Genomic DNA, 43,259 nt, shown 5'->3' with positions numbered 1-43,259 from the left:
GACACTGCCCGACAGCCGCACCACATCCTCGGCACTGAAGGTACGTGCCACATCCTTCCACCGCGGGTCCGCCGCCCACCGCTGGGCGAGCTGCTCGGCTGCTGTCCGGGTTGTCTGCGTCTGCGCCATGACCATCTCCCGAGAGGCGTGGACCGTTGCGGCCCTATGAGGGTTGAGTGAACTGTGCGAAGATGTGGCATCGAGTGCCACAATGAGTGCGTGGCGATCCGTGCCAGTGGTGCGGCCCGCCGAAGCCGAAGGGTGAGACGATGCGTGCGTCCGCCATGAAACGGCCGGGATCTCCGACGTCAGGGCGTGAATCGTGCCCCGGTTTTCTTTGCGGTCGCCGGTCTCCGGCGGGCCGTACAAGGAATGTGCCACTGGCACCCAGTGCCATCAAGGGGGAAACGCTGCTAAGTTCTGCGTATCTTTCCGTGCTCATTTGCCAAGGTTGCGAAGGCGCGGGAGGAGGGAAGCGGCGTCTCGGAGTGCCGAGTTCCCGGGTGGTGGAGTCCACGCGGGCGCGAGTGAGGGGAGGACCGGTCGGCGATGAGCAAGACATACGCGGGAGCGCGCCTGCGCCGACTGCGCGAGGAGCGCCGTCTCAACCAGGCGGAACTCGCCCGCAGGCTGGGGATTTCGCCCAGCTACCTGAACCAGATGGAGCACGACTCCAGGCCGCTGACGGTTCCGGTGCTGCTGCGTCTGACCGAAGTGTTCGGCATCGACCCCGACTTCTTCTCCGGGCGGGACACCAGCCGGCTCGTGGCCGACTTGCGGGACGCGCTGGCGGGTGAGATCGCCGCCGCCCGCGTCTCACCTGCCGATCTGCCGGAGCTGGCCGCGCGGATGCCCCAGGTGGCCGCCGTCCTGGTCGACCTGGGCAGGCGCAACCAGAGCCTCGCCGAGCGGTTGTCCGAACCCTCCGAGCCGCAGGGGGAGGCCGCCACGGCGGTGTATCCGCGTACCGCGCACGAGGAGATCCGGGAGTTCTTCTACCGCCGTCAGAACTACCTGCACGAGACCGACCTCGCCGCCGAAGACCTCGCCGTCCGTATCGGCGCCAGGCCGGGGGAGGTGCTGGCCGCGCTGACCAGGCGTCTGGAGAAGCACGGTGTGCGTCTGGCGGCGGATTCCGCCCGGCAACACCGCTACGATCCCGAGACCCGGGTCCTGCACCTTGCCCCCACGCTGCGGCCGGGGCAGCGGGCCTTCCGGATGGCCACGCAGCTCGCGCTGATCGAGCACGAGGACGAGCTGTCGGCTCTCGCGGCAGAGGACTTCGATCCCGGCTCGCAGGCGTGGACGCTGGCCCGCATCGGCATCGCCCACTACTTCGCCGCCGCCCTGATCCTGCCCTATCGGGCCTTCCACGCGGCGGCCGAGGAGGTGCGCTACGACATCGAGTTGCTGACCGATCGCTTCGGCCTCGGGTACGAGACGGTGTGCCACCGCCTCAGCACGCTCCAGCGGCCCAGGCTGCGGGGTGTGCCCTTCTCCTTCGTCCGCGTCGACCGGGCGGGCAACCTCTCCAAGCAGCAGTCCGCCACTGACTTCCACTTCTCCCGTGGGGGCGGGACGTGTCCGCTGTGGGGTGTGTACGACGCGTTCGCCTCGCCCGGGCGTATCCGTGTCCAGGTCGGCTCCATGCCCGACGGACAGCGTCATCTGTGGACCGCGCGCACCGTCACCCGGCACCGGGGCGGCTGGGGCGAGCCGGGCAAGACCTTCGTCATCGCGCTGGGTTGCGAGATCCGCCACGCCTCCCGGCTCGTCTACTCCGACGGGCTCGACCTTTCCAACGCGTCCGCCGCCACGCCGATCGGCATGGGCTGCCGGGTGTGCGAGCGCACCGCCTGCCCGCAGCGTGCCGTGCCGCCCCTCGACCGGGCCCTGGCGATCGACGAGAACAGCAGTACGTTCGTGCCGTATCCGGTGGCGGCCCCGTCCGGCGATGCGCGGGAGGTGCCCTTCGCCGGGGAGTGAACAGGGTCCGTCTGCCCGTCCCGGGGTGGACGTACTTGGACGTCCAACTATATTGTCGAGGGCAAGGTCCGCGGTGTCAGGGAAGCCGGTGCGAGTCCGGCACGGTCCCGCCACTGTGACCGGGGAGCGCGCTCTCCATGCGTCGAAGGCCACTGGCGAACGGCCCGTTCGTCCGCCGGGAAGGCCGGGGAGCGTGCGCTGATCCGGGAGTCAGGATACCGGCCGCGGTGTTCGTATCCGTGTTGTCCACGAGGATGGAGAGACACGCATGGCACCGGTGCGCATCCACGATCCCGGCACGTCGGTCGGCCGGGCACCTGACCCCGCGCCGTAGGGGTATTCCGCCACGCGCTTCCCCGCGCGCCGCCCGCACGCCGGCCACCGCCCGTGTGCGCTACGGCCGCGCCATCCCCGGATCCCACCTGACGAGAGCAGGCTCTCTTGATCCGTGAACTGGCACATTTCGTAGGCGGTAAGCACACCCCGGGCGCCTCGGGTGCTTACGGCGACGTGTACGACCCCAACACCGGCGAGGTGCAGGCCCGGGTGCCGCTGGCGGGCGCCGAGGAGGCCCGGGCCGCGATCGCCGACGCGGCGGCGGCCCAGCCCGGATGGGCCGCCTGGAATCCGCAGCGGCGCGCCCGTGTGCTGCTGCGCTTCCTCCAACTCGTGGAGGAGGAACGCGAGTCGCTCGCACGGCTGCTCTCCTCCGAGCACGGCAAGACCGTAGCGGACGCGCACGGCGACCTTCAGCGCGGACTGGAGGTCGTCGAATTCGCAGCGGGCATCCCGCACCTGCTCAAGGGGGAGTTCACCGACAACGCAGGCAGTGGCATCGACGTGCACTCGCTGCGCGAGCCGCTCGGCGTCGTAGCGGGGATCACTCCGTTCAACTTCCCCGCGATGATCCCGCTGTGGCAGGCGGCACCGGCTCTGGCCTGCGGTAACGCATTCCTCCTGAAGCCCTCGGAGCGGGATCCCTCGGTGCCGTTGCGGCTCGCCGAGCTGTTCGTGGAGGCGGGGCTGCCCCCGGGCGTACTGAACGTCGTCCACGGCGGCAAGGAGACCGTCGACATCCTGCTGGAGGACCCCCGTGTCGAGGCGGTCGGCTTCGTCGGCTCCACCCCCGTGGCGGAACGGATCTATGCCACGGCCGCCGCGCACGGCAAGCGCGCACAGTGCTTCGGCGGGGCCAAGAACCACCTGATCGTGATGCCCGACGCCGATCTCGACCAGGCGGTCGACGCGCTGATCGGCGCGGGGTACGGCTCGGCCGGCGAGCGCTGCATGGCCGTCTCGGTGGCCGTGCCCGTCGGCGAGGCGACAGCCGACGCGCTGGTGGAGCGGCTCAAGGAGCGGATCGGCACGCTGCGGATCGGGCGTTCCGACGACACGGACGCGGACTTCGGTCCGCTGGTGGGGCAGGACGCCGTCGAGCGGGTCCGCTCCTACGTGGATCTCGGAGTCGAGGAGGGGGCCGAACTCGTCGTGGACGGCAGGGACTTCCGTCTCCCGGACCACCAGGACGGCTTCTTCGCCGGTGCCTCCCTCTTCGACCGGGTCACCCCGGGCATGCGCATCCACCAGGAGGAGATCTTCGGCCCCGTGCTGTCCGTCGTGCGCGCGGCCGACTACGAGGAGGCGCTGCGCCTGGCCACCGAGCACCCGTACGGCAACGGCGTGGCGATCTTCACCAGGGACGGGGACACCGCCCGCGACTTCACCCGCCGCGTGAACACCGGCATGGTCGGCGTCAACGTGCCGATCCCGGTGCCCGTCGCCTACCACACCTTCGGCGGCTGGAAGCGCTCCGGCTTCGGGGATCTCAACCAGCACGGACCCGACTCCATCCGCTTCTGCACCCGGACCAAGACCGTCACCTCGCGCTGGCCCTCCGGGGTCAAGGAAGGCGCGAGCTTCACCCTCCCCACGATGCGGTGAGCGCGATGACCGGTACCGCCCTTCTCACCGAGGACCAGGCGGCCCTCGTCGAAGCCACCCTGGACTTCACACAGGACCACCTCGCGCCGCACGCGGTCGAGTGGGACCGCGACAAGCACTTCCCCGTCGATGTGCTGCGCAAGGCCGCAGGACTGGGACTCGGCGGCATCTACGTCCGGGAGGAGGCCGGCGGCTCGGCGCTGAGCAGGGCCGACGGCGTGCTCGTCTTCGAGACCCTGGCCTCCGGCTGCCCGTCGGTGGCCGGGTACCTGTCCATCCACAACATGGTCGCCTGGATGATCGACCACTACGGAAGCGATCCCCAACGGGGGCGGTGGCTGCCCCGGCTGTGTGCCATGGAGGACCTGGGCAGCTACTGCCTGACCGAGCCCGAAGCCGGCTCCGACGCAGCGGCGCTGCGTACCCGAGCCGTGCGTGAGGGGGACGAGTACGTCCTGACCGGGGTCAAGCAGTTCATCTCCGGCGCCGACGCCTCGCAGCTCTACCTCGTCATGGCACGCACCGGCGGGGACGGGGCACGCGGGGTCTCCGCCTTCCTGGTCGACAGGAACGACCCGGGACTCTCCTTCGGGCCGAACGAGTCGAAGATGGGCTGGAACGCCCAGCCCACCCGACAGGTCGTCCTCGAACAGGTCCGGGTCCCGGCCGACCGGCTGCTCGGACGCGAGGGTGACGGCTTCCGCATCGCCATGAACGGCCTCAACGGCGGGCGCCTGGGCATCGCCGCCTGCTCCTTGGGCGGCGCCCGCAGCGCGCTGAGTGCCGCGCTGTCCTATCTCGCCGACCGGGAGGCGTTCGGCGCGCGTCTGCTCGACGCCGACTCCCTGCGCTTCCAGCTCGCCGACATGGAGACCGAACTGGCCGCGGCCCGCGCGCTCGTCCAGCAGGCGGCACGCGCTCTCGACCTCGGCGATCACCAGGCACCACAGATGTGCGCGATGGCCAAGCGGTTCGCCACCGACACCGGCTACTCCGTGGCCGACCGGGCGCTGCAACTGCACGGCGGATACGGCTACCTGACCGCATACGGCATCGAGAAGATCGTCCGCGACCTGCGGGTCCACCGGATCCTGGAAGGAACCAACGAGATCATGCGACTCATCGTGGCCCGCGGCATGACGGAGGCCCTCCGGTGACCGGCCCCGACGCCGACGGCGAGACGGTCCTGCTCGCTGCCGAGGGACACGCCGGCCGCATCACCCTCAACCGCCCGCGGGCGCTCAACTCCCTCACCCACGCCATGGTGCGGCGCATCGACGCCGCCCTGGACGAGTGGGAGCGGGACCCTGCCGTACGGACGGTGGTGCTCGACGGGGCGGGGGAGCGGGGACTGTGCGCGGGCGGCGACATCCGTGCCATCTACGAGGACGCCCGCGCCCGAGGTGGCAGGTCGGCTGCCTTCTGGCGGGACGAATACCGGCTCAACGCCCGGATTGCCCGCTTTCCCAAGCCCTATGCGGCGTTGATGGACGGCATCGTGATGGGGGGTGGCGTGGGCGTCTCCGCGCACGGCTCGGTCCGGATCGTCACCGAACGCTCCCGGATCGCGATGCCGGAGACGGGCATCGGCTTCGTCCCCGATGTCGGCGGCACCTATCTGCTGGCCCGCGCGCCCGGGGAGCTGGGGACGCATCTGGCGCTGACCGGAGCCCGGATGGGCGCCGCCGACGCGCTGTTGTGCGGGCTGGCCGACCACTTCGTACCCTCACCGCACCTGCCGGACCTGCTGCGCGACCTCGCGGAGGTGTCTGCGGGGGAGGCGGTGGCGCGGTACGCCGGGCAGCCGCCGCCCGGCGGGCTGGAGGCGGCCCAGGAATGGATCGACCGCTGCTACGCGGCGGAGTCGGTCGAGGAGATCGTCGAGCGGTTGCGCGCCGACGGCTCGCCCGGGGCGAAGGAGGCAGCCGGGGCGCTGGCCGCCAAGTCACCGACGGCACTCAAGGTCACCCTTGCCGCGCTGCGCCGGGCGCGGCGGCTCGACTCGCTGGAGCGGGTTCTGGAGCAGGAGCACCGGGTCTCGTGTGCCTGCCTGGCCGCCCCCGATCTGGTCGAGGGTATCCGGGCCCAGGTCGTGGACAAGGACCGCAGCCCGCGCTGGAGACCGGCCTCCCTCGCAGAGGTCGCCGACGTCGATGTGGAGCGGTTCTTCACGTCGGGCGGCGACGACGGGCTCCGCTTCGGCGGGCGGGGAAACGACGCGGCACAGGAGGTGGCGTGATGAGCCGGGCACGGCGCACGGTCGGTTTCGTCGGACTCGGACGGATGGGCGCGCCCATGGCGGCGAACCTCGCCAAGGCCGGTCACCGGGTACGCGGTTTCGACCTGGTCCCCGACTTGACGGCGGCGGCTGCCGGCTTCGGGGTCGAGACCACGAGCTCGGCGGCCGAGGCGGCCGAGGGCGCCGACGTGGTGCTCACCATGTTGCCCGAGGGGCGGCATGTGCTGGGCCTCTACCGGGATCAGGGGCTGCTGTCCGCCGCGCGACCCGGCACGCTGTTCATCGACTGTTCGACCATCGATGTGGCGGACGCCCGCGCCGTTCACGAGGCCGTGGCCGGGGCCGGGATGCGCGGGGTGGACGCACCGGTCTCCGGCGGCGTCGTCGGCGCTGAGGGGGGCACGCTCACCTTCATGGCGGGCGGCGGCGAGCCCGAGTTCGCGGAGGCGGAGCCGCTGCTGGCGGCGATGGGCAAGAAGGCGGTGCACTGCGGGGGCCCGGGAGCCGGGCAGGCGGCGAAGATCTGCAACAACATGATCCTCGGCGTCTCCATGATCGCGGTGAGCGAGGCGTTCGTCCTCGGCGAGAGCCTCGGCCTGTCCCACCAGGCCCTGTACGACGTGGCCTCCACCGCATCCGGGCAGTGCTGGGCGCTGTCCGTCAACTGTCCGGTGCCGGGACCGGTGCCGACCAGCCCGGCCAACCGCGACTACCGCCCCGGCTTCGCGGGAGCCCTCATGGCCAAGGACCTGGGACTGGCCCTCGGCGCCGTCGAGGCGCACGGGGTCGACGCCGAACTGGGGCGGCGCGCCGCCGCACTGTACGCCGCCTTCGCCGAAGAGGGCGGCGCGGACGAGGACTTCTCCGCCATCGTGCGGACCATCAGAGCACGGTCGGCCGCGGGGCCGGAGGCGGAGGGGGAGCACGCATGAGGGACTACGAGACCATCCGGGTAGAGCGCGAGGGACGCGTCGCCGTCCTCACGCTGGACCGGCCCGAGGTGCTGAACGCGCTCGACCTCACGGTGATGGAGGAGGTCGTGGCGGCGGCCGAGGAACTGGACCGCGACCCGGAGACGGGCGCTCTCGTCCTGACCGGCTCGCAGAAGGCCTTCGCGGCCGGAGCCGACATCAAGGAGATGCAGCCGCGCGGCTACATGGACATGTACCTGGCCGACTGGTTCACCGCCTGGGACCGGCTCGGCCGGGTCCGCACCCCCACGGTGGCGGCCGTGTCCGGTTACGCGCTCGGCGGCGGCTGTGAGCTCGCCATGCTCTGCGACATCCTGTTGGCCGCCGACACCGCCGTCTTCGGGCAGCCCGAGATCAAGCTGGGAGTCATCCCCGGTATCGGCGGCTCCCAGCGGCTGACCCGGGCGGTCGGCAAGGCCAAGGCCATGGAGATGTGCCTCACCGGCCGCACGATGGACGCCGTCGAGGCGGAGCGCGCGGGGCTGGTCTCCCGCGTCGTTCCGGCGGCCGACCTGCTCACCGAGGCCCGTACGGTGGCGGGGACGGTCGCGGGCATGTCCCTGCCGGTGGCCATGATGGCCAAGGAGGCGGTGGACCGGGCCTTCGAGACGACGCTCGCCGAGGGCGTGCACTTCGAACGGAGACTGTTCCACGCGACGTTCGCCACGCGGGACCAGAAGGAGGGGATGTCGGCCTTCACCGAGAAGCGGGCTCCCGTCTTCCGGCACCAGTAGGCAGCTCCGCCGTTCGGCACCTGGTCAGGACTGTCGGCCGGCTCCGCCAGGAGCACGGGCGGTGGGGGTTCAGCTCCCGCCGCCCCGCCTCTCGACGGGGTAGGGAATGGTCGTGCGACGGTCCGGGTCGACGGCCAGGCGCCCGCCGGCAGGGGGCCGGGCCCGCTGTGCGCAGTCGCGGCGCTCGCAGATGCGGCAGCCCAGGCCGATCGGAGTGGCGGCCCCGGGATCGTCCAGAGCGGTGCCCTCGGCGTAGACGAGCCGAGGGGCGTGGCGCAGCTCGCATCCGAGTGCGACGGCGAACTCGGCACGCGGCGCGCGATGCCCGAAGCCGCCCCGCGTGACGGTGCGGGCCACCCAGAAGTAGCGCTTGCCGTCGGGCATCTCCGCGACCTGGGTGAGGATGCGGCCGGGGGCGGAGAACGCCTCGTAGACCGTCCACAGCGGGCAGGTGCCGCCCAGCCGCGAGAAGTGGAAGTCGGTGGCGGACTGGCGCTTGGAGATGTTCCCGGCGCGGTCCACCCGCAGGAAGGAGAACGGCACCCCGCGCCGCCCGGTGCGCTGAAGGGTGCTGAGGCGGTGGCAGACCGTCTCGAAGCCGACGCCGAAGCGGGCCTGGAGCAGTTCGATGTCGTAACGCAGCTTCTCGGCCGCCGTGTGGAAGGTGGTGTAGGGCATCAGCAGCGCGCCCGCGAAGTAGTTGGCCAGTCCGATCCTGGCCAGCCCCGCGGACTGGGGCGAGGCGAAAGCGGTGCCGGCGACCACCGCATCGAGCAGGTCGTGATGGTGCAGCAGAGCCAGCTGGGTGGCGAGCTGGAACGCCTGCTGGCCCTCCGTCAGGTAGGGGGAGAGGAACAGCAGACCGCTCTCGCGGTCGAAGCGGCGCGCGTCCGTGGCGCGCTCGGGGCTCGCCTGGACGATCGTGATGCCGTAGCGCTCGGCGAACAGCTCGCGCAGGACGCTCGCCGCCGACCGCGCAAAGTCCGGACCCAGCCGCGAGGCCGTGCGCTCCGCCTCCTCGTCCAGCGGGCCGAAGTGGTTGTGATGGGCGTAGAAGAAGTCGCGGACCTCGTCGTGCGCCTCCTGGGGCGGCAGCGCGGCGGAGGAGTCGTCCGAGGCGAGTGCCGCCACCTGCTCCGCCGAGTCCCGGTAGCGGCGGTGCAGCGCCACCAGGGCTCTGGCCGTCTCCGGATGGTCGCGGGCCACCTCCGCCGCCTCCTCCGGGCCCACCGTCACCCCGCTCGCCTCGTCCGCGAGGGCCGTACGCAGATCGGTCGCGAGGCGTTCTTCCGCGGCCTCGGAGAAGAACTCCGGTTGCACACCGAGCACCTCGGCCAGCCGCAGCAGGACGGACGCGGTGAGCGGGCGCTGGCTGTGTTCGAGCTGGTTGAGGTAGCTGGTGGAGATGCCGAGCGCGCGGGCCAGCTCGACCTGGTTCATGCCGTGCCGGACGCGCAGTCTGCGCAGCTTGGCGTGTGCGTAGATCTTCCGTACCGGTGGGCGCGCCATGCCGCTGCGTCCTTCCCCGTTCCGTCTTCACGGCGTGTCCGTCGCTGCGAATCTAGCATCCGCCGAATTTGCAACTTTCGCAGTTTCACGGCCCCCGCATGGACGGATTCCGCAGATTGGAGCGGTCGCGAAGTTCGGCGAGCAGGGGAATGCTCGGTCTCGGAGCGCCGTAAGAGGCGCCGTAGCGCACGACGAGCGAGGAGCCCCGTGATCGACCACCAGGTACGTGTCCATCCCAGCGCCGACCGGCTGCCGCGCGAGGAACAGCTCGCCTGGAAGCTGGCCGCCGTCGCCACCGGCACCCAGGAGCCGCGAGCGCTGGACCCCCGGGCCGCCGCCATGGCGGTCAACAGGGTGATCGACAATGCGTCGGTCGCGGTCGCCGCACTGCGCCGCCGCCCCGTCGCCGTCGCCCGCGCCCAGGCACTGCCCCACACGGCGGGCCCCGGAGCGTCGGTCTTCGGTGCGGCGCCCGGTGTGCGGGTCTCGCCGGAGTGGGCCGCCTGGGCGAACGGCACGGCGGTGCGGGAGCTGGACTTCCATGACACCTTCCTGGCCGCCGACTACTCCCACCCCGCAGACAACATCCCACCGCTGCTGGCGGTGGCCCAGCACACCGGACGCACCGGCGCCGAGCTGCTGCGCGGGATCGTCGCTGCGTACGAGATCCACGTCGCGCTGGTGCGGGGCATCTGCCTGCACGCGCACCGTATCGACCACGTGGCCCACCTGAGTGCTGCCACCGCCTGCGGGCTCGGGGCGCTGCTGCGACTGGACACCGCGACCGTCCACCAGGCCGTCCAGCAGGCCGTGCACACCACGACCGCGACCCGGCAGTCCCGCAAGGGCGAGATCTCCTCCTGGAAGGCCTTCGCCCCCGCGTTCGCGGGCAAGGCCGCGATCGAGGCCGTGGACCGCGCCATGCGGGGCGAGGGCGCGCCGTCGCCGGTATACGAGGGTGAGGACGGTTTTCTCGCCTGGATGCTGGACGGCCCCGACGCCGTCTACACGGTGGGGCTGCCCGAACCGGGCGAGCCACGGCGGGCGATCCTGGAGACCTACACCAAGGAGCACTCCGCCGAGTACCAGGCCCAGGCGATCATCGACCTGGCCCGGCGGTTGCGGACGCGCGTCGGTTCCCCGGCGGCGGTCCGCGCCATCGTGCTGCACACCAGCCACCACACGCACCACGTGATCGGCTCGGGCGCGAACGATCCGCAGAAGTACGCCCCCACCGCCAGCCGCGAAACCCTCGACCACTCGGTGCCCTACATCTTCGCCGTCGCGCTGGAGGACGGCCAGTGGCACCACAAACGTTCCTACGCGCCCGAGCGGGCGCGGCGCCCGGAGACCGTCGAGCTGTGGCAGAAGATCTCCACCGTCGAGGACCCGGAGTGGACCCGCCGTTACCACGATCCCGACCCGGAGAAGCGGGCCTTCGGCGGACGTGCCGTGATCACACTGAAGGACGGCACCGTCATCGAGGACGAACTCGCCGTCGCCGACGCGCACCCCGCCGGCGCCCGCCCCTTCGGGCGGGCCGAGTACGAACGCAAGTTCCGCGTCCTCACGGAGGGAGTCGTGACCCCCGGCGCACAGGGGGCCTTCCTCGACGCGGCCGGAAAGCTGAGCGAGCTGGACACCGACAGTCTCGGCCACCTCTTCCCCGCCGCGGACACGGACGCCGTCGCCGCATACGACGCCACGCTCCCGAAGGGGCTGTTCTGATGCTGCACACCCGCACCACCCCTGCCCAGCGCCGTCGCGCCCTGCGCGAACGGCTCGCCACCAGCCGGCTGCTGACCATGCCGGGTGCGCTCAACCCGTACTCCGCCAGACTCATCGAGGAGCACGGCTTCGAGGCCGCCTACCTCTCCGGCGCCGTCCTCTCCGCCGAGCTGTGCCTGCCCGACATCGGGCTGACCACCGCCACCGAGATCGCCGCCCGCGCCCAGCAGGTCACCCGGGTCACCGACCTGCCGGTGCTGATCGACGGCGACACCGGATTCGGCGCCCCGGTGAACGCCGCCCGCACGGTGCAGCTCTTCGAGGACGCCGGTCTGGCCGGGATGCACCTGGAGGACCAGGTCTCCGTCAAGCGCTGCGGGCACCTGGACGGGAAGACGCTCGTCAGCCGCGAGGAGATGGTGCAGCGCGTGTGCTCCGCCGCCGAGGCCCGCCGCGACGCCGACTTCCTGCTGATGGCCCGCACCGATGCCCGCACCGTGGAGGGCCTGGACGCCGCGATCGACCGCGCCAAGGCGTACGTCGACGCCGGTGCCGATGCCGTCTTCCCCGAAGCCCTGGCGGACCAGGCCGAGTTCGAGGCGTTCCGCAGGGCCGTCGATGTGCCGCTGCTGGCCAACATGACCGAGTTCGGCAAGAGCCCGCTGCTGGACGCGCGCACGCTGGAGAACCTCGGCTACGACATCGCCCTCTTCCCCGTCACCCTCTTCCGTCTGGCCAACGGGGCGATCGAGGACGGACTGCGGGCCCTCGCCACCGAAGGAACCCAGGAGTCGCTGCTGGAGCGGATGCAGACCCGCTCCCGGCTCTACCAGGTCCTCGGCTACGCCGACTACGCCGCCTTCGACACCTCCGTGCACGACTTCACCCTGCCGCCCGGCGCCTGACCGGCCGCCCCACAGGAAGACCGACAGCCATGACCAGCACCGCAACCGACGTCCGCAGAGGACTGGCGGGCGTCGTCGCCGACACCACCGAGATCTCCACCGTCATCGAGGAGACCAACTCCCTCACCTACCGCGGCTATCCCGTGCAGGACCTCGCCGACCGCTGTTCGTTCGAGGAAGTCGCCTACCTGCTCTGGCACGGCGAGCTGCCCACGGCCGCGCAGCTCGCCGAGTTCCGGGCCCAGGAGAGGGCGTTGCGCCCCCTGGACCGCACCACGGCCGAACTGCTCGCCCGCGTTCCGGAGACCTGCCATCCGATGGACGTGCTGCGTACCGCCGTCAGCTTCTTCGGCGCCGAGGACCCGCTCGAAGGTGTGGACACCCCGGAGGCCGACCGCGCCAAGTCCCTGGCGCTGCTGGCGAAACTGCCGGTCGTCGTCGCCGCGGACCAGCGCAGGCGGCGTGGGCTCGGCCCCGTCCGGCCCGATCCGTCCCTCGGCTACGCCGAGAACTTCTTCCACATGTGCTTCGGTACCGTGCCACCGCCGCAGGTGGTCCGCTGCTTCGAGATCTCGCTGATCCTCTACGCCGAGCACAGCTTCAACGCCTCGACGTTCACCGCACGCGTCGTCACCTCCACGCTTTCCGACCTCTACAGCGCGGTCACCGCTGCCATCGGCGCGCTGAAGGGCCCGCTGCACGGCGGTGCCAACGAGGCCGTGATGCACATGCTCCAGGAGGTCGGTGATCCGCAGCGGGCCGTGGCATGGCTGGACGAGGCGCTGGCGTCCAAGCGGAAGATCATGGGCTTCGGGCACCGTGTCTACAAGCACGGCGACTCCCGTGTCCCGATGATGCAGGAGGCCACCGACCGGCTCGTCTCCCGGTCCGGTGACCCGGAGGCCGCCCGGCTGGCCGCGCTGCACGCCGCGCTGCGGGAGGCCGTGCTCACCCGCAAGGGCATCCACCCCAATCTGGACTATCCCGCGGGGCTGGCGTACCACCTCATGGGCTTCGACATCCCCACCTTCACCCCGATCTTCGTGATGAGCCGCATCACCGGCTGGACGGCCCACATCACCGAACAGCTCGCACACAACGCCCTCATCCGCCCCCTCGCCTCCTACACGGGAGTGGGCCAAAGGCCGGTCCCAGCGGCTACCTGACAACCGCGCGACGCCAAGGCCGAAGCCGGACGGCACACAGCCTGACGGTGCCGCCGCCCCCCGGCACCTCAACTCGCTCCGTATCGCAGGGGCTTGATCGTGTTCTTGCTCCTCCGGTGGTCGGGTACCGGAGGCCGGGGGAGGGGGCGGGGCGTCGTTCCCCTGGTCATACAGCTCTCAACTACTTAGAGTGCCGCCCCATGATGTCCCCACAGGTTCCGAACGGGGGACTGCTCAGCCGCTCCCGTACGGTCGCACCGGCCGGCTGGAGCCGCTGGCTGGTCCCGCCCGCCGCGCTCTCCGTCCACCTTTCCATCGGCCAGGCGTATGCCTGGAGCGTCTTCAAGCCACCGCTGGAGAAGGCCCTGGGCCTCTCCGGGACGGCGAGCGCGCTCCCCTTCCAGCTCGCCATCGTGATGCTCGGCCTCTCGGCCGCGTTCGGCGGCACGCTCGTCGAACGCAAGGGGCCGCGCTGGGCGATGGCCGTGTCGCTGCTCTGCTTCGCCAGCGGATTCCTCCTCTCCGCACTCGGTGCGGCGACGGAGCAGTTCTGGCTGATCGTCCTCGGCTACGGCTTCGTCGGCGGCATCGGCCTCGGCATCGGCTACATCTCGCCCGTCTCGACGCTGATCAAGTGGTTCCCCGACCGCCCGGGCCTGGCGACCGGTATCGCCATCATGGGCTTCGGCGGCGGCGCGCTCATCGCCTCACCCTGGTCCTCGCAGATGCTGGAGAGCTTCGGGGAGGACAGCGGGGGGATCGCCACGGCCTTCCTCGTGCACGGGCTCTCCTACGCGGTCTTCATGGCGCTCGGCGTCCTCCTCGTGCGGGTCCCCGCGGACGGCTGGCGTCCGCCGAACTGGACGCCGCCGACCGAGCAGCGCGCGATGATCTCCACCGGACAGGTGTCGGCCCGCAACGCGCTGCGCACACCGCAGTTCTGGTGTCTGTGGGTCGTCCTGTGCATGAACGTGACGGCGGGGATCGGCATTCTGGAGAAGGCCGCCCCGATGATCACGGACTTCTTCTCGGACACCAGCACACCGGTCTCCGTCTCCGCAGCCGCCGGGTTCGTCGCGCTGCTCTCGCTCACCAACATGGCCGGGCGCCTGGTGTGGTCGGCCACTTCCGACGCCATCGGGCGGAAGAACATGTACCGCGTCTACCTCGGTGCCGGTGCGCTGCTCTACCTCCTCATCGCCACCACCGGAGGCTCCTCGAAGCCGGTCTTCGTCCTCTCCGCGCTGGCGATCCTCTCCTTCTACGGCGGCGGGTTCGCCACCGCGCCCGCCTATCTGAAGGACCTCTTCGGCACCTACCAGGTCGGCGCCATCCACGGCCGCCTCCTCACCGCCTGGTCCACCGCCGGCGTGCTCGGCCCGCTCATCGTCAACCGGGTCGCCGACAGTCAGGAGGCGGCCGGGCGCAGCGGGCCCGGGCTCTACAGCCTCTCCCTCTACATCATGATGGGACTCCTCGTCGTCGGCTTCGTCGCCAACGAGTGCATCCGGCCCGTGCACCGGCGCTTCCACGAGCCGGCCCCGGAAGGCGACGCCGCGCAGACGCCCGCAGGACCCACGAACCGGACGGAGGCCCCCGATGGCACCCAGCAGCGCCTCTCCTGAGCCGGCGGCGCCCCGCCGCACCTGGCTTGCCGTCCTCGTCTGGCTGTGGGTGGGCCTTCCGTTCGCCTACGGCCTCTACGAACTGGTCCGGAAGGCAGCCCAGTTGTTCACGAACTGACAGACCCCGGGCGGCGGTGGGGGCCGCCGCCCGGGGCCGAGGTGCACTTGTTGCAGCTCACGGTTCCGGCAGGCGGCTGAGGTCGAGCTCGGTACCGGCGATCTCCGTGCGGAGGGCGTTGAGCTGCTGGTAGTGGTCGACGGCGGCCGAGCGCTGGGCCGTGACCAGTTCGAGTACGAGCGCGTGCAGGATGGTCAGCGGCGCGAGGAGTTCGTTGGCCGCCCCCTCGGTCGAGTCGGGCAGCGGCAGCACCGTTCCGGCCCTGGTCTCCCTGCCCTCGTCGGTGGCTTCGGTCAGCAGGACGCTGTGCGCGCCGACGCGGTGGGCGTGGTCGAGGACGATGCCGATCTCCCGGAAGAGGCGCAGCGGGGCGATGACGACCACGGCGTGTGCGGACTGCAGCCGCAGCAGGTCGTCCGCGAGCCGGAACCCGGTCGCCGTCCAGGCGTCGGACGCCTTGCCCGCACGGCGGAGGCTCAGCGCGAACTGGTCGGCGAGTGCGGCGCCGGGACCGATCCCGTAGGCCCATACGTGGGTGGCCTCGCTCAGCACTTCCACGGCGCGCGACCATGCGGTGCCCTCGATGAGCGCCGGTACCTCACCCAGCAGCCCGCATCCGGCGTCGATCACGGGTTGCAGTGCGGCGGTGTGCGCCGGACGCAGCCGTTGCACCCGGTCGTCGAGGACCTGGGCGGGATCGCGGCGCCGGGCCAGGTGGTGGACGAGGCTGCGTTTGAGATCTGCGAGGCCCGCGAAGCCGAGCTTGCGTGCGGTACGGATCACCGTGGCGTCGCTGGTCCCGGTGGCGTTGCCGAGCTTGGCCGCCGAGGAGACAGCCGCCTCTTCGGGGTGCCGTTGCAGGTATTCGGCCACGGCGCGTTCGCCGCTCGCCAGGGTCCCGGCTCGGCGAATGCGCTGGGCCAGCGTGTCGGATGAAGTGTTCACGTTGTCCATTGTCCATCCATGAAGTGAATGCTACGTTCCTCGGGTCAACGCTCCCGACCCCGCGGAGACAGCGATGAAACCACCCCCGCAGCCGCGCGTCGCCGTCATCGGCGTGGGCACCATGGGAAGCCAGGTCCTCCATCAACTCGCCTCCCGTGGCGTGCCCGTGACCGGATTCGAGCAGTTCGACATCGGACACGGACGGGGCGCGGCGGGTGGCGAGACGCGCATCTTCCGCATCGCGTACAAGGAGGGCGGAGGCTACGTCCCACTGCTGCGTGAGGCACGGCAGGCGTGGGAACAGCTCGGCTCCCAGGCGGGCACCCCGCTGCTCACACCGTGCGGGGCGCTGACCATCGGATCGGCGCAGGACCGCGATGTGCGCACCGTTCTCGGTGTCGCCCACGAGTGGGGGCTCGACGTCGAGCAGCTCGACCGCCGGCAGACGGAGCAGCGATTCCCCCACCACCGGCTCTTCGACGACGACGTCGTGCTGCTCGACCGGGAGGGCGGGCTGCTCGACCCGCACCGTGCGGTGGTCGCCACCGCTCAGCTCGCCGGGAAGGCGGGGGCCGCGATACACACCCGCACCACCGTCCTCGACGTCGTCGAGACCGGCACAGGCGTCGCCGTCCACTACCGGCAGGGCGCTCCTTCGCAGGGCCTCTCCGCAGGTGGGGACTCCCCGCACGGGGACGCGGCCAGGAGCCGGCTCCAGGCCGAGACCGACGCCGCAGACGAGACCGAGGACATCGAGGTCGCGCACTTCGACCAGGTCGTCCTGTGCACCGGCCCCTGGATCGGCCGCAGTGTGCCGGGGCTCGCCGACGACGTCGAGATCCGCCGGGCCGTGCTGTGCTGGTTCGACGCCGACGACGACTGGGCCCCCGAGCGCTTCCCTGTGGGCATCCGGCGCAGCGGAGCGGAGAACAGCTTCTCCTTCTTCCCCGACGTCGGCGGCGGAGTGAAGGTCAACCTGCACGTGCCCAAGTCCCCCGTGGCCGATCCCGACCGGCTCGATCCCGTCGTCGAAGGGGACTACACCTCGCGCGTGTCGGCCGCCGTGGCACGGTGCCTGCGGGGCCTGCCGGAGGGGCCCACCGCGGTACGCACCTACATGGACGGCTACACCGCCGACAACCACGGCATCATCGGCCGCGATCCGCAACGGCCCAGCGTCCTGGTCATGGGCGGGTTCTCCGGTCACGGCTTCAAGCTGGCGCCGGTCTTCGCCAGGTCGGCGGCCGACCTGCTGCTCACCGGCCGCACCGACACCCCCATCGATCACCTGTCGCTGTCGCGGCTGTCCTGATCCTCACCCGCAGGAGGGTTCCATGCTACGTATCGGGATCGACGTCGGCGGCACCTTCACCGACGTGACGGCCCTGGACACGGCCGACGGCCGGTTCCACATCCACAAGTTGCCCTCGACCACCGACGACCAGTCCGTCGCCGTCGCCGAAGGCGTCCGCACGATCCTGCGCAGGACCGGGGCGGCACCCGGCGACGTCGGCTACCTCGGACACGGCACCACCGTGGCCACCAACACGGTGCTGGAGTCCGACGGGGCACGCACCGCGCTGGTGACCACCGCCGGGCTGCGCGACGTGCTGGAGATCGGCCGCCAGCAGCGCCCCGACCTCTACGACCTGGACGCCGACAAGGCGCCCGCGCTGGTCCCCAGGGCCCTGGTGCACACGGTCACGGAGCGGATGACCGCCAAGGGCGCGCCGCTCGTCCCGCTGAGCGGGCAGGACGCGGATGCCGTGGTGGACCGGATCCGCGCGGCGAACCCGGAGGCGGTCGCGGTCTGCTTCCTGCACAGCTACCGCAACGACGGCCACGAGCGGGAGGTCGCAGCGCGCCTGCGGGCCGCGCTGCCGGATGCCTACGTGTGCGCGTCGGCGGACATCGCCCCCGTCTTCCGCGAGTTCGAGCGGTTCTCGACAGCCGTGGTCAACGCCTACGTGGGGCCGCGTATCGACCGCTACATGTCGCGGCTGGCCGAGCGGATTAGGGCGACCGGCGTACCGGTACAGCCCAAGGTGATCGGTTCGAGCGGCGGCATGATGTCGCTGGAATCCGTGGCCCGCTACCCGGTGACCACACTGCTGTCCGGGCCGTCGGCCGGTGTCGTCGCGGCCTCGCACGTCGCGGGCCAGGCCGGCTTCGCCGATCTGATCACCTTCGACATGGGCGGTACCAGCACCGATGTCTGCCTCGTACGCGACGGGCAGGCCCTGGTGTCCACGCAGCGCCGGATCAACGGCCGGCCGGTGCGCACCCCCTCGCTCGACATCCACACCGTCGGCGCCGGCGGCGGCAGCATCGCCAGGGTCGACCCCGGCGGAGCGCTGGAGGTCGGCCCGGCCAGCGCGGGCTCCCAGCCGGGCCCCGCCGCCTACGGGCGGGGCGGCGACCAGCCCACCGTCACCGACGCCAACGTGCTGCGCGGCAGGTTGAACCCCGAGTACATCCTGGGCGGAGCGCTCGCGGTGGACTACGAAGCGGCCGGACGCGCGGTGGACGGTGTCGCGGAGGCGATGGCGGCCGACCGTACGGTGGCCGCGCGCGGTATCGGCCGGATCGCGGCCGTCAACATGGCCGGGGCGGTGCGCAAGGTTTCGGTCGAGGCAGGCGAGGACCCGCGCGGTTACGTCCTGGTCGCCTTCGGCGGCGCCGGGCCCCTGCACGCGGTCGAAGTCGCCAGGCAGGTCGGTATGAGCACCGTCGTGGTGCCACCGAACCCGGGCACCCTGTGCGCCCTGGGCCTGCTCGTCACCGACATCCGCGCCGAGTTCGCCCAAGCCGTACTGCAGGAGGCCGACGAGCACAACCCCGAGAAGCTGGACGAGATGCTGCGCGAGGCCCACGACTCCGCGCGCGAGTGGCTCGCCGCCGAAGCCCCGCCGGAGGCGGAGACCAGGATCACCGGGGAGGCCCGGATGCGCTACGCACGGCAGAACTTCGAACTGTCGGTGCCGCTGCCGCAGCGGGCGATCGACACGGCAGCATTCGGCTCGGGCGCCGTGGCCGAGATGGTGGCCTCCTTCCACGCACAGCACACGAAGAGCTACGGCTACGCACACGCCGACGCGCCGGTACAGATCGTGGAGATCCAGCTGACCGCCGCCGCAGTGATCGACAAACCGGACCTGCCCTCCATAGAGGAGGGAACCGACCCCGGGGGAGCGCTGGTGGGCCGCCGCCAGGTCGACTTCGACGAGACAGGCCCGCTCGACACCCCCGTCTACGAGCGCGCCAAGCTGTGCGCCGGAACCGAGCTGCCGGGTCCGGCCATCGTCGAACAGCTCGACACGACGACCGTCATCACTCCCGACGCCACCGCGCTCGTCGACGCGCACGGCAACCTCATCATCGAAGTGGAGCAGCGTTGAGGAACCAGACGCACACCCCCGACCCCATCACGGTGCAGGTCATCGGCGCGTCCCTGGTGACCATCGCGGAGGAGATGGGCGCCGTGCTGCGCAGGGCGAGCTATTCGACCAACATCAAGGAGCGCTCCGACTGTTCGACCGCGCTGTTCGACGCGCAGGGCAAGCTGGTGGCACAGGCCGAGAACATGCCCATCCACATGGGATCGATGACCGGCCTGATCGACGCGCTGCTCGCCTCCGAGCTGACCGTGCGGCCGCAAGACGTCTTCCTCACCAACGACCCGTACCGCGGCGGCGGCACCCATCTGCCGGACCTCACCATGGTCAAGCCGGTGTTCGTGGACGGTGAACTGGCAGGCTACAGCGCCAACATCGCGCACCACTCCGACATCGGCGGCCGGGTGCCCGGCAGCAATGCGGGCGACTCGGACTCGCTCTTCCAGGAGGGGCTGCGCATCCCGCTGGTCAGGTTCGCCACGGCCGGCGGTGTCGAACAGGCCCCGCTGGCCTTCGTCGAACTCAACTCCCGGCTGCCGCACGAGCGTCGCGGCGACATGCTCGCGCAACTGGCGTCGGTGGAGGTGGGCGAGCGGCAGCTGCGCGAGGTGCACAGGCGCTACGGTTCGGAGACGGTCCACGCAGCGACCGCTCACCTCCTGGACCACTCCGCCAAACGACTGGCGGCTGCCCTGCGCGAGGTCCCCGACGGCACGTACCGCTTCAGCGACCTGATGGACCCGGCGGAAGCCGAAGGCGGACCCGCGGATGCCGACGCGGAGGCCGGTACCCGGATCGAGGTCGCGGTCACCGTCGAGGGCGACCGCGTCGCGCTGGACTTCGCCGGTACGGGCCCGCAGGCGCCCGTAGGAATCAACGTGGTGCGACCGGCGCTGGAGGCGACCGTCTACTACGCGCTCAAGGCCGTACTCGACCCCGGGATCCCGCCCAACGGCGGCTTCTTCGACGCGGTCGGCATCACGGCCCCCGAGGGCAGCATCGTCAACCCGGTCGAACCCGCACCGGTCACGGCCCGCACGGACACCTGCCAGCGGGTGGCCGACGTCGTCCTCGGCGCGCTGGCCGCCGCGCTGCCCGACCGGGTACCGGCCGCCAGCCACAGCACCGTCACCTACGTGACGTTCTCCGGAGAGCACGCGGACGGCTTCTTCGTCTACCCCGAGGTGGTGGCCGGCGGCGGAGGTGCCAGAACCACGAAGGACGGCCTGGACGCCGTCCAGGTCCACATCACCAACTCCTCCAACCTGCCCATCGAAGCGCTGGAACAGGAGTACCCGCTCCTCGTCGACACCTACGAGCTCATCCCCGACTCCGGCGGCGCCGGCACCCACCGCGGCGGTCTCGGCGTGCGCAGGGACGTACGGGTCCTCGGCGACGGCGCCGAATTCTCCGCGCACGCCGACCGGCAGGCCACCCGGCCCTGGGGGCTGAGCGGCGGACACGACGGCAGCCCCGGCCGATTCGTGGTCAACCCGGGCCAGGCCGGCGAGCAGCAGCTGGCGGGCGGCAGGCTCTCGGGCGTACGGCTCCGGCAGGGCGACGTGCTCAGGGTGGAGAGCCCCGGCAGCGGCGGCTTCGGAGAACCGACGGCCCGCGACCCGGAGCAGGTACGCGAAGACCTGCGCAACGGACGCATCACCGAACGTGCGGCACACGACCTCTACGGACTCGGACGGGCGAGCGAGCGCGGCCGGCAGTGACCGAACGGAGTGCAGGCATGACCACCACATCGGCCCACCGGCAACCTCCGGCGGTGGACAAGTTCCTTGCCCGCCGCGTGACCTGGGCGACCTGGACAGGCTGGGGCCTGGACGGCTTCACCAACCAGATGTTCCCTCTCGCACTCAGCGGGATCATCGCCGCCTTCGGCCTCACGACGGCACAGGGCGGCCTGGCCACCTCCGCGGCGCTCCTCAGCTCGGCCGTGGGCGGCGTGGTCGGCGGCAGACTCGCCGACCGCTTCGGCAGAGTGCGGGTCCTGGTCCTGGTGATCACCGGATACGCCTTGTTCACCGGCCTGACCGCCACCTCCCAGAACTTCGAGTCCCTGCTGCTGTGGCGCACTCTCGAAGGGTTCTTCTTCGGCGCCGAATGGCCGGTGGGCGCAGCCCTCATGGCCGAGTTCGCCGCACCGGAACGGCGGGGCAGGACACTGGCGTGGGTGCAGTCCGCCTGGGCCGTCGGCTGGGCGGGCGCGAACCTCTCCTACCTGCTCAGCCACGCCTGGCTGCCGGACACGGTCGCCTGGCGGGTCATGTTCACCGTCGGCATCCTGCCCGCACTCGTGGCGCTCGTCATCCGGCGCAACCTGCGCGACCTCCCGCGGGCGCGCACCGTGCCCGCCGCCCCGGATACCAGGGCGGCGGAGACGGCACCCGGGAAGCCGGGGGAGAAGGGCGCGTTCGCCGAGCTGTTCTCCCCGGGCCTGCGCAAGGTCACCGTCCTGGGCACACTGTTCGGCGCGACCGGGCTGGCCAGCACCTACGCGCTGCAGACCTGGATCCCGCTCTACCTGAAGGACGAGCGCGGGCTCAGTGTCAGCAGCACGGCGCTGTACGTATGGTTCATGATCGTCGGCAATTGGCTGGGCTACGTGCTCGGCGGCCACCTGCACGACCGGATCGGACGCCGCTGGGCCTTCACCGTCTTCTACCTGGGGACCGCGGTGTTCGGCTTCCTGTTCATGGCGATACCCGTTCACGCCCTCTGGTACAACCTGGTGCTCGCCCTCGTGGTCGGCTTCTTCATCGCGGCCCAGGCATCGGGCAAGGGCGCGCTGTTCACCGAGCTGTTCCCGGCGCACGCGCGGGGCACCGGTGCAGGCATCACCTACAACGTGGGGCGCGGCGCCGCGGCGTTCAGCCCCGCCCTCATCGGCTGGGCAGCGGCGAGCAGCGGCCTGGGAATGGCGATCGTCATGGTGGTCACGGTCTGCACCGTCCTGACCCTGCTGTTCATCTGGCTCTTGCCGGAGACCAGGGGACGCGTCCTGGACTGACGGCGCCACGCGGCTCCCGGAGCACCGGGTACCGCCCGCAACGTGCCGACCGCCTCCCCGCGAGGAGCGCGGGCCTCGGCCGGAACCGCGACACCCAAGTGCGGCAGTGCGGCACCACCCCCTCGCGGCCGGCGGCCTCACGTCTCCGCCGCACCCCACCCGATCCGCGCGGCGCCGGGCCGGTACGGGTCCAGTGCCGGTTCGGGGCGCCCCGTGACGAGTTCGGCCGCGATCAGCTCCGCCAGCCCCGCAGCCAGGGTGACGCCACTGTGGGTGACGACCACGTACAGCCCGCCCGCCCTCTCCCGGGTGCTGGGCAGCGGACCGACGACGGGGTGTCCGTCCAGCGGCAGCGGCCGCACGCACACCCGCCGTTCGAGGACCCGGGCCGCGGAGAGGCCGGGCACGAGTGCGCGGGCACGGTCGAGGAGCGTGTCCGCCCAGCGGTCGAGCTCACCGGGTGGGGTGTGCAGGTCGACATCGACGTCACCGGCTTCGAGGTGTGCGGTGGCACTCCCCTCCTCTGTGGCCTCGCCGTGTGGGCGCAGGTGGACGTGCGGGGTGTGCACCACCCGTTGCAGCGGTGTGGCCACCGGGCCCACCCGGGCAACGAGTCCTGGTGCCGGCGAGTCCGGCGCCGAGGGGTCCACGATCGGCACCGGTTGACCGGCGAGTCCTGTCACCTCCGGGGTCCAGCGGCCGGTGCAGCTCACCACCACGTCGGCGCGGACGGTCGGGCCGTCCGCGGTGTGCACGAGCCAGCAGCCGGTGGCGCGGGACCCTCGGGACAGGCCGGGGCCGGTGCGCTCCAGGGCCGTGACCTGACCGGCGTCCCCGGTGCGGACGTCTGCGCCGGCCTGACGCAGCCGGGCGGTGAGGGCCGCGACGAAGCGTTCGGTCCGCACGTACCCCTCCCCGGGGAACCAGGCGACCTCCCGTACCTCCTTGGGCAGCCGCAGCGACGGTTCGAGTGCGGCAGCCCGTGCGGGGGGCACGAGGTGGGCGGGGTAACCCCGGCTCCGCAGCCGCCGGACCCGTTCGGTGAGCCGGCCGCCCGCGGGGTCGTCCGGGTCGTCGGGTGCCGGATCGGCCCAGCGCATGTTGCCCACCGGGCGGTACCACTCGGCACCGCCCGCCTCCTCGGCCAGCCGTGCCCAGGCGCGCAGGGAAGCGGTGCGCAACTCGTGGTAGCCGCGGTCGGTCACCCCGTTGGAGTTCAGCCAGGCCAGGCTCCAGCGGGAGGTGCCCCGCCCCGGCTCCGCACGGTCGAGCAGCGTCACGGCGGGGACAGCGGCTGCGTGCGCCTCGCCGGAGCGAGGCGTGCCGGCGTACGCGGTGCCCCGTGCCAGCCGGTGGGCGAGTGCGGTGCCGAGCACTCCGGCGCCGATGACGACGATGCGGGTGCGGTGGCTCATGCGATCCCCTCCTGAGCTTTGCGGGCCGGTGGCCCGGGCGCGGGTCGGCCGGGGTCCGCAGGCGCGGTCCAGGCCGGACGGCGGTGCGGAAGGTCAGCCGGACGCCGGCCGGGGCCCGGGTGCGGGCCCTGTCGAATCCCGGGTGACCAGCCGGCCCTTCAGCACGATGCGTTCTCCGGTTGCCGTCTCCGGCTCGGGGCGCCCGCTGTCCGAGGCGCCCGCACCCTCGGCGCCGGGGCCGGGCAGTTCGGCCGCATCGGCGCCCGCGCGCGCCCGGCCGCGGTCGGTCAGCCGGGCGATCAGCTGACGTCCGGCGGCCGTGCCCAGTTCGCGCCGCGGCTGGCGCACGACGGTCAGGCGGGGACGCACCAGCGTCGTCCAGTCCTGGTCGTCGAAGCCGACGAGGGAGATCTCTTCCGGGCAGGATCTTCCGCTGTCCTGAAGGGCGGCCACCGCTCCGGAGGAGAGGACGTTGTCGGTGCAGAACACCGCCGTCACGTCCGGATTCCGGCGCAGCAGCCGGCGTACGGTCCGCTCGGCGGCGTGCCGGTCGTAGGGCGAGTGGACGACGAGGGCGGGGTCGGGGTCGAGACCGGCGCGGCGCAGCGCGGCAAGGTAGCCCACCAGGCGGGCGGCGCTGGGGGGTTCGTCCTCGCCCTCACCCGCCGGTGCGTCCACCAGCCGCTCCAGTTCCCGGGCGGCCTCGCTGACCACGGCGATGCGGCGGTGCCCGAGCCGGGTCAGGTGACCGACGGCGCTGCGGGCGCAGGCGGTGTTGTTGATGGTCACCTGGTCGGCCTGGGGGAGGGCCGCCAGGGGGCGGTCGAGGAGCACGATGGGCAGTCCTGCCTCGGCCATGGCGCGCAGGCGTTCGGCGGAGCCGGGGCCCTGCGGGGCGATGACGAGCCCGTCGACGCGCTTCTCCCACATGACCTGGAGCGCGCGCTGCTCGGCCTCCGGATCGGAGTCGGTGTTGGCGAGCAGGATCTCGTAGCCGGCGGCTCGTACGGCGTCGGTCACGGCGCGCACGGCGCTGGCGAAGAAGGAGTTGCCGATGTCGGTGACGATCACGCCGACCGTCTCCGTGGAGCCGTGGATGAGGCTGCGCGCCAGCCCGTTGGGGCGGTAGCCCAGGCGCTGCGCGGCCTCCTCCACCTTGGTGCGTGAGGCGGGGCTGGTCTGGCCGTAGCCGCCGAGGACCCGGCCCGCGGTCGCGGTGGAGACACCGGCGGCCCGGGCGACCTCGACGATGCTGGGCGATCCGTCCCGCCGCTGGCTGTTGTGCACGCGTGCTTCTCCTGTCCCCGGCCGCCTGCGTGGCCGCGGCCGCCGTTACGGGATCCCCGCCGATCGGTCGTCCGAGACCTCTTGACGTCAGTCTAACGGCGCTGAGAAGGTTCTCATCAACTCGCTGAGAACCTTCTCAGCGATTGTTCGCCGCGCCGCAAGGAGAGATCGACTTCCATGCCCTCGCCCGTCGTCACCGTCGACCCCGTACCGCTCGCAGCAGATCTGACTGCGACCCTCGAACACACCGTCGCGCAGGCCGGCGCCGCCCGGGAGCTCGCGGGCCGCGTCGTCGAAGGCGGGCTGCGCACCGTCTACTTCATCGGCTGCGGTGGCTCGTACTACTCGACCTTCCCTGCCCAGGACCTCATGGAGCGGTACTCCCACGCGCCGGCCGCGCACCGGATGACGGCAGCCGAGATGATCCACCGCGATCTGGCCGGTCTCGACGAGAGCGCGCTCGTGGTCGCCTCCTCGCACTCCGGGGCCACCCCCGAGACCCTGCAGGCCGTCCGGCTGGCCAAGAAGGCCGGGGCCACGGTCGCCGGAATCGCCCGGTCGGCGCCGGGGGAGGGCTCGCCGCTCGCCGAGGAGGCCGACGTCCTCTTCGACTACCCCAGCGACGTCACCGTCACCGAGCCGAAGGCCATCCACTTCACCCAGCTCGCGCTCGCCGTGCTGGAGGCGTCCGGCGCGCTGCCCGGCGCCGAGGACGCCTGGCGGGCGATCGCCGCCGTTCCGCAGGCGCTGACCGCGGCCAAGCAGGAGGTCGCGCCCCTCGGAGCGCGCATCGCCGCCCAGTGGCGGGACGCGCGGCTGGTGTACGTGCTGGGGGCCGGGCCCAACTTCGGTGCGGCCAACGCGCTGGCCTCCTGCTACCTCCAGGAGATGAACTGGCTGCATGCCTCCGCGGTGAACGCGGGGGACTTCTTCCACGGCCCCTTCGAGATCGTCGGCCAGCACCCGGTGCTCGTACTCAACGGCGAGGACGAGACCCGGGCGATGGGGGAGCGGGCGGTGACCTTCGCCGAGCAGTATTACGACACCTGGGCCGTGCTCGACTCCAAGGACTTCACGCTCCCGGGGGTGCCCGAGGGGCAGCGCGGCCTGATCAGCCCGCTCGCCGTGGCGAGCGCGTCCCGCCGGCTGCTGGACTTCTGCGCCGCCGAGCGGGGCCACAACACCGCGCAGCGCCGTTACATGTACCGGGTGGCGTACTGATGGCGGCACCGTCGCCCTCCGGCCCGCCCGGAGCCCCGCCACGGGTGCTGGGCATCGGGGACAACGTCGTCGACCGCTACCCCGACCTCGGCCTGATGTTCCCCGGCGGCAACGCCGTGAACGTCGCCGTGCACGCCCGCCGCGCGGGGGCCGAGGCCGCCTACTGGGGGGTGACCGGCGACGACCGGGCCGGTGAGGTGGTGCGCCTGGCGCTGGCAGCCGAGGGCGTGGGCACCGCCCGGGTGCGCACGGTCCGCGGCCCCAACGCCTGGGCCGAGGTCGGGCTGGTCGGCGGGGACCGGGTCTTCAAGGGCTCCGACGACGGGGTCTCGGTCTTCGCTCTCGACGAGGCGGAGCTGGACACGCTGACCGGCTGGGACGTCGTGCACACCGCCTACAGCGGCTCCCTGGCGGGCCAGGTACCGGACATCGCCGCCCGCACCCGTGTCTCCTTCGACTTCTCGCACCACTGGCGCGAGCCCTGGGCGGCGGGTCTGCACCGGCATCTTTTCCTCGCGGCGTTCTCCGCGTCACAGCTCGATGCGGACACAGCGGGCAGACTGCTGCGCGAAACGGTCCGAGAGGGTGCCCGGTGGGCGCTCGCGACCCGGGGCAGCGCCGGAGCGGTGCTGACCGACGGCGACTCCTGGTGGCAGCAGCCGGCCGCCACCACCGGGGCCGCCGACACGCTGGGTGCCGGAGACGCCTTCACCGGGACGCTGCTGGCCGCGCTGACGGCCGGTGACGACCCCCGGCAGGCACTGGCCAGGGCCGCCGAGGCGGCGGCAGCGGCCTGCACCGCGCACGGCGCGTTCGGGTACGGGGCTCCGCTGCCCGCCGAGGGCCCGGACGCGACGGCGACCGGTACCGGCGGGGTCACCACCGCGCGCGGACCGGCGGAGGGAGCCGGGCCGCTGCCGGCAGCGGCGCAAGAAGGGCCGCGGTCGCCGCGGCCGCACGGCGAGAACAGGTAGGAACGGCATGACTTTGCGCATCGGTGTCGACACCGGCGGCACCTTCACCGACGTCGTCGCCTTCGACGAGGAGACCGGCGCCCTGCACGTACGGAAGGTCTCCAGCACCCGCGAGGACCCGGGACTGGCCATCGTGGAGGGCCTGGAGCGGATCCTGGAGCAGGCCGGGGGCGGCTCGCCCGCCGACGTCGGCTACTTCGCCCACGGCACCACCGTGGGCACCAACGCCCTGCTCACCCACCGGGGCGCCCGTACCGGCGTCATCACCACCCGCGGCTTCCGCGACCTGCTGGAGCTGGGCCGGGGGCGGCGGCCCCGGCTCTACGACCTCCAGGCCGACAAGCCCGTCCCCTTCGCGCCCCGCGACCTGCGGCTGGAGGTCACCGAGCGGGTCAGGCACGACGGCAGCGTCGAGACACCGCTCGACGAGGAGGAGGCCCGGGCTGCGGCGCGTACCCTGCGCGAGGCGGGAGTGGAGGCCGTCGCCGTCTGCCTGCTCTACAGCTTCCTGCGGCCCGAGCACGAACAGCGGATCGGGGAGATCCTCGCCGAGGAACTGCCCGGTGCCCACATCTCGCTCTCCAGCCGGGTACTGCCCGAGTTCCGGGAGTACGAGCGGCTCTCCACAGTGGTCACCAACGCCTATGTGGGCCCGGTCGTCGCCGAGTACCTCGCCAAGCTGCGGCAGCGGCTGGCCGAACGCGGGCTCACGGCGGTGCCGCACGTGACGCAGTCCAACGGCGGCATCATCCCGTTCGAGGCGGCGGAGGAACTGCCGGTCCGCATGGTGCTGTCCGGCCCCAGCACCGGTGTGGTCGGCGCGGCCGGACTCTGCCAGGCCGCGGGCCACCCGGACATCATCACCTTCGACATGGGCGGCACCTCCTCGGACGTCTCCCTCGTCCAGGGCGGCGTGCCCAAGGTGACCACGGGCATGGAACTGGACGGGCGGCCCGTCCGCACGCCCATGCTGGACATCCACACCGTCGGCGCGGGCGGCGGCTCGCTGGCCCGGGTGGACGTCGGCGGGCACCTGAAGGTCGGACCGGCCAGCGCGGGCGCCGACCCGGGGCCCGCCTGCTACGGCAAGGGCAGCGAGGCCACGGTCACCGACGCCGACGTGGTCCTGCACACCCTCAACCCGGCGTACCTGCTCGACGGCCGGATGCCGGTCGACGAGCAGGCGTCCCGCGCCGCGGTGGCCCGGATCGCCGAGCGCGTCGGGCTCGGCGTGGAGGAGACCGCGCACGGCATCCTGCGGGTCGTCACCGCGAACATGGCACGGGCCATCCGCGTCATCTCCGTGCAGCGCGGCTACGACCCGCGCGACTACACGCTGGTCCCCTTCGGCGGCGCCGGCCCGCTGCACGCCTCGCTGCTGGCGAGGGAGTTGGGCATGCGCACCGTCCTGGTACCGCCCACCCCCGGCGCCCAGTCGGCCCTCGGGCTGCTGATGACGGACGTGCGGGCGGACTTCTCCCGCACCCGCATCCAGCGCCTCGGAGGCGAGCAGGCAGCGACAGCCGCCCGGCTCGGCGCTCTCTACGCGGAACTGGAGGAGGAAGCGCGCGCCTGGTTCGACGCCGAGCGGATCCCGGAGACCGACCGTGGCCTGGAACGCACCGCGGAACTGCGCTACGCGGGTCAGAACTACGAGATCCCGGTGCCGGTACCCGCCGGCCCGCTGGACGCCGCAGCGCTGGGCACCCTTTTGGAAGCGTTCGCCGACGAGCACCGCAGGCTCTACGGATACGACGCGCCCGGAGAGCCGGTCGAGGCCGTCACCGTCCGGCTCCAGGCGGTCGGTGCGGTGCCGCAGGCGCGGCTGCCGAAGCAGGAGCCGGCCGGTGAGGACGCCTCCGCCTCGCTCGCCGGCACCCGCGAGATGCACCTCGCCGGAAAGGGCTTCGCGCCCGTACCGGTGCACCGGCGCGACGCCCTGCGCCCGGGGCACCGGGTGGCCGGTCCCGCGGTGATCGAGCAGATGGACACCACGACGGTTCTGCTGCCGGGCGACGTGCTCACCGTCGACGCCCACTCCAACCTCGTCATCACGGTGGGGGAGTGACCAGCCCGCCCACCGCCGCCCGCCCGCCCGCCGTCACCGCCCACCGGCCGTCACACCCCTACCCGTCGCACGAGGAAAGCCGATGAACGACACCGTCACCCCACCCCCGCCGGCAGCGCCCGACCCCGTCCTGGTCGAGGTCATGGGCGCGGCCCTGTCCTCCCTCGTGGAGGAGATGGGCGAGACACTGGTCCGCGCCGCCTACTCCAGCAACATCAAGGAACGCCGGGACTGCACCGCCGGCCTCTTCGACGCCGAGGGGCACATGCTGGCCCAGGCCGAACAGGCCTCACCCATCCACCTCGGCTCGCTCATCGGCGTCGTCGCGGCGGTTCTGGAACGGTTCCCGATCGAGGACATCCGGCCCGGTGACACCTTCCTGAGCAACGACCCGTACTCCGGCGGCGGCTCGCACCTGCCGGACATGGTGCTGGTCACCCCCGTCTTCGCGGAGGGCCGGCTCACCGCCTGGGCCGCGAACCTCGCCCACCACGCCGACTTCGGCGACCGAGGCCACGCCCACATCTTCCAGGAGGGCATCCGCATCCCCCCGGTGCGGTTCGCCCGCGAGGGCACGATCGTCGACGACATCTTCCAACTGGTGCTGACCAACTGTCAGGTGCCGACCGAGCGCCGCGCCGACTTCCGCGCCCAGCTCGCCGCCAACCGGCTCGCGGTCACCCGCTACGGCGAACTCGTCGAGCGGTACGGCCGGCCGACCATGGTCACCACGTCGGCTGCCCTGCTCGACTACACCGAGCGCCGCACCCGGGCCGCCATCGCTGAGGTGCCCGACGGCACGTACGAGTTCACCGACAGCTTCGACTGCCCCGAGCTGGAGGAGACCGAACTGGAACTGCGGGTGCGGATCACCGTGGCGGGAGAGGAGCTCCACTTCGACTTCGCCGGCAACCCCGGGCAGGTGCGCGCCTCCGTCAACATGGTGCGCACGGCCCTGTACGCCACCGTGTACTACGCCGTGAAGACCCTCGTGGACCCCGACATCCCCTCCAACGCGGGGCTGCACCGCCCGATCGCGATCGAGGCGCCGCTCGGCACCCTCGTCAACTGCCAGGAGCCCGCCGCTGTCAACGGCAGGACCGAGACCTGTCAGCGGGTGGTCGACCTGGTGCACGGCGCTCTCGCGCCCGCCGTCCCCGAACGGGTCACCGCCGCCGCCAACGGCGCCAACACGGGAGTGCACTTCTCCGGCTACGACCAAGCAAGGGACCGCTACTTCGTCTACCTGGAGACCATCGGCGGCGGATCGGGCGCCCGCGCGGACAAGGACGGCCTCGACGGTGTGCAGGTGCACGTCACCAACACCTCCAACCTGCCGGTCGAGGCGCTGGAGACCGAGTACCCGCTGGTCGTCGAGGCGTACGAGCTGGTGCCGGACTCCGGCGGCGCGGGCCGCACCCGCGGCGGCATGGGCATCCGCCGCACCGTCCGGGTCGAGGACCGCTCACCGGGCACCGGCGCGGACGGCTCGCCACGCACCGGGGAAGGCCAGGACGGTGGAGACGGGGACGCGGCCGTGCAGTTCTGGCTCGACACCAGTCGGCTCCACTCCCGGCCCTGGGGCCTGTTCGGCGGGCTTCCCGGAAGCAGCGCCCGCGTCGAACTGAGCCCAGGTGCCCAGCCGGTGGACCGCGGCCACACCGTGCTGCGCCCCGGCGACCGGGTCAGCGTCGTCACGGCAGGCGCCGGCGGTTACGGCGACCCGGCCGAGCGGGCACCCGAGCAGGTCGAGAGGGACGTCCGGGAAGGGGTCGCCACTCCCGGGGAGGCCCGCCGCGCCTACGGCCGGGGCACCACCGGCTGACGGCCACCGCACCCCACCGGGCCGTCGCCGCGTCCCCGCACACCGCGACACGGCCGCCCCCCGCGACTACCGGGATCCGGCTGCTTCACCCGCACACGTACGCCAAGCACGGAATGAGACGAAGAGGAGGTGTGCGATGACGGACACCCCCGCACGACCGGCTCCGCCGCCCGCCCACCGCGACACGGCCGACAGCGCGACCGCAGACATCCGGGGCGGCCCGCACGAGGGCCCGGACCCCGGCGTCGGGGCACCGCCCTGGCGCCGGGTGCTGTGGGCGGCCATGCTCGGCAACGCCGTCGAGTGGTACGACAACGCCCTCTACGGCATCCTCGCCGTGATCATGTCGCGCACCTTCTTCCCCCAGAGCGACCCGACCGTGGCGCTGCTCTCCACCTACCTGGGGCTGATCCTCTCCTACGCGATCCGGCCCATCGGCGGCACGCTCATGGGACGGCTGGCCGACGTCAAGGGCCACAAGTTCGTGCTGACGGTCACCATCTCGCTGATGTCCGTCGGAACCCTGGCGATCGGTGTGCTGCCCTCCTACTCGGCGCTCGGTGTCGCCGCGCCCGTGCTGCTGGCGCTCTGCCGGCTGATACAGGGCCTGGGCGCCAGCGCCGAGTACACGGTGGCCACCAACTTCCTGCTGGAACACGGGCCGCGGCACCGGCGCAACTACCTCTCGGGCTGGAGCGTCGGCTCCACCTCGCTCGGCCCCCTGATCGCCTCCGTACTGGCCTACGTCCTGATCGTCACGCTACCCAGCGAGAGCTTCAACTCCTGGGGCTGGCGGGCCCTGTTCCTGCTGGCCGCGCCGCTCTCCCTGGTGACCCTCCACATCCGCCGGCACACCACCGAGGCGCCCGAGTACCGGCGCGCTCTCGAAGAGGCACGGAAGAACGGCGTCGAGCAGGCACCGTTCACCGAGGCGGTCCGCCACCACTGGCGGGACATGCTGCGGGCCATCGGCCTCGGCGCCGGTCAGCGCGTCGGCTCCTTCGTGATCCAGAGCTATTTCGTCACCGCCCTGGTGCAGAACGGCTTCGGCGAGGACCGGGCGCTGCTGGCCGCGATCCTGACCTATGTGGTGGGTGCCCCGGCCGCCATCTGGGGCGGCAGATGCGCCGACCGGTACGGCGGGCGGCGGCTGCTGGTGTGGGGCTACGGCGTGTTCGTGCTCTTCACCGTGCCGACGTTCCTGGCCATCGAGTCCGGCTCCTTCGCCCTGGCCTTCGTCGCCGTGGTCGTCTTCACCGTCATCAACAACGTCGTCGGCGCGCCACTGACCACGGCCTACGTGATGAGTTTCCCGCCGCACATCCGCGGCACGGCCGCCGCACTCAACTACAACGTCGGCACCACGCTGCTGGGCGGCACCGCACCACTGCTGGCCACCTGGCTGGTCGGCAGCACGGGCACCGAGGTGTCGTTCGGCTGGTACATGGCCTTGATCTGCCTGGCCTCCGCCCTTGTCGCCGCGTTCGCGCTGCCGAAGTCCGTCGACGAGGCCCGTGAGGCCCACGCAGCCGCGAGGACACCGGCCACCCCGGACCAGCACGCGCCCACCGGAACGGAGAAGAAGTGAACACCCACAGCGCCGCCCACGGCACAGGACGGGACCCGGTGCCGCCCGCCCGCTACGGGCCCAAGCCCCCGGTACGCGGCAGCGGCGGCATGGCCGTCACCTCGCATCCGCTGGCGACCCGCGCCGCCCGTGAGGTCCTGCGGGACGGCGGCAACGCCACCGACGCCGCGCTCGCCGCCGCCGCCACCCAACTGATCGTCGAACCGCACATGACCTCGCTCACCGGCGGCCTCAGCCTGCTGCACCGCAGCGCCGCAACCGGCGCCACGCGGTATGTGAACGGCAACGTGGCCGCGCCCCTCGCACCGCTGCCGGACTTCTCCGGCGCCGATCTCACCCGTGGCCGAGGCGTACCCGTCCCCGGCTGGTGGCCCGCCTTCGAAGAGGCCCGGCGCCGCTTCGGCACGCTCGACAGGGCCCGGCTGCTGGCACCGGCGCTCGCCGCGGCCACCGACGGGTTCGAGGTCAACCCGTTCCTGTACGGGGTCGCCTACGGGGAACAGGCCCACCTGGGCGCCTCCGAGCAGATGCGCGAGGTCTTCTTCGAGGAGGGGCACCTGGCCGTGCCCGGCCAGACGATCCGGCAGCCGCGTGCCGCCAGGACGCTGGAGCGACTGCGCGACGAGGGCATGGACTACTACCTCGGCGACTTCGCGCGGGCGGTCGCAGCGACCGCCCGCGCGGACGGGGGAGTCCTCCACGAGAGGGACTTCGCCGCCTACCGCGTCCACGTCCAGGAGCCGGTACACGGCACCTACCGGGGCGCGGAGATCGTCGCCTCGCCCCCACCGGACGACGGCGGTGTCCAGCTCATCTGCGCGCTGAACATGCTGGAGACGGTCGAGCTGCCGCGCATGGGCCCGCCCACCGCCGACCCGGAGACGCTGCGTCTCCTCATCCAGGCGCACAACGCGGCGTACTACGCCCCGCCGCTCCAGTACGGCCTGGAGGAGGACCGCACACGCCTGGAAGTGCTGCTGTCCAAGGAGTACGCCCGCACCCGGATCGCGCTGCTGGCGACGCCACCGCCGTCGAACGCCACCCCGACGCCCGGCACCATCCACATCAGCGTCGTCGACGCGGCCGGAGACACCGTCTCGCTCACGCACTCCCACATGTGCTCGGGCTTCGTCAACGGCCTGTTCAGCGAGGGCTTCCAGCTCTCGGGCGGAGGCTCCTTCTTCCAGCGGGTGATGCCGCAGCCCGGGGAGCACGCGAGCGTCTACCTCGCGCCCAACCTCGTCCTGCGCGACGGCAGGCCCGTGCTGGTCTCCGGTTCGCCCTCGGTCTCATTGGTGGCCAACGTCCTGCAGAACCTGGTCAACATCCTCGACTTCGGCATGACGATCGAACAGTCCGTGCATGCCCCCCGCTTCGGCGCCCGGCCCCACAGCCCGGAACGCGGCTGGCAACCCGGCAACCTGCTGGAGGCGGGGTTCGACAAGGACGTCCTGGAGCAGACACGCGCCTGGGCCCACAGGGAACGCCTGTGGACGCGGGTCGTCAACCCGTGGAACGCGCTGACCGGCAACTTCGAAGGCATCTGCCTCGACCGTGCCACCGGCGAGGCCCACGCCTGCGCCGACCCGCGAAGGGTGGGCTCGGCGGAGGCCGCCTGACGGGGCTGCGCGGACACGGCTGAGGCCCGCAGCCTCAGCCGTCGGCGGACCGCGGGGTGCGGCCCGACCGGCAGGAGTGCGCAGGTGGTGCCCGGTGTGCAGCGGTCCGGCCGGTCCGTGACAGCCTGTGCTCGTCCGGACGGTGTGTTTGACTGGCACAGTCGGTGCCACCTTGGTGCGGACGCTGTGTGCGCAATTGCTTACCGTGTGACGCCAGACTGCGCGTATGCGCGTTTGTCTCCCGGCCCTGCCTCCGGGCAGCGGCAGAGACAGCATGTGAGGCGCGGGTTTCTCAGCAGATTCACAGGAAGCCGAAAGGCAGCTCTCAGGGTTCGCACACACACTGGTCGTATGGCCACCTCCATGCCCCAGGGGCGCACCGAACTGCTGAGGCCGGACGGCAGCGCCGTCCGGGTACTCGTCGTGGACGACGAGCAGTCGATCACCGAGTTGCTCTCGCTCGCCCTGCGCTACGAGGGATGGGAGATCCGCTCCGCCGCGAACGGGGAGGAGGCCATGCGTGCAGCCTTCGAGTTCCGTCCCGACGCCGTGGTGCTGGACATCATGCTGCCGGACATGGACGGTTTGGCGATTCTGCGGCGGCTGCGTCACGAGATGGCGGACGTTCCGGTGCTCTTCCTGACGGCGAAGGATGCCGTGGAGGACCGGATCACCGGGCTCACGGCGGGGGGCGACGACTACGTCACCAAGCCCTTCAGCCTGGAGGAGGTGGTGGCCCGGCTACGGGGGCTGATCCGGCGGGCGGGGGCGGGCGACCGCAGCAACGCGTCCGTACTCCGGGTGGGCGAACTGACGCTGGACGAGGAGAGCCACGACGTCTACCGCGGCAGCCAGTACATCCACCTGACAGCTACGGAGTTCGAGCTGCTGCGCTTCTTGATGCGCAACCAGCGCCGGGTGCTCAGCAAGGCGCAGATCCTCGACCGGGTGTGGTCCTACGACTTCGGCGGCCAGGCCAACGTCGTCGAGCTGTACATCTCCTACCTGCGCCGCAAGATCGACGCCGGCCGCGATCCGATGATTCACACACGGCGCGGCGCCGGCTATCTCATCAAACCCGCGGACGAGGTGCCGTGAGAGGCGCAGGAGGCATCAGCGCACCTGGCACCCGGCCCGGCCGTCGTGCCCGCCCGCACTCCCTGCGTGTCAGGCTCGTGGTCTCCTGCGTGGCCCTGATCGCGGTCGTCGCCGCCGTCATCGGGGCCGTCACGACCATCGCCCTGCGCTCGTACCTGTACCGGCAGCTCGACGACGAGGTGAGCCAGATCGCCATACGTGCCGCCGGCCCCAAGTCGCTGCCGCAGGGTATGGACCCCCACAGGCGGGATCCTCCCCCGCCCGGTGGGGACACCTACGATTTCGTCACCAAGGGTGCCACCTCCGGCACGATAGGTGCCCGGGTCGGGAGGGGCGACGACGGGAACGTGCGGGTGACCGACGGGGAGATCAACACCGACCGCTCCAGCTCCGGCGGCGGGGTGCGTACACAGGCCAGCGACCTCACCCGCGCCCAGCTCGATGCCCTGGCCGGCGTGGCGCGGGACGGCAAGGCCCACGGTGTCGAGCTTCCGGGCCGGGGCGACTACCGCGTGCGGTACGCACACGGAGTGCGCGGCGCCTTCTACGTGGGCCGGCCCACCTCGGAGGTCGACGGGACGATCAGCACCCTGCTCGTGATCGAACTGTCCGTCGCGGGTGCCGGGCTGACAGCCGCGGGGATCGCCTCCGCCGCGATCGTGGGGGTCGCCCTGCGACCGATGCGGCGGGTGGCTGCCACCGCCACCCGCGTATCCCAGCTGCCGCTGCACAGCGGGGAAGTCGCGCTGCACGAGCGCGTTCCCGACACCGAGGCGGACCCGCGCACGGAGGTCGGCCAGGTCGGCGCCGCCTTGAACCGGATGCTCGACCACGTCCACTCCGCGCTCGACGCGCGTCAGCGCAGCGAGACCCGGGTGCGGCAGTTCGTGGCCGACGCCAGCCACGAACTGCGCACCCCGCTCGCCTCCATCCGCGGCTACGCCGAGCTGACCCGGCGCGGCCGGGTGCCGGCCGGCCCCGAGATGCGGCACGCACTGGGCCGGATCGAGGCCGAGACCGGGCGGATGACAGGGCTTGTCGAAGACATGCTGCTCCTTGCCCGCCTCGATACCGGGCGTCCGCTGTCCTTCGCGGACACGGACGTGTGTCCCCTGGTCGTCGACGCGGTCGCGGACGCGCACGCCGCCGGACCCGACCACGTGTGGCGGCTCGACCTGCCCGAGGAAGGCGGAGCGGCCACCTGCGTACGGGCCGACCCCCAGCGCCTGCACCAGGTCCTGGTCAACCTGCTGGCCAACGCCCGCCGCCACACCCCGCCCGGCACCACGGTCACGGCCCGCGTGCGCCGGACCGGGCCCCGGCTGCTGCTGGAGGTCCACGACGACGGCCCCGGCATTCCGCCCGCCCTGCTGCCGCACGTCTTCGAACGCTTCGCGCGGGGCGACACCTCCCGCTCCCGGGCCTCCGGGTCCACCGGCCTCGGCCTGGCCATCGTCCGGGCCGTCACCACCGCGCACGGAGGAGAGGTGCGCGTGGAGAGCGTGCCGGGACGGACCGTCTTCACCGTCGATCTGCCGGCCGCACCGGGTACGGCTCCGGCTGACGGGCCCCACGGCGCCCTTCCCAGCGGGCTCGAAGGGGGACCGGCCTCCCGGACGGAAACTCACAGGCGTCCCACAGGCTGAGCACAAAGTCCTGACAGGGCCGTTGGCGAGGCTCGACAACATGCGAACCGAGCCTCGATCCCAGAGTCTCCCGCCAGGGCCGCTGCCCACGCGGGACCATCTGCCCGCGGACACGCACGGCCCTTCCCCGGGTGCTCCGGTCCTGGATGTCGTCGTCCCCGTCTACAACGAGGAGAACGACCTCGGGCCCTGCGTACGCCGCCTGCACGCCCACCTCACACGGAACTTTCCCTACCCCTTTCGCGTGACCATCGCGGACAACGCCTCCACCGACGCCACACCCGCCGTCGGCGCCGCACTCTGCGAGCAGCTGCCGTCCGCGGCGTACACGCGGCTGGCCCAAAAGGGCCGCGGACGCGCGCTGCGCGCGGTGTGGGCGGCCTCCGACGCCCCCGTCCTCGCCTACATGGACGTCGACCTGTCCACCGACCTCAACGCGCTGCTGCCGCTGGTCGCCCCGCTCATCTCGGGCCACTCCGACCTGGCGATCGGCACCCGGCTCAGCCCGGCGTCACGCGTGGTGCGCGGGCCCCGGCGCGAGTTCATCTCGCGCGCCTACAACCTCATCCTCCGTGGCTCCCTGCACGCCCGCTTCTCGGACGCCCAGTGCGGCTTCAAGGCCGTACGGCGCGACGTGGCGCAGGCACTGCTGCCGCTGGTGGAGGACACCGGCTGGTTCTTCGACACCGAGCTGCTGGTCCTCGCCGAGCGGGCGGGGCTGCGCATCCACGAGGTGCCGGTGGACTGGGTGGATGACCCGCACTCCTCGGTGAACGTGGTCAAGACGGCCACCGACGACCTCAAAGGCGTATGGCGGGTGGGCCGGGCACTCGCCTCCGGGGCCCTGCCGCTGGACCGGCTCGCCCGCCCCTTCGGCGACGACCCGCGCGACCGGCAGGTGAAGGGCGTCCCCGGCGGACTGGCGCGGCAACTGGTCGGGTTCTGCGCTGTAGGGGCCCTCTCCACCCTCTTCTACCTGCTGCTGTACTCCCTCTTCCGCACGGGGGTCGCCGCGCAGGCCGCCAACGCCCTCGCGCTCCTCGTCTCCGCCGTCGCCAACACCGCGGCCAACCGGCGCCTGACCTTCGGCGTCCGGGGCCGGACACGGGCGGTCCGCCACCAGGCGCAGGGGCTTGTCGTCTTCGCCATCGGCCTCGCCCTGACCAGCGGATCGCTGGCCGCTCTCGACACCGCGGACCCGCACCACTCGCACGGCGCGGAACTCGCCGTACTGATCGCCGCCAACCTCGCAGCGACCGTACTGCGGTTCCTGCTCCTGCGGGTGTGGGTCTTTTCCGAGCAGCGTTCGGCCGCCGCGACCGCACGGCCCGGCGCAGCCGGAGCACCACAGGCACAGGGGCCGGAGACGCCGGGAACCCCCGATACGCCGGAGCGCCTCGCGGACCCGTTCCGGCACGAGACCACCGTCCGAGACCCCCAGGAGACCCTTCGATGACCACCCACCCCACCGCAGCCGGCCCCACAGCCGCTACGGCGCCGACGCCGCGATCCCGTGGCCGCCGGTCGAGCGCGCCCTGGCACGTGCGCCTCTGGCGCGGACGCGCCGAGGACCCCGCGTGGGTGCGGCCGGTCCTCCTCGCCCTGCTGCTGGTGATCGCGCTCGCCTACCTGTGGAACCTCAGTGCCTCCGGCTACGCCAACTCCTTCTACTCGGCTGCGGCGCAGGCGGGCAGCCAGAGCTGGAAGGCGTTCTTCTTCGGCTCTCTCGACGCGGGCAACGCCATCACCGTCGACAAGCCGCCGGCCGCACTGTGGCCCATGGCACTTGCGGCACGGCTCTTCGGCCTCAGCTCCTGGACCGTCCTGGCCCCGCAGGTGCTGATGGGGGTGGCCACGGCGGGGGTGCTCTACGCGGCGGTGCGCCGTCGGTTCAGTGCCCTGGCGGGGTTGCTGACCGTCGCGGTGTTCGCGCTCACGCCGGTCGCCGCGCTGATGTTCCGCTTCAACAACCCCGACGCCCTGCTCGCCCTGCTGATGGCCGCCACGGTCTACCTCGTGCTGCGCGCGATCGAGGACGGACGCACCAAGTGGCTCGCGTGGGCGGGCGCGGCGGTCGGTCTGGCCTTCCTGGCCAAGACGCTCCAGGCGTTCCTGATCCTGCCGCCGCTGGCACTCCTGTACGCGGTGTGCGCTCCGGTACGGCCGCTCAAGCGGCTGGGCCAACTGCTGCTCTCCGGCGTGGTCATGGTCGTCGCCGGCGGCTGGTGGGTGGCGGCCGTCGAACTGTGGCCCGCCTCCTTCCGCCCGTACGTGGGCGGCTCGCAGCACAACTCGTTCCTTGAACTGACCTTCGGCTACAACGGCTTCGGCCGGCTGAACGGCAACGAGACGGGCAGTGTCGGCGGCGGACAGGGCGGCGGCCCCGGAGGCGGCGGGGGCGGCGGTATGTTCGGCCAGAGCGGCATCACGCGCATGTTCGGCGACGAGGTCGGCAGCCAGATCGCCTGGCTGCTTCCCACCGCGCTGTTCCTGTGCGCCGTCGGCCTGGTGATCACCCGGCGTGCCGGCCGTACGGACGCGACGCGGGCCGCGTTCCTCGCCTGGGGCGGCGCCCTGCTGATGACAGCCGGCGTCTTCTCCTTCATGGCCGGGATCTTCCACCAGTACTACACCGTCGCCCTGGCCCCCTATATCGCCGCCCTCGTGGGCATGGGTGCGGCCCTGCTGTGGGAGAAGCGGGCCCATGCGGCGGCCCGGGCCGTGCTGGCGGCGACCGTCGTGGGAACAGGAGTGTGGTCCTACTTGCTGCTCGACCGCACCCCTGACTACCTGCCCTGGCTGCGCTGGGCCGTCCTCGTGGGCTCAGTGGTCGCCGCAGCAGCGCTGCCGGCGGTGAACCGCCTGGGGAGGCCACTGGCCTGGCTCGCCGGAGGACTCGCCGTCCTGGTGTGCCTGGCCGGTCCCGCCGCGTACACCTTCACCACGCTGAACACCGGGCACTCCGGCGCCATCGTGACCGCCGGCCCGTCCGGAGCCAGCCGCATGGGCCCGCCCGGCGGCGGCAAGGGAATGCCGGGTAAGGGCGGGCCTGCTGGTGCGCCCGGCGGCACCTCGAACGGCAAGGGCATGCCGGGTGGCGCGCCGAACGGCAGGAGCAACCAACAGGCCGGTACCCCCAACGGCATGCCCGGCGGCACCTCGAACGGCAAGGGCATGCCGGGCGGTGCGCCGAACGGCAAGGGCAACCATCAGGCCGGTGCCCCGAGCGGCAAGGGCATGCCCGGTGGCGGCGGACCCGGTGGCGGCGGTGGCGGCATGGGCGGCCTCCTCGACGGTGCTCAGGTCAGTGACAAGGCCAAGGCCCTGCTGGAGCGGGACGCCGAGGACTACACCTGGGCGGCGGCCTCCACCGGCTCGCAGAACGCGGCCAGCTATCAGCTCGCCACCGGCGACCCGGTGATGGCGATCGGCGGCTTCAACGGAAGCGACCCGTCCCCGACCCTCAAGGAGTTCAAGCAGTACGTGTCCGACGGCAAGATCCACTACTACATCGCCGGAGGCATGGGTGGCGGAGGCAAGAACTCCGGCAGCAAGGGAGCCGATGGCAAGGGGGGAGGGGCCGAGGCTCCCCGCGGTGGGGGCGGATTCGGGTCCAGCGGCACCGCCTCGCAGATCAGCTCCTGGGTGGAGAAGAACTTCACCAAGGTCACCGTCGGAAGCTCCACCTTCTACGACCTGACCAAGCCGAAGAGCTAGTGCTCTGACCGCATAGGTTCGCCGGGTTCGTTCAGGCCGCAGTAACGAGGGGGGCGTCCGCCCCAGCGGATGCCCCCCTCGCTGCGAATGCGGGCGCGTTCCTCGCGCTGGGCAGCAAGCACGTCGGGGTGGCGGGCGTTTGCGTTGCGCCAGCGCAGGTAACGGTGCAGTTCACGGGTCTGAACGGTGTGGTTGGGATGGTTGGAGTTGGCGAGGGTGAACTGCCGTAGCGGTCCGAAGTGCGCCTCGATCGGGTTTGCCCAGGAGGCGTTCGTCGGGGTGAAGCACAGCTCAACCCTGTGCTTCTGCGCCCAGGCGCGGATCTTCGTCCCCTTATGCGCTGAGAGGTTGTCCAGGATCACGTAGATCGGCGCGCCGTCCGGGCGCGCTGACCTGATCGACTTCAGGGCGGCCAAGGTGTTGGCGGTGCCCCTGTGGCGCCGGTTGATGCCCCACAGGGTGTCGTCGCCGACTGAGTAGCACCCGTGGAAGTAGGTGACGCCGTGGGTGCGATGATAGGTCGCCGGAACCCGGTCGGGGCGGCCCTTTCCCGCCCAGCAGGATCCGCCGGGGGGCGGATGCCCAGCGGCCCGAACTCGTCGAAGGCGAAAACCCGATCGGGAAAGTGCTCCAGGACATGCTCGATCCGGTCGAGTTTGGTGTCGTACCCGGGATCGGTGGACTCCTTCCAGGTCTTGGTGCGCTGGAAGGTGACGCCACGACGGGCGAGCAGACAGCGCAGGGCCTCGCGGCCGATGCGGATCACCCGGTCGTGCACCTTGCGCAGGTAGGCGGCGAGCTTACGTAACGACCAGCGGGCGAACGGCTGGCCGAACTTGGCCGGGCGGGTGGTGGCCGTCGCCACGACGAAGTCCTCGTCGTCAGGACTGAGCAGGCGGGGACGGCCTCCCGCCCACCGAGGGTCCAGGCAGGCCAAACCGATCTCGTCGAACCGGTGGATCACGTCGCGGACGGTGTCCTCGTCGGCCTGGACCAGTTGGGCAATCACCGGAACGCGGTTCCCGCCGGCCGAGGCCAGCAGCACCATCGCGCGCCGGTAGCGCACCGAGTTGGTGCTGCCCCGGCGCACGATCTGCTGCAGCTTCCGCCCCTCCTGGTCGGTCAGTCTGCGCACACCGACAGGCTCGGCCACCGCACCTCCAGCGGTCAGATCGGATGTCACCACATATCCAACCGCCACGATCACCCGGTGCCGATCACGGACGTGACCAATTAGGTCAGGAATTCACGGATGGCGGGAGCGGTGGCGCGGGCGAGGTCCACGGCAGTCTGGAGACCGTCGCCGATCGGGATCACGGCCAGTTGTCCGTTGGGGAGGGTGTCGGCGGCCTCTTCGGCAAGAGTGGTGGGGTGGCGTAGGTCGGTGCCCGGGAAGATGAGGGTCGGCACGGTGATCGTCACGAGTTCATCGACGCTCCGGAAGGAACGGTCATGGCCGATAGCGGCTGCGGCCACGATGCTGGCGGGGTCCGATCGGGGGATGGCGTCGCGAACCATGGCACCGACAACGGGGGGAAAACCGGCGAGGATGGGCTCCCAACCCGCCTCGATGCCATCAGCCTCGACGCGGGCGGCGAACGCATCGAGGAAGCGGATCTCGGCCTTCTTGGCTTCGTCGTCCTCAATGTCCTCAACTCCGATGAGCACGGCAGCCCGGACCCGGTCCGGGTATGCGGCCGCCGTCCGAAGCGTGATCGTGGAGCCCAAGCCTGCGCCGGCGAGTACGGCACTGGAGATACCGATGTGGTTCAAGAGCCACATTACGTCCTCGACATACTGGGCCCAGGTATAGCGGGCCGGGCCCTTGCAGACCGACCGGCCGTAGCCTCGCAGGTCGGGCAGTACGACCATGAAGCGATCGGCAAGCCGTTCGGCCAGGGGAAGCATGCTCTTGTGGTCAGGGCCGCCGGCATGCATAAGGACCAGGGCCTGACCCTCTCCTGTGACGGTGGCGTGCAGGGTGCAGTCGTCGGCCGCCTGGTAGCTGATCTCTTCCATGAGCCGAATCTAGAGCGGTCACACCAGCGTTCGATACGCCCTAATCTGCCGACGGATACCGCGATCCCGCCACTCGCGACGTCACCGCGCATCCAACTGCCCGCCCCTACTACCAACCCGGCGAACCTTCGCGGTCACAGCACTAGTAGGACTCCGTTAGGTCTGTCTCGATCTTGGTGTTGTGTATGTTCTGCTGGGCAGGGGCTGTTGGCAGGTGGTGCAGATGCCGGTCCAGCACCTCAGGACGTCTTGGAGGGCGTCGAGGATCTGATAGAGAGTGAGTCCGGTGCGGGCGCTTTTGGGGCCAGACGTTGTTCGGTGAGAAATGCGTGGGCGGCGGTCACGAGGGTGACGTGGTGGTGCCAGCCAGGCCAAGACCGGCCTTCGAAGTGGTCCAGGCCCAGGCCGTGCTTGAGTTCGCGGTAGTCGTGCTCGATGCGCCAGCGGATCTTGGCCAGGCGGACCAGGTCGGTGATCGGGGTGTCGGCCGGCAGGCTGGAC

Annotated in this window: 31 protein-coding genes, 1 pseudogene and 1 riboswitch; of the genes and pseudogenes, 25 read left to right on the top strand and 7 right to left on the bottom strand. The window is 71.7% G+C overall.

Annotated elements, in window-relative coordinates; all coding sequences use genetic code 11:
• Window positions 1-549 precede the first annotated feature (549 nt).
• The 6 genes from H297_RS38260 to H297_RS0125130 all read left to right on the top strand — a co-directional run bounded on the left by H297_RS38260 (window position 550) and on the right by H297_RS0125130 (window position 7,871).
• A complete protein-coding gene (locus tag H297_RS38260) occupies window positions 550-1,986 on the top strand; it encodes an XRE family transcriptional regulator (protein ID WP_051352158.1) in 1,437 nt (478 codons plus the stop codon).
• 54 nt (window positions 1,987-2,040) lie between these two features.
• Window positions 2,041-2,227, top strand: a riboswitch (cobalamin riboswitch).
• A gap of 200 nt (window positions 2,228-2,427) precedes the next feature.
• The gene (locus H297_RS0125150; protein WP_027739321.1) at window positions 2,428-3,927 is read left to right on the top strand and encodes a CoA-acylating methylmalonate-semialdehyde dehydrogenase; all 1,500 of its coding nucleotides are present in this window, start codon (window positions 2,428-2,430) and stop codon (window positions 3,925-3,927) included.
• 5 nt (window positions 3,928-3,932) lie between these two features.
• Window positions 3,933-5,084: an acyl-CoA dehydrogenase family protein gene (locus tag H297_RS0125145; RefSeq protein ID WP_027739320.1), complete on the top strand. Its 1,152-nt coding sequence runs from the start codon at window positions 3,933-3,935 to the stop codon at window positions 5,082-5,084.
• Window positions 5,081-6,166, top strand: coding sequence for an enoyl-CoA hydratase/isomerase family protein (locus tag H297_RS0125140; RefSeq protein ID WP_027739319.1), 1,086 nt, complete (start codon window positions 5,081-5,083; stop codon window positions 6,164-6,166). The genes H297_RS0125145 and H297_RS0125140 overlap by 4 nt, the downstream gene beginning before the upstream one ends.
• Complete coding sequence (gene mmsB / locus H297_RS0125135) at window positions 6,166-7,098, top strand: 3-hydroxyisobutyrate dehydrogenase (protein WP_037795378.1); 933 nt, start codon at window positions 6,166-6,168, stop codon at window positions 7,096-7,098. The genes H297_RS0125140 and mmsB overlap by 1 nt, the downstream gene beginning before the upstream one ends.
• Entirely contained in the window at window positions 7,095-7,871 is a 777-nt protein-coding gene (locus H297_RS0125130) for an enoyl-CoA hydratase (protein ID WP_027739317.1), read from the top strand. The genes mmsB and H297_RS0125130 overlap by 4 nt, the downstream gene beginning before the upstream one ends.
• Window positions 7,872-7,940: 69 nt before the next feature.
• Here the strand turns inward: H297_RS0125130 and H297_RS0125125 are convergent, their stop codons facing one another.
• Complete coding sequence (locus tag H297_RS0125125) at window positions 7,941-9,380, bottom strand: helix-turn-helix transcriptional regulator (RefSeq protein WP_027739316.1); 1,440 nt, start codon at window positions 9,378-9,380, stop codon at window positions 7,941-7,943.
• Window positions 9,381-9,587: 207 nt separating this feature from the next.
• Here H297_RS0125125 and H297_RS0125120 point away from each other — a divergent pair, with 207 nt between their 5' ends.
• The 5 genes from H297_RS0125120 (at window position 9,588) to H297_RS43385 (ending at window position 14,922) form a co-directional block, all read left to right on the top strand.
• Window positions 9,588-11,108 (top strand): MmgE/PrpD family protein, encoded by a 1,521-nt coding sequence (locus H297_RS0125120; RefSeq protein WP_027739315.1) that lies wholly within the window; start codon window positions 9,588-9,590, stop codon window positions 11,106-11,108.
• The gene (gene prpB, locus H297_RS0125115; RefSeq protein ID WP_027739314.1) at window positions 11,108-12,013 is read left to right on the top strand and encodes a methylisocitrate lyase; all 906 of its coding nucleotides are present in this window, start codon (window positions 11,108-11,110) and stop codon (window positions 12,011-12,013) included. The genes H297_RS0125120 and prpB overlap by 1 nt, the downstream gene beginning before the upstream one ends.
• 29 nt (window positions 12,014-12,042) lie before the next feature.
• On the top strand, window positions 12,043-13,179 hold the full coding sequence (locus H297_RS0125110; protein ID WP_027739313.1) for a bifunctional 2-methylcitrate synthase/citrate synthase: 1,137 nt from the start codon (window positions 12,043-12,045) through the stop codon (window positions 13,177-13,179).
• A 200-nt stretch (window positions 13,180-13,379) separates the two neighbouring features.
• A complete protein-coding gene (locus H297_RS0125105; RefSeq protein ID WP_027739312.1) occupies window positions 13,380-14,804 on the top strand; it encodes an L-lactate MFS transporter in 1,425 nt (474 codons plus the stop codon).
• Window positions 14,779-14,922 (top strand): MFS transporter small subunit, encoded by a 144-nt coding sequence (locus H297_RS43385; protein ID WP_158693736.1) that lies wholly within the window; start codon window positions 14,779-14,781, stop codon window positions 14,920-14,922. Before H297_RS0125105 ends, H297_RS43385 begins: the two co-directional genes overlap by 26 nt.
• A gap of 57 nt (window positions 14,923-14,979) precedes the next feature.
• Here H297_RS43385 and H297_RS0125095 read toward each other — a convergent pair whose 3' ends face one another.
• Window positions 14,980-15,876, bottom strand: a complete 897-nt coding sequence (locus tag H297_RS0125095; RefSeq protein ID WP_027739311.1) for a MurR/RpiR family transcriptional regulator — start codon at window positions 15,874-15,876, stop codon at window positions 14,980-14,982.
• Window positions 15,877-15,940: 64 nt separating this feature from the next.
• Here H297_RS0125095 and H297_RS0125090 point away from each other — a divergent pair, with 64 nt between their 5' ends.
• Genes H297_RS0125090 through H297_RS0125075 form a run of 4 tightly spaced genes read left to right on the top strand, consistent with a single transcriptional unit; the run spans window position 15,941 to window position 22,281 of the window.
• Window positions 15,941-17,179 carry an FAD-dependent oxidoreductase gene (locus H297_RS0125090; protein WP_027739310.1) on the top strand — a complete coding sequence of 413 codons (1,239 nt, stop codon included), beginning with the start codon at window positions 15,941-15,943 and terminating at the stop codon, window positions 17,177-17,179.
• Window positions 17,180-17,201: 22 nt separating this feature from the next.
• On the top strand, window positions 17,202-19,265 hold the full coding sequence (locus H297_RS0125085; protein WP_027739309.1) for a hydantoinase/oxoprolinase family protein: 2,064 nt from the start codon (window positions 17,202-17,204) through the stop codon (window positions 19,263-19,265).
• Window positions 19,262-20,983 carry a hydantoinase B/oxoprolinase family protein gene (locus H297_RS0125080; RefSeq protein WP_027739308.1) on the top strand — a complete coding sequence of 574 codons (1,722 nt, stop codon included), beginning with the start codon at window positions 19,262-19,264 and terminating at the stop codon, window positions 20,981-20,983. The genes H297_RS0125085 and H297_RS0125080 overlap by 4 nt, the downstream gene beginning before the upstream one ends.
• Before the next feature lie 17 nt (window positions 20,984-21,000).
• On the top strand, window positions 21,001-22,281 hold the full coding sequence (locus tag H297_RS0125075; protein ID WP_486589655.1) for an MFS transporter: 1,281 nt from the start codon (window positions 21,001-21,003) through the stop codon (window positions 22,279-22,281).
• Between the two features lie 137 nt (window positions 22,282-22,418).
• Here H297_RS0125075 and H297_RS38255 read toward each other — a convergent pair whose 3' ends face one another.
• On the bottom strand, window positions 22,419-23,696 hold the full coding sequence (locus H297_RS38255) for an NAD(P)/FAD-dependent oxidoreductase (protein ID WP_051352157.1): 1,278 nt from the start codon (window positions 23,694-23,696) through the stop codon (window positions 22,419-22,421).
• Between the two features lie 93 nt (window positions 23,697-23,789).
• Window positions 23,790-24,983 (bottom strand): LacI family DNA-binding transcriptional regulator, encoded by a 1,194-nt coding sequence (locus tag H297_RS38250; protein WP_037795377.1) that lies wholly within the window; start codon window positions 24,981-24,983, stop codon window positions 23,790-23,792.
• Window positions 24,984-25,160: 177 nt separating this feature from the next.
• On the opposite strand from H297_RS38250, the gene H297_RS0125060 reads away from it, so the two are divergent.
• The 10 genes from H297_RS0125060 to H297_RS0125015 all read left to right on the top strand — a co-directional run bounded on the left by H297_RS0125060 (window position 25,161) and on the right by H297_RS0125015 (window position 40,739).
• Window positions 25,161-26,204, top strand: coding sequence for an SIS domain-containing protein (locus H297_RS0125060; RefSeq protein ID WP_027739306.1), 1,044 nt, complete (start codon window positions 25,161-25,163; stop codon window positions 26,202-26,204).
• Entirely contained in the window at window positions 26,204-27,178 is a 975-nt protein-coding gene (locus H297_RS38245) for a PfkB family carbohydrate kinase (RefSeq protein WP_078514577.1), read from the top strand. The genes H297_RS0125060 and H297_RS38245 overlap by 1 nt, the downstream gene beginning before the upstream one ends.
• A 7-nt stretch (window positions 27,179-27,185) precedes the next feature.
• The gene (locus H297_RS0125050; protein ID WP_027739305.1) at window positions 27,186-29,246 is read left to right on the top strand and encodes a hydantoinase/oxoprolinase family protein; all 2,061 of its coding nucleotides are present in this window, start codon (window positions 27,186-27,188) and stop codon (window positions 29,244-29,246) included.
• 82 nt (window positions 29,247-29,328) lie between these two features.
• A complete protein-coding gene (locus H297_RS0125045; protein WP_027739304.1) occupies window positions 29,329-31,071 on the top strand; it encodes a hydantoinase B/oxoprolinase family protein in 1,743 nt (580 codons plus the stop codon).
• 136 nt (window positions 31,072-31,207) lie between these two features.
• On the top strand, window positions 31,208-32,659 hold the full coding sequence (locus tag H297_RS0125040) for an MFS transporter (RefSeq protein ID WP_027739303.1): 1,452 nt from the start codon (window positions 31,208-31,210) through the stop codon (window positions 32,657-32,659).
• Window positions 32,656-34,278 (top strand): gamma-glutamyltransferase, encoded by a 1,623-nt coding sequence (locus H297_RS0125035; protein ID WP_027739302.1) that lies wholly within the window; start codon window positions 32,656-32,658, stop codon window positions 34,276-34,278. The genes H297_RS0125040 and H297_RS0125035 overlap by 4 nt, the downstream gene beginning before the upstream one ends.
• A 351-nt stretch (window positions 34,279-34,629) precedes the next feature.
• Window positions 34,630-35,376: a response regulator transcription factor gene (locus H297_RS0125030; protein ID WP_027739301.1), complete on the top strand. Its 747-nt coding sequence runs from the start codon at window positions 34,630-34,632 to the stop codon at window positions 35,374-35,376.
• Entirely contained in the window at window positions 35,373-37,022 is a 1,650-nt protein-coding gene (locus H297_RS38240; protein ID WP_486589654.1) for a sensor histidine kinase, read from the top strand. Before H297_RS0125030 ends, H297_RS38240 begins: the two co-directional genes overlap by 4 nt.
• Window positions 37,023-37,062: 40 nt before the next feature.
• Window positions 37,063-38,478, top strand: coding sequence for a bifunctional glycosyltransferase family 2/GtrA family protein (locus H297_RS38235; protein ID WP_078514573.1), 1,416 nt, complete (start codon window positions 37,063-37,065; stop codon window positions 38,476-38,478).
• Complete coding sequence (locus H297_RS0125015) at window positions 38,475-40,739, top strand: glycosyltransferase family 39 protein (RefSeq protein WP_027739300.1); 2,265 nt, start codon at window positions 38,475-38,477, stop codon at window positions 40,737-40,739. Before H297_RS38235 ends, H297_RS0125015 begins: the two co-directional genes overlap by 4 nt.
• Here H297_RS0125015 and H297_RS38230 read toward each other — a convergent pair.
• From H297_RS38230 to H297_RS38225, 3 genes and pseudogenes are all read right to left on the bottom strand, one after another.
• Window positions 40,736-41,892: pseudogene (locus H297_RS38230) on the bottom strand (IS630 family transposase). The gene H297_RS0125015 and the pseudogene H297_RS38230 sit on opposite strands and share 4 nt — an antisense overlap.
• Before the next feature lie 80 nt (window positions 41,893-41,972).
• Window positions 41,973-42,758, bottom strand: coding sequence for an alpha/beta fold hydrolase (locus H297_RS0125005; protein WP_027739299.1), 786 nt, complete (start codon window positions 42,756-42,758; stop codon window positions 41,973-41,975).
• A gap of 239 nt (window positions 42,759-42,997) precedes the next feature.
• The coding region (locus H297_RS38225) for a transposase (protein WP_037795374.1) at window positions 42,998-43,259 on the bottom strand (262 nt) is incomplete at its 5' end.

The sequence above is a fragment of the Streptomyces sp. CNT360 genome, assembly GCF_000424785.1.
Note: the sequence above shows the minus strand (reverse complement) of the source record. Positions and strands in the feature narration are given on the sequence as shown.

Coding starts and splice junctions, on each gene's coding strand:
- H297_RS38260 (WP_051352158.1), top strand. CDS start 550: ATGAGCAAGACATACGCGGGAGCGCGCCTGCGCCGACTGCGCGAGGAG.
- H297_RS0125145 (WP_027739320.1), top strand. CDS start 3,933: ATGACCGGTACCGCCCTTCTCACCGAGGACCAGGCGGCCCTCGTCGAA.
- mmsB (WP_037795378.1), top strand. CDS start 6,166: ATGAGCCGGGCACGGCGCACGGTCGGTTTCGTCGGACTCGGACGGATG.
- H297_RS0125130 (WP_027739317.1), top strand. CDS start 7,095: ATGAGGGACTACGAGACCATCCGGGTAGAGCGCGAGGGACGCGTCGCC.
- H297_RS0125125 (WP_027739316.1), bottom strand. CDS start 9,380: ATGGCGCGCCCACCGGTACGGAAGATCTACGCACACGCCAAGCTGCGC.
- prpB (WP_027739314.1), top strand. CDS start 11,108: ATGCTGCACACCCGCACCACCCCTGCCCAGCGCCGTCGCGCCCTGCGC.
- H297_RS0125110 (WP_027739313.1), top strand. CDS start 12,043: ATGACCAGCACCGCAACCGACGTCCGCAGAGGACTGGCGGGCGTCGTC.
- H297_RS0125105 (WP_027739312.1), top strand. CDS start 13,380: ATGATGTCCCCACAGGTTCCGAACGGGGGACTGCTCAGCCGCTCCCGT.
- H297_RS43385 (WP_158693736.1), top strand. CDS start 14,779: ATGGCACCCAGCAGCGCCTCTCCTGAGCCGGCGGCGCCCCGCCGCACC.
- H297_RS0125095 (WP_027739311.1), bottom strand. CDS start 15,876: ATGGACAACGTGAACACTTCATCCGACACGCTGGCCCAGCGCATTCGC.
- H297_RS0125090 (WP_027739310.1), top strand. CDS start 15,941: ATGAAACCACCCCCGCAGCCGCGCGTCGCCGTCATCGGCGTGGGCACC.
- H297_RS0125085 (WP_027739309.1), top strand. CDS start 17,202: ATGCTACGTATCGGGATCGACGTCGGCGGCACCTTCACCGACGTGACG.
- H297_RS0125075 (WP_486589655.1), top strand. CDS start 21,001: ATGACCACCACATCGGCCCACCGGCAACCTCCGGCGGTGGACAAGTTC.
- H297_RS38255 (WP_051352157.1), bottom strand. CDS start 23,696: ATGAGCCACCGCACCCGCATCGTCGTCATCGGCGCCGGAGTGCTCGGC.
- H297_RS0125060 (WP_027739306.1), top strand. CDS start 25,161: ATGCCCTCGCCCGTCGTCACCGTCGACCCCGTACCGCTCGCAGCAGAT.
- H297_RS38245 (WP_078514577.1), top strand. CDS start 26,204: ATGGCGGCACCGTCGCCCTCCGGCCCGCCCGGAGCCCCGCCACGGGTG.
- H297_RS0125050 (WP_027739305.1), top strand. CDS start 27,186: ATGACTTTGCGCATCGGTGTCGACACCGGCGGCACCTTCACCGACGTC.
- H297_RS0125045 (WP_027739304.1), top strand. CDS start 29,329: ATGAACGACACCGTCACCCCACCCCCGCCGGCAGCGCCCGACCCCGTC.
- H297_RS0125040 (WP_027739303.1), top strand. CDS start 31,208: ATGACGGACACCCCCGCACGACCGGCTCCGCCGCCCGCCCACCGCGAC.
- H297_RS0125030 (WP_027739301.1), top strand. CDS start 34,630: ATGGCCACCTCCATGCCCCAGGGGCGCACCGAACTGCTGAGGCCGGAC.
- H297_RS38235 (WP_078514573.1), top strand. CDS start 37,063: ATGCGAACCGAGCCTCGATCCCAGAGTCTCCCGCCAGGGCCGCTGCCC.
- H297_RS0125015 (WP_027739300.1), top strand. CDS start 38,475: ATGACCACCCACCCCACCGCAGCCGGCCCCACAGCCGCTACGGCGCCG.
- H297_RS0125005 (WP_027739299.1), bottom strand. CDS start 42,758: ATGGAAGAGATCAGCTACCAGGCGGCCGACGACTGCACCCTGCACGCC.